The 56,506-nt window shown below is 63.7% G+C and carries 56 protein-coding genes, 1 pseudogene and 1 riboswitch (1 of these 58 cut by a window edge); of the genes and pseudogenes, 31 read left to right on the forward strand and 26 right to left on the reverse strand.

The features are described 5' to 3' along the window. On the reverse strand, window positions 1–213 hold a 213-nt coding region (locus ACXIUA_RS02805), incomplete at its 3' end, for a hypothetical protein (RefSeq protein WP_457976075.1). On the opposite strand from ACXIUA_RS02805, the gene ACXIUA_RS02810 reads away from it, so the two are divergent. Then, window positions 212–352 carry a DUF4282 domain-containing protein gene (locus ACXIUA_RS02810; RefSeq protein WP_457976076.1) on the forward strand — a complete coding sequence of 47 codons (141 nt, stop codon included), beginning with the start codon at window positions 212–214 and terminating at the stop codon, window positions 350–352. The two genes, ACXIUA_RS02805 and ACXIUA_RS02810, sit on opposite strands and share 2 nt — an antisense overlap. Before the next feature lie 6 nt (window positions 353–358). Here the strand turns inward: ACXIUA_RS02810 and ACXIUA_RS02815 are convergent, their stop codons facing one another. The 13 genes and pseudogenes from ACXIUA_RS02815 to ACXIUA_RS02875 form a co-directional block, all read right to left on the reverse strand. Further along, entirely contained in the window at window positions 359–1,447 is a 1,089-nt protein-coding gene (locus ACXIUA_RS02815; protein WP_457976077.1) for a ThiF family adenylyltransferase, read from the reverse strand. Then, entirely contained in the window at window positions 1,444–2,235 is a 792-nt protein-coding gene (locus ACXIUA_RS02820; RefSeq protein WP_070362967.1) for a thiazole synthase, read from the reverse strand. Before ACXIUA_RS02820 ends, ACXIUA_RS02815 begins: the two co-directional genes overlap by 4 nt. A 2-nt stretch (window positions 2,236–2,237) precedes the next feature. Continuing rightward, window positions 2,238–2,435, reverse strand: coding sequence for a sulfur carrier protein ThiS (thiS, locus tag ACXIUA_RS02825; protein ID WP_070362966.1), 198 nt, complete (start codon window positions 2,433–2,435; stop codon window positions 2,238–2,240). Between the two features lie 9 nt (window positions 2,436–2,444). Continuing rightward, on the reverse strand, window positions 2,445–3,542 hold the full coding sequence (gene thiO, locus ACXIUA_RS02830) for a glycine oxidase ThiO (protein ID WP_070362965.1): 1,098 nt from the start codon (window positions 3,540–3,542) through the stop codon (window positions 2,445–2,447). After that, on the reverse strand, window positions 3,539–4,189 hold the full coding sequence (locus ACXIUA_RS02835; protein WP_070362964.1) for a thiamine phosphate synthase: 651 nt from the start codon (window positions 4,187–4,189) through the stop codon (window positions 3,539–3,541). Before ACXIUA_RS02835 ends, thiO begins: the two co-directional genes overlap by 4 nt. Next, a pseudogene (locus tag ACXIUA_RS02840) lies at window positions 4,182–5,678 on the reverse strand (bifunctional hydroxymethylpyrimidine kinase/phosphomethylpyrimidine kinase); the annotation flags it as partial. The gene ACXIUA_RS02835 and the pseudogene ACXIUA_RS02840, both read right to left, overlap by 8 nt. Before the next feature lie 3 nt (window positions 5,679–5,681). Continuing rightward, a riboswitch (TPP riboswitch) is annotated at window positions 5,682–5,778 on the reverse strand. A gap of 276 nt (window positions 5,779–6,054) precedes the next feature. Beyond that, window positions 6,055–6,264: a PEP-CTERM sorting domain-containing protein gene (locus ACXIUA_RS02845; protein WP_070477699.1), complete on the reverse strand. Its 210-nt coding sequence runs from the start codon at window positions 6,262–6,264 to the stop codon at window positions 6,055–6,057. 3 nt (window positions 6,265–6,267) lie between these two features. Further along, window positions 6,268–6,582: a hypothetical protein gene (locus ACXIUA_RS02850; protein WP_070362961.1), complete on the reverse strand. Its 315-nt coding sequence runs from the start codon at window positions 6,580–6,582 to the stop codon at window positions 6,268–6,270. Window positions 6,583–6,652: 70 nt separating this feature from the next. After that, window positions 6,653–7,474, reverse strand: a complete 822-nt coding sequence (locus ACXIUA_RS02855) for a carbohydrate ABC transporter permease (RefSeq protein WP_457976079.1) — start codon at window positions 7,472–7,474, stop codon at window positions 6,653–6,655. Continuing rightward, window positions 7,471–8,475 carry a carbohydrate ABC transporter permease gene (locus ACXIUA_RS02860; RefSeq protein WP_457976080.1) on the reverse strand — a complete coding sequence of 335 codons (1,005 nt, stop codon included), beginning with the start codon at window positions 8,473–8,475 and terminating at the stop codon, window positions 7,471–7,473. Before ACXIUA_RS02860 ends, ACXIUA_RS02855 begins: the two co-directional genes overlap by 4 nt. A 101-nt stretch (window positions 8,476–8,576) precedes the next feature. Further along, entirely contained in the window at window positions 8,577–9,833 is a 1,257-nt protein-coding gene (locus tag ACXIUA_RS02865) for an ABC transporter substrate-binding protein (RefSeq protein WP_070362958.1), read from the reverse strand. 123 nt (window positions 9,834–9,956) lie between these two features. Beyond that, entirely contained in the window at window positions 9,957–10,649 is a 693-nt protein-coding gene (locus ACXIUA_RS02870) for a TIGR03089 family protein (RefSeq protein ID WP_457976081.1), read from the reverse strand. A 24-nt stretch (window positions 10,650–10,673) separates the two neighbouring features. Beyond that, window positions 10,674–12,236 (reverse strand): LCP family protein, encoded by a 1,563-nt coding sequence (locus ACXIUA_RS02875; RefSeq protein WP_457976082.1) that lies wholly within the window; start codon window positions 12,234–12,236, stop codon window positions 10,674–10,676. Window positions 12,237–12,383: 147 nt separating this feature from the next. Between ACXIUA_RS02875 and ACXIUA_RS02880 the strand changes: the two genes are divergently transcribed. The 3 genes from ACXIUA_RS02880 to ACXIUA_RS02890 all read left to right on the forward strand — a co-directional run bounded on the left by ACXIUA_RS02880 (window position 12,384) and on the right by ACXIUA_RS02890 (window position 14,971). Then, window positions 12,384–13,256 carry a glycosyltransferase family 2 protein gene (locus ACXIUA_RS02880; protein ID WP_070477706.1) on the forward strand — a complete coding sequence of 291 codons (873 nt, stop codon included), beginning with the start codon at window positions 12,384–12,386 and terminating at the stop codon, window positions 13,254–13,256. Window positions 13,257–13,281: 25 nt separating this feature from the next. Beyond that, complete coding sequence (gene manB / locus ACXIUA_RS02885; protein ID WP_252930919.1) at window positions 13,282–14,376, forward strand: mannose-1-phosphate guanylyltransferase; 1,095 nt, start codon at window positions 13,282–13,284, stop codon at window positions 14,374–14,376. Window positions 14,377–14,680: 304 nt separating this feature from the next. Then, window positions 14,681–14,971, forward strand: a complete 291-nt coding sequence (locus tag ACXIUA_RS02890) for a WhiB family transcriptional regulator (protein WP_305083192.1) — start codon at window positions 14,681–14,683, stop codon at window positions 14,969–14,971. 9 nt (window positions 14,972–14,980) lie between these two features. Here ACXIUA_RS02890 and ACXIUA_RS02895 read toward each other — a convergent pair whose 3' ends face one another. Continuing rightward, window positions 14,981–15,451, reverse strand: a complete 471-nt coding sequence (locus tag ACXIUA_RS02895) for a metallopeptidase family protein (protein ID WP_070362954.1) — start codon at window positions 15,449–15,451, stop codon at window positions 14,981–14,983. Between the two features lie 94 nt (window positions 15,452–15,545). Here ACXIUA_RS02895 and ACXIUA_RS02900 point away from each other — a divergent pair, with 94 nt between their 5' ends. The 3 genes from ACXIUA_RS02900 (at window position 15,546) to manA (ending at window position 18,749) form a co-directional block, all read left to right on the forward strand. Continuing rightward, window positions 15,546–16,052: a DUF3499 domain-containing protein gene (locus tag ACXIUA_RS02900; protein ID WP_240492737.1), complete on the forward strand. Its 507-nt coding sequence runs from the start codon at window positions 15,546–15,548 to the stop codon at window positions 16,050–16,052. A gap of 10 nt (window positions 16,053–16,062) precedes the next feature. Then, on the forward strand, window positions 16,063–17,448 hold the full coding sequence (locus ACXIUA_RS02905; RefSeq protein WP_457976083.1) for a phosphomannomutase/phosphoglucomutase: 1,386 nt from the start codon (window positions 16,063–16,065) through the stop codon (window positions 17,446–17,448). A gap of 116 nt (window positions 17,449–17,564) precedes the next feature. Next, window positions 17,565–18,749, forward strand: a complete 1,185-nt coding sequence (gene manA, locus ACXIUA_RS02910) for a mannose-6-phosphate isomerase, class I (RefSeq protein ID WP_457976084.1) — start codon at window positions 17,565–17,567, stop codon at window positions 18,747–18,749. Here the strand turns inward: manA and ACXIUA_RS02915 are convergent. Continuing rightward, on the reverse strand, window positions 18,746–19,537 hold the full coding sequence (locus ACXIUA_RS02915) for a hypothetical protein (protein ID WP_457976085.1): 792 nt from the start codon (window positions 19,535–19,537) through the stop codon (window positions 18,746–18,748). The genes manA and ACXIUA_RS02915 overlap by 4 nt on opposite strands. A gap of 199 nt (window positions 19,538–19,736) precedes the next feature. Here ACXIUA_RS02915 and ACXIUA_RS02920 point away from each other — a divergent pair, with 199 nt between their 5' ends. The 8 genes from ACXIUA_RS02920 to secA all read left to right on the forward strand — a co-directional run bounded on the left by ACXIUA_RS02920 (window position 19,737) and on the right by secA (window position 28,985). Then, window positions 19,737–20,096, forward strand: coding sequence for a DUF4259 domain-containing protein (locus tag ACXIUA_RS02920; protein ID WP_070362950.1), 360 nt, complete (start codon window positions 19,737–19,739; stop codon window positions 20,094–20,096). Window positions 20,097–20,125: 29 nt separating this feature from the next. After that, entirely contained in the window at window positions 20,126–20,731 is a 606-nt protein-coding gene (locus ACXIUA_RS02925; protein ID WP_256000587.1) for a dTMP kinase, read from the forward strand. Window positions 20,732–20,749: 18 nt separating this feature from the next. Next, window positions 20,750–21,421 (forward strand): MtrAB system response regulator MtrA, encoded by a 672-nt coding sequence (gene mtrA / locus ACXIUA_RS02930; protein ID WP_070477811.1) that lies wholly within the window; start codon window positions 20,750–20,752, stop codon window positions 21,419–21,421. 9 nt (window positions 21,422–21,430) lie between these two features. Next, on the forward strand, window positions 21,431–23,065 hold the full coding sequence (gene mtrB, locus ACXIUA_RS02935; RefSeq protein WP_421629020.1) for an MtrAB system histidine kinase MtrB: 1,635 nt from the start codon (window positions 21,431–21,433) through the stop codon (window positions 23,063–23,065). Beyond that, window positions 23,055–24,761 carry an MtrAB system accessory lipoprotein LpqB gene (gene lpqB / locus ACXIUA_RS02940; RefSeq protein WP_457976086.1) on the forward strand — a complete coding sequence of 569 codons (1,707 nt, stop codon included), beginning with the start codon at window positions 23,055–23,057 and terminating at the stop codon, window positions 24,759–24,761. The genes mtrB and lpqB overlap by 11 nt, the downstream gene beginning before the upstream one ends. Window positions 24,762–24,766: 5 nt before the next feature. After that, window positions 24,767–25,411: a ComF family protein gene (locus ACXIUA_RS02945; protein WP_070477717.1), complete on the forward strand. Its 645-nt coding sequence runs from the start codon at window positions 24,767–24,769 to the stop codon at window positions 25,409–25,411. Between the two features lie 129 nt (window positions 25,412–25,540). Then, window positions 25,541–26,233, forward strand: a complete 693-nt coding sequence (gene hpf, locus ACXIUA_RS02950) for a ribosome hibernation-promoting factor, HPF/YfiA family (protein WP_070477719.1) — start codon at window positions 25,541–25,543, stop codon at window positions 26,231–26,233. A gap of 211 nt (window positions 26,234–26,444) precedes the next feature. Next, on the forward strand, window positions 26,445–28,985 hold the full coding sequence (gene secA, locus ACXIUA_RS02955) for a preprotein translocase subunit SecA (RefSeq protein ID WP_070975919.1): 2,541 nt from the start codon (window positions 26,445–26,447) through the stop codon (window positions 28,983–28,985). Between the two features lie 34 nt (window positions 28,986–29,019). On the opposite strand, the gene ACXIUA_RS02960 is transcribed toward secA, so the two are convergent. After that, on the reverse strand, window positions 29,020–29,427 hold the full coding sequence (locus ACXIUA_RS02960; protein ID WP_070362944.1) for a hypothetical protein: 408 nt from the start codon (window positions 29,425–29,427) through the stop codon (window positions 29,020–29,022). Between the two features lie 151 nt (window positions 29,428–29,578). Here ACXIUA_RS02960 and ACXIUA_RS02965 point away from each other — a divergent pair, with 151 nt between their 5' ends. Both ACXIUA_RS02965 and ACXIUA_RS02970 read left to right on the forward strand, forming a co-directional pair. After that, window positions 29,579–29,992: an HAD family hydrolase gene (locus tag ACXIUA_RS02965; RefSeq protein ID WP_070975921.1), complete on the forward strand. Its 414-nt coding sequence runs from the start codon at window positions 29,579–29,581 to the stop codon at window positions 29,990–29,992. Then, window positions 29,992–30,486, forward strand: a complete 495-nt coding sequence (locus ACXIUA_RS02970) for a DUF6912 family protein (protein WP_070477723.1) — start codon at window positions 29,992–29,994, stop codon at window positions 30,484–30,486. Before ACXIUA_RS02965 ends, ACXIUA_RS02970 begins: the two co-directional genes overlap by 1 nt. Here the strand turns inward: ACXIUA_RS02970 and rsgA are convergent. Both rsgA and aroA read right to left on the reverse strand, forming a co-directional pair. Beyond that, entirely contained in the window at window positions 30,460–31,482 is a 1,023-nt protein-coding gene (rsgA, locus tag ACXIUA_RS02975) for a ribosome small subunit-dependent GTPase A (RefSeq protein WP_256000590.1), read from the reverse strand. The two genes, ACXIUA_RS02970 and rsgA, sit on opposite strands and share 27 nt — an antisense overlap. Window positions 31,483–31,492: 10 nt before the next feature. Further along, a complete protein-coding gene (gene aroA, locus ACXIUA_RS02980) occupies window positions 31,493–32,761 on the reverse strand; it encodes a 3-phosphoshikimate 1-carboxyvinyltransferase (RefSeq protein ID WP_256000592.1) in 1,269 nt (422 codons plus the stop codon). Between the two features lie 21 nt (window positions 32,762–32,782). Here aroA and ACXIUA_RS02985 point away from each other — a divergent pair, with 21 nt between their 5' ends. Then, complete coding sequence (locus ACXIUA_RS02985; protein WP_070477727.1) at window positions 32,783–33,430, forward strand: SOS response-associated peptidase; 648 nt, start codon at window positions 32,783–32,785, stop codon at window positions 33,428–33,430. On the opposite strand, the gene ybaK is transcribed toward ACXIUA_RS02985, so the two are convergent. Then, window positions 33,427–33,894: a Cys-tRNA(Pro) deacylase gene (gene ybaK / locus ACXIUA_RS02990; RefSeq protein WP_070477729.1), complete on the reverse strand. Its 468-nt coding sequence runs from the start codon at window positions 33,892–33,894 to the stop codon at window positions 33,427–33,429. The genes ACXIUA_RS02985 and ybaK overlap by 4 nt on opposite strands. 45 nt (window positions 33,895–33,939) lie before the next feature. Here ybaK and ACXIUA_RS02995 point away from each other — a divergent pair, with 45 nt between their 5' ends. From ACXIUA_RS02995 to ACXIUA_RS03005, 3 genes are all read left to right on the forward strand, one after another. Then, window positions 33,940–34,551, forward strand: a complete 612-nt coding sequence (locus ACXIUA_RS02995; RefSeq protein ID WP_176754820.1) for a sigma-70 family RNA polymerase sigma factor — start codon at window positions 33,940–33,942, stop codon at window positions 34,549–34,551. Further along, entirely contained in the window at window positions 34,551–34,826 is a 276-nt protein-coding gene (locus ACXIUA_RS03000; protein ID WP_070362937.1) for a hypothetical protein, read from the forward strand. The genes ACXIUA_RS02995 and ACXIUA_RS03000 overlap by 1 nt, the downstream gene beginning before the upstream one ends. 607 nt (window positions 34,827–35,433) lie before the next feature. Next, window positions 35,434–37,701, forward strand: coding sequence for a hypothetical protein (locus tag ACXIUA_RS03005; protein ID WP_457976087.1), 2,268 nt, complete (start codon window positions 35,434–35,436; stop codon window positions 37,699–37,701). Between the two features lie 453 nt (window positions 37,702–38,154). Here the strand turns inward: ACXIUA_RS03005 and ACXIUA_RS03010 are convergent, their stop codons facing one another. After that, complete coding sequence (locus tag ACXIUA_RS03010; protein WP_100227335.1) at window positions 38,155–38,229, reverse strand: 50S ribosomal protein bL37; 75 nt, start codon at window positions 38,227–38,229, stop codon at window positions 38,155–38,157. A 131-nt stretch (window positions 38,230–38,360) separates the two neighbouring features. Beyond that, the gene (locus ACXIUA_RS03015; protein WP_457976088.1) at window positions 38,361–38,624 is read right to left on the reverse strand and encodes a WhiB family transcriptional regulator; all 264 of its coding nucleotides are present in this window, start codon (window positions 38,622–38,624) and stop codon (window positions 38,361–38,363) included. A gap of 463 nt (window positions 38,625–39,087) precedes the next feature. Between ACXIUA_RS03015 and ACXIUA_RS03020 the strand changes: the two genes are divergently transcribed. Further along, a complete protein-coding gene (locus ACXIUA_RS03020) occupies window positions 39,088–39,543 on the forward strand; it encodes a hypothetical protein (RefSeq protein ID WP_457976089.1) in 456 nt (151 codons plus the stop codon). Between the two features lie 48 nt (window positions 39,544–39,591). Here the strand turns inward: ACXIUA_RS03020 and ACXIUA_RS03025 are convergent, their stop codons facing one another. Both ACXIUA_RS03025 and ACXIUA_RS03030 read right to left on the reverse strand, forming a co-directional pair. After that, entirely contained in the window at window positions 39,592–40,803 is a 1,212-nt protein-coding gene (locus tag ACXIUA_RS03025) for an Rv3212 family protein (RefSeq protein WP_457976091.1), read from the reverse strand. Next, entirely contained in the window at window positions 40,800–42,125 is a 1,326-nt protein-coding gene (locus tag ACXIUA_RS03030; RefSeq protein WP_070362934.1) for a DEAD/DEAH box helicase, read from the reverse strand. The genes ACXIUA_RS03025 and ACXIUA_RS03030 overlap by 4 nt, the downstream gene beginning before the upstream one ends. A gap of 48 nt (window positions 42,126–42,173) precedes the next feature. Between ACXIUA_RS03030 and ACXIUA_RS03035 the strand changes: the two genes are divergently transcribed. The 8 genes from ACXIUA_RS03035 to ACXIUA_RS03070 are packed head-to-tail and all read left to right on the forward strand — an operon-like array spanning window position 42,174 to window position 54,496. Then, window positions 42,174–42,428, forward strand: a complete 255-nt coding sequence (locus ACXIUA_RS03035) for a DUF3107 domain-containing protein (protein ID WP_240492734.1) — start codon at window positions 42,174–42,176, stop codon at window positions 42,426–42,428. A 20-nt stretch (window positions 42,429–42,448) separates the two neighbouring features. After that, entirely contained in the window at window positions 42,449–43,399 is a 951-nt protein-coding gene (locus tag ACXIUA_RS03040; RefSeq protein WP_083329465.1) for a DUF3152 domain-containing protein, read from the forward strand. A 54-nt stretch (window positions 43,400–43,453) separates the two neighbouring features. Beyond that, window positions 43,454–44,197: a hypothetical protein gene (locus tag ACXIUA_RS03045; protein ID WP_284818660.1), complete on the forward strand. Its 744-nt coding sequence runs from the start codon at window positions 43,454–43,456 to the stop codon at window positions 44,195–44,197. 18 nt (window positions 44,198–44,215) lie between these two features. Beyond that, window positions 44,216–47,278, forward strand: a complete 3,063-nt coding sequence (locus ACXIUA_RS03050; protein ID WP_256001012.1) for an ATP-dependent DNA helicase — start codon at window positions 44,216–44,218, stop codon at window positions 47,276–47,278. Next, entirely contained in the window at window positions 47,271–50,570 is a 3,300-nt protein-coding gene (locus tag ACXIUA_RS03055) for an ATP-dependent helicase (protein WP_284818664.1), read from the forward strand. The genes ACXIUA_RS03050 and ACXIUA_RS03055 overlap by 8 nt, the downstream gene beginning before the upstream one ends. Window positions 50,571–50,580: 10 nt before the next feature. Further along, entirely contained in the window at window positions 50,581–51,678 is a 1,098-nt protein-coding gene (locus tag ACXIUA_RS03060) for a potassium channel family protein (RefSeq protein ID WP_176754828.1), read from the forward strand. 7 nt (window positions 51,679–51,685) lie between these two features. Continuing rightward, window positions 51,686–52,447, forward strand: a complete 762-nt coding sequence (locus ACXIUA_RS03065) for an NAD(+) diphosphatase (RefSeq protein WP_284818666.1) — start codon at window positions 51,686–51,688, stop codon at window positions 52,445–52,447. Next, a complete protein-coding gene (locus ACXIUA_RS03070) occupies window positions 52,448–54,496 on the forward strand; it encodes an ATP-dependent DNA helicase UvrD2 (RefSeq protein ID WP_284804229.1) in 2,049 nt (682 codons plus the stop codon). Window positions 54,497–54,510: 14 nt separating this feature from the next. Here the strand turns inward: ACXIUA_RS03070 and ACXIUA_RS03075 are convergent, their stop codons facing one another. Next, window positions 54,511–55,350, reverse strand: coding sequence for a hypothetical protein (locus ACXIUA_RS03075; RefSeq protein WP_457976093.1), 840 nt, complete (start codon window positions 55,348–55,350; stop codon window positions 54,511–54,513). A 55-nt stretch (window positions 55,351–55,405) separates the two neighbouring features. Between ACXIUA_RS03075 and ACXIUA_RS03080 the strand changes: the two genes are divergently transcribed. After that, window positions 55,406–55,915, forward strand: coding sequence for a M48 metallopeptidase family protein (locus ACXIUA_RS03080; RefSeq protein WP_256001005.1), 510 nt, complete (start codon window positions 55,406–55,408; stop codon window positions 55,913–55,915). Here ACXIUA_RS03080 and ACXIUA_RS03085 read toward each other — a convergent pair. Next, window positions 55,912–56,506, reverse strand: the 3' portion of a protein-coding gene (locus tag ACXIUA_RS03085; protein WP_256060150.1) for a zinc-dependent metalloprotease. It continues 767 nt past the right edge of the window; only the last 595 of its 1,362 coding nucleotides appear in the window; its start codon lies off the right edge, out of view; the stop codon is at window positions 55,912–55,914. The genes ACXIUA_RS03080 and ACXIUA_RS03085 overlap by 4 nt on opposite strands.

Raw genomic sequence — 56,506 nt, forward strand, 5'->3', positions numbered from 1 at the left:
ATGACCGCCAACTTCAACGCCGCGCAAAGCAAGCAGACCGCCGACGGCTTCTTCTCCGCGCTTTTCGACTTCTCCTTCTCCCAGTACATCACCCTGAAGTTCGCCCGCGTGATCTACCTGATCTCCGCAGTCTTCATCGGACTGTGCTGGGGTCTTCGGCCTTTTGGTGTCGCTGGCTACGTTCAGTGTTGGTTTTGGCACCGGCCTGCTCATGCTGATCGGCTTCCTTCTCTTCGGTACGCTTTTCGCGCTGTTCTCATTGATCAGCGCGCGCGTCACCCTCGAATTCATGGTCTCGGCGATCAAGACGGCGCAGAACACTTCCGAGATCGCAGCGGCGCAGCGTCGTTAGGGGTCGCTAGACCCCGCCCGGCAAACTGTGCAGAGTGAGGCCGCGCGCGGCGGCAGCCTCGCCGAAGCGCGCAACGAAATCGGCCGAGCGCTTGCCGGAGGCGCAGTAGACCACGACCTCGCCAGCGCCACGCAGCTCGTCGAGGAGCGTAAGCGCGGCGTCCGGGTCTTCGCGCCACACCGAGGCCGGCAGGTGGAAGGACGCGTGCGGCAGGTCCTTGATCGCTTTTTCACCGAGTTCGCGCACGTCCAGCGCTGTGGCGTGACCATCCGCGACCTGCACGAGTAGGCGCGTTTTCTCGCCGTCTGGCGGCAGCATACACGGGGCAGCTTCGGCGACGAGTTCGGTGACCAGCTCGCGCTGCGGGTCGGCAGCGACCTCGAAGCGCCGGAGCGTCCCGGCGAGCGCCTCGTAGACATGGAGCACACCGACCTCGGCGTCCATGCCCGCGAGGTATTTCACGGCCTCCGTGGCCATCAGCCCGCCGACGACCGAGGTCGTCACCCCGAGCACGCCGGCGGTGGCGCAGTCCGGAGTGTCCTCGGGTGCCGGGTGGGTGGGGTAGAGGTCGCGTAGCCCGACCCCGCGTGCATCCGGTCCGGAGTACCACAGCGCGAGCTCGCCGTGGAAGCGCAGCACCGAGCCCCACACCAGGGGCGTGCCGGTGAGTTCTGCGGCGTCGCCGGCGAGGAATTTCGTGGTGAAGGTATCGGAGCCGTCGATGACCAGGTCGTGCTCGCGGAACAGCCCAGGTGCGTTGGAGGTGTCGAGGCGCTTGCGCAGCGGCACGATCGTGGCGTCTGCGCGGTGTCGGCGCAGCTGCTCGGCTGCCACCTCCACCTTGGGCCGGCCCACGTCGGAGGCGCTAAACAGAATCTGGCGGTGGATGTTGGTGTCATCCACCACGTCATCATCAATCACCGTGATCGTGCCGACACCTGTGGCCGCCAGCGCCTGCATCACCGGGCAGCCGAGCCCGCCCGCGCCGATGACAAGCACCCGCGCGCGGTTCAGCGCCTCTTGGCCCGCTAGCCCGAAGCCGGGCAGCAGCGTTTGGCGCGCGGTGCGCCGCAGCTCAGCGTGAGGCAGGCTCATAGGACCTCATCCGCCCAGCTCGCTAGGCCATCAAAGCTTGACGACGCCAACGCCCCTTCCGCATGCGTCCGCCGCGGAATCCGACCCGCATCCCGCGCGAGCCGGCCAGCCTCGACCGCGTGTCGCATCGCACGCGCCATCGCGACCGGGTCCTGGCAACGGTTGACCGCGCTGGCGAGCAGCACGCCGTCGCAGCCGAGTTCCATGGCCAAGGTGGCGTCGGAAGCGGTGCCGACGCCGGCGTCGAGAAGCACGGGCACCTGCGCACGCGCGCAGATCAGCTCGATGTTGTGCGGGTTCAAAATGCCAAGGCCGGTGCCGATCGGAGAGCCGAGCGGCATCACCGCATGCACCCCAACCTGCTCCAGGCGGGCGGCGACGACCGGGTCGTCGGAGGTGTAGGCAAGCACGACGAAGCCTTCGGCGACGAGGAGCTCGCAGGCGTCGACAAGCTCGACGACGTCCGGCAGCAGCGTGTGCTCGTCCGCGATGACCTCCACCTTGACCCAGTTCGTGCCGAGCGCCTCGCGCGCCAGTTGCGCGGTGAGCACCGCGTCGCGGGCGGTGCGGCAGCCCGCAGTATTCGGCAGGGGATCGATGCCGAGCCGGGTGAGCATCTCGAAGACGCTCTCGCCGCCATTGGTGCGGGCGGCATGCCGACGCATCGCCACGGTGGTCAGCTGCGTGCCGCTGGCCACCAGCGCGTCCTCGAGCAACTGCTGGCTGGTCGCCCCGCCGGTGCCCATGATCAGGTGGGAGTCGAATTTCTTGTCGGCGATGTTCAGCACGTCTAGCCTCCTTGGACGGCGGTGAGGATGTCGACGGTGTCGGCGTCGGCAAGCGAGCTGTCCCAGCGACTTGCGGGCACAACCTTGCCATTGACAGCGACGGCGACGCCTTCTGCGTGGCCGACGACCTCCTCGACCAGCGACCGCACAGTCGGCGCGGTGTCGAAGGTATGGGGCTTCTCGTTGATGATGATGCGCATGATGCTCCTTTACAGTTCGTGGCGGCCGGGGTCGCAGTCGGAAATATCGACGGTGGTTTCGCGGTCCAGCCCGAGGTCGGCGCCGACGCGCGCGCCGAGCGCTGCCAGCAGGATGCCGTGGCGGAAATAACCGGTGGAGACCACCAGGTTCTCGCCGCGCAGCCCCAGGTAGGGCAGGTCGTCGGGCGTGCCTGGGCGATTGCCGACGAGCGCCTCAACCAGCTCGCAGTCCTCGATGGCGGGGACGACGCGGATGGCGTCGCGAAGCAGCGTATACACGCCATCGACGGCGGGCCGCACGCGCGCGTCTTCGCGGCTGGTTGCGCCCACGGCGATGGTGCCGTCGGTGCGCGGGATGATGTAGACGGGGCGGTCCTCGACGAAGGCGCGCACGACCCGGCCGACCGGCATGCGGCCGGTAAGACGCAGCATGTCGCCGCGCACCGGTCGCAGGTTCAGCGGCAGACCGAGCGCGCTGGCACCGAGACCGTTGCACGCGTAGATGGTGTCGCCGCGCAGGCTGCCGGTGCTGGTTTCGACGCCCACGCAGGTTTCGCCCTCCCAGCGCAGTGCTGTGGCCTGCTCGCGAACCAGCGTCACGCCGCGCGATGCAAGCTCGCGCAGCAGAGCGGCGGCGAACATGCGCGGGTTGACCTGGTGGTCGCCGGGGATCTCCACCACGCTGGCCAGCTGGGGGCTTAGGCCCGGCTCCTGCGCCCGCGCCTGGCGCAGCGTGAGGCGGTCGACGTCCATGCCGTGGGCGTGCTGGTGCTCGGTGAGCTCGCGCAGGTGGGTAGCGTCGGCGCGGTCGGCGGCGACCACGAAGGTCGACTCGGTGCGGTACCCAACCTCGATGCCCGGCAGGTCTGCGATCAGCGAAGGATAGAGCGCCGCCGACTCCAACATCAGCGGATAGAGCGGCTCCTGGCGGTACTGCACTTCCGCGGCCGGGGCGAGCATGCCGCCGGCCACGTTGGTCGCGCCGCTTGCCGGGGCCGGGTCCACCAGCGCGATCCTGCGGGGATCCACCCCGCGGCGTGTGAGCTCGAACGCGGTGGTCAGGCCGATGATGCCGGCGCCGACGATGACGTGCTCGAAACTACTCACGACGCTTCCTCGAAATCCTTGACGATACCCGCCGCCATCGCGCGCGGGTCCTCAGCGTGCATGAAACCGCGGACGATCGCCACGCCGGCCACGCCCGTGGCGGCAAGCGCGGCGGCATCCGTGGCGTGTACGTCGCCGATCGCCACGACCGGTACCTGCGAGGCCTCGACCAGCGCCGGGTAGCCGTCGAGGCCAAGCGGGGCGCGGCCGGAGTCCTTCGTCGGGGTCGGGCGGAAGGGGCCCGCGCCGACGTAATCGATCACGTCGGCGTACGCGTTCGCCGCCTCCACCAGTGCGAGCGTGCCGGTGGTCAGTCCGAGGATCGCGTCCGGCCCGAGCAGTTCGCGCGCGGCGCGCGGGTCCATGTCGTCCTGGCCGATGTGCGCGCCGTGGATGTGGTGGGTGCGCATGAGGCGGGCGGCGAGGGGAACGTTGTCGTCGATAAGCACGCGCGTGCGCGGGTTCGCCGCGGCGACCGCATCGGCAACCTCGCACGCGAGACGCTCGAGGTCGGCTTTGGCGATCGGCTTGCTGCGCACCTGGATCACGCCCGCCCCGCCGGCCGCGGCTTCGGCGGCGACGCGCGCGACATCGGCGGTAGGCTGGCCCGTGACGAAATAGCAGCGTAGGTCGAGCGACTTAGGCATCGCGCACCACCCACGCGCGGTCGGCCTGGTCGAAGAAATCGCGCTCGTAGCGCGAGGCGACCGCACACGCGCGCACCGCCGCGTCCAGGGCGTCGGGGTTCGCCTCAAGGGTGGCCTCGCAGCGGTCGATCGCGCCGCGCACCGCCTCGTAGAAACCGTTGCCCGAGTAGGTGGCCAGCCAGTCGTGGTAGGGATGCGAGGCGTGGTTGTGCTCCGCGAGGCGCGCGCCGACCTCGTAGTAGAGCCAGTAGCAGGGCAGCACCGCCGCCTGCCCGATCGCCGCCGACTCGCCGAGGGCGGAGGCGAGCAGGAAATCGGTGTAGGCGCGTGTGACCGGCGACGGCAGCGTCTCGCGGCCAAGATCGGCGAGCCAGGTGCGTTGCATCTCTTGCTCGTCGGTGATCGCGGCGTCCGCATCCTTTGCCCACGCGCCGCCAAGCGCGTGCAGCGAGCGCGCGTACTTGGTCAGGTAGTAGGCGTCCTGCTCGAGGTAGAACATGAAGTCGGCGTGGTCGAGGGTGCCGTCGGCAAGCGTGCGGATGAACGGCAGCTCCATAATCGCGGTGAGGTACGGCGCCGAGGCGTCACACAGCGCCTGGGTGTACGGGCCAGCAGGCGTGGCGAGTGGCGCGGTTGGTGGGGCGTCGATGCGCAGGAAGCGCTCGGGGTTGCAGTCGGCGGCGCGCTGCATGCGGCGGCCGACGTGCCCGTGGTCGACGGGGCCGCGGCCGTGTCCAACGGCGAGCGCGTCGGCGTGCGCAATCGCCTCGTACAGCCAGCGCGACGCCCACTCGGTCGCCGCCGGCGTATCGAAGCCGGCGCCCAGGCGCGTCGCCAGCGCCGAGGAAAAAGAGCAGCCCGTGCCGTGCGTGTTCTTCGTGTTCACGCGGCTTACCGACACGTGGTGGACGCGCTCGGCGGTCACCACGGCGTTGTCTGCGCGCGGGCCGGTGAGGTGCCCGCCCTTGACAATCACGGTTGTGTCCAGCTTTTTCGCCAGCCCCTGCGCCTGCGCGATCGCGGTGTCGAAGTCGGTGGCCGGGTCTTCGCCGGTGAGGACGGCGAGTTCGGGGAGGTTGGGCGTGATGATGTCGGCAAGCGAGGCGAGCTCGCGCAGCGCGACTTCCGCCTCGGGCGTCAGGAGCCTATCGCTTGACGACGCCACCATCACCGGATCCAACACCACCGCGGCCTCTCGTGCGTGTGTGGTGAGGAATTCGCGCACGACCTCGATGATTTCGGTGGTGCCGAGCATGCCGATCTTGATCGCGTCGATCGCCACATCATCGGTGACGGAGCGCAGCTGTGTGCGCAGAAAGTCGATCGGCGGGGTGAAAATCTCCTGCACACCGGTGGTGTTCTGGGCGACCAGCGAGGTCACTACGCTGTAGGAAAAGCCGCCGGCGGCCTGGATGGATTTGATATCGGCTTGGACGCCTGCGCCTCCGGTCGGGTCGGTGCCAGCAATCGTGAGGATGCGGGGCAGGGCAGGTGCATTCATGTGGGACATCCCTTCGCTAGGTTGAGCTAGAGCAGGTTCGACGGGTCTGATCTCAGCACCACTTCGGGGTGCACCCCGTGTCACATTGGTGACACTAGCACAGCGCGAATCCTGCCCTGCGCACGATCGCAGCGGCAAAAACCAGACCTATATTAGGCGTATGGATTGGGCTGCCGGTTCTCTTTTGAGCTGAAAGTGGAATGCTTCTCACAATCGCTTGTTTGTGCAGCGTGTGGGTGTTTATTGTGGGTGGCATGATACTCGTAGACGCATTAATCGCCGGCGAAGTACCAGTCCGACATGGCGGCTGAAGTTGAGCGTAAGGACGCCGCGCTGCGTGAGCGTCTGCTCGGCGAGGAGTGATTTAGTCTTCGCCTGCGCGCCACTGGCGCCACCGGCGAATCAGCCACCACAGTGCTGCGACGAAGGCGGCAAGAACGAGGCCCGGCCAGATTGATGGCTCGGGCTTTGTGATGTTGATGGCGGCCTGTACGAAGGCGAGCAGGGTGAAGAACCCTACGAACCCAATGATTGTTTGCCAGAGCAGATCCTGGCGCTGTGAGGGCCGTTGCACTCGTTAGAGGCGGGGGCCGAAGTTCAGGCCCATGTGCGGGGCAGCGAAGTATAGCCACCCGGCCATCAGGGCCCCGAGTACTGCCAAGAGCCCAACCACAACTCCGGCGACCTCAAGCGCGTTTGCTTCTTCCTTGGTCACACCACCGTTTGCGGTGGTGTTGGTGGTGACGTTGGTGGTCACTGTCGTGCCGTTGTTATCGGCGTTGGTGTGCACCGTTGCGGTGGTTTCGGCGTGTGCCGTGCCAGTCATGCCGCTCAGTACCAGGGAGGATGCGAGTGCGGTTGCCGTCGCGATTCGGAGTGTGGTGTGGTGCATAGCTGCTCTTTCTAGGGGCGGGAAGTAATAAAGTGAATACAGCTTAATCTAGACATAAGAAAAAGTTAAGTCAGCCCTTCACGCCGCCGGCTGTGAGACCAGACACAATACGGCGCTGGAATACCAGCACCATGATGATCAGCGGAATCGTCACCAGCGAGCCCGCCGCCATAATCGCAGCGTACGGGTACTCGAAGGCGCTCGGCCCCGAGAATCGTGCAATTGCGACGGTGACAGGTTCAGTCGCCGTGGACGACAGCTGGCGCGCCAACATAAATTCATTCCAGGTGGTGATAAACGCCAGGATGGCCGTCGTGAAGATGGCCGGTGCTGCCAACGGCAGCAAGATGAGGCGAAATGCCTGGCCGCGGGAGGCGCCGTCGACACGCGCTGCTTCCTCGAGCTCCCAAGGAAGTTGCTGGAAGAACGACACCAGCGTGTAGATAGTCAGGGGGAGGGCGAATGAGATGTTCGGGATGATCATGGCACGGTATGTGCCGATCCACCCGAGGTCACCGAACAGCTGGAACAGGGGAGTGACAAGCGCAATGCCGGGGAACATCGAGGCCGCCAAAATGATGCCCGTGATGAATCCCTTGCCGCGGAAGTCCAGGCGAGCAAGCGCGTAGGCAGTGAAGACGCCCACGGCGACCGCCAACGCCGTCGTCGCCAGCGAAATAATTAGCGAGTTGAAAATCGCCCCGAGGAAGTCATTGCCGGCGTCCGTGGCCAGCGCGTCCCGGTAGTTCTCGAGGGTGATGTGCGTGGGCCACGGCGTGGTATCGAACGTGAAGCGTTTGTCTCGCAGCGCCGTGATCACCATCCAATAAAACGGGGCGAGCCCCCAGAACATGATGAAGATGATGCCTGCGTAGTGGCCGAGTCGTTTCATCGCGCTGTCGCCTCCTTCTTCTCCTGCTTGCGCTTCGCGCGCCGGGCTTCACGCCGTTCGTTCGCGCCACCAACGTTCGCTCCGAGGAACCGCACCATGACGAACGCAACTGCGAAGATCAGCAGGAAGATGAGCGTCGACAGCGCCGAGGCCGAGTTGAAGTTGCCCTGACGCATGTCCTCAACCACCAGCTGCGAAATTGTCGCGGTAGGGGAGTTTGAGGAGCCCGAAATCATGATCACCGGCAGGTCGTACATGCGCAGCGCGTCGAGCGTACGGAAGAGCACCGCCACCATGAGCGCTGGCCGAACCAACGGCAGGGTGATGCTGGTGAAGGTCTGCCATGCGGAGGCGCCGTCGACACGCGCGGCCTCGTAGACGTCCTTCGGAATCATCTGCAGGCCTGCGAGGATGAGCAGCGCCATAAACGGCGTGGTCTTCCACACGTCGGCGATGATCACCGCGAAGCGTGCCGCCCACGGGTCAGTTGTCCACGCCACGCTCGCGCCCAGCAGCGAGTTCACGATACCGCTCGGTGCGAACATGAACTGCCACAACTTCGCGGTCACCGCGGTTGGGATCGCCCAAGGGATGAGCACGGCCGCGCGGATCAGACCGCGGGCGCGCGACGGCCGGTTCATGATGATGGCCATCCCGATACCGAGCACTGTCTCCAAAGCGACGGTGACCACGGTGAAGAAGAGGGTCACCGACACTGCTGGCCAGAAGTCGGTCGCAAGCACGCCAGGAGGGCAGGCACCCACCACGCCCGACGGCGTCATACAGCGGTTCGACAGCCAGTACAAGTAATTATCGACGCCAGCAAAGCCACCATCGACGAACACTCCGGTAGAGGCGTCGAGGTGCCGGTTGGACTGGAATGAAAGCCATATTGCGCGGACGATCGGGTAGCCGATCACCACCGCCAACACCAGCAAGGCGGGCGCGACGAGCGCTGCCGCCTTCGTGGTATCGCGAGGCTTGGATGGAGATGTGCTCATCGCGGGCCTTTGCAAAGTAGACGGGAAGATGGAGATATACGAACTATAACGCCCGCCCGAACACAGTCCGGGCGGGCGTTCTGCTCATACGACGTATCGTATTAGGAAGCCTGCTTGATAGCAGCTGCCATGTCGGCGGTGGCGTCATCGACGCTCTTACCGGCGGTCAGCGCTGCGTAGGCGTTGTCCTGGATAGCCTTCGAGATCGCAGGGTAGAACGGGGAAACCGGGCGAGGCTGCGCGTTCTCCAGTGAAACCTTCAGTGCTGGCAGGTATGGGTGCTTTGCAACCAGCTCGGCGTCGTCGTAGATCGATGCGAGCACTGGTGGGAAGGATGCTTCAGCGAACGAGAGCTGGTTCTCTTCGTTGATGATGAACTCGATGAAGTCCTTCGCGGTCTGCTTGTGCTTGGAGTTGACGTTGATGCCGTTGTTGTAGCCACCGAGGGTGGAAACCCCCACGCCGTCCTTGCCAACCAGCGGCTGGACCTCAAAGTTCACGCCAGCTTCCTGGGCGTTGGTGTACATGTACGGCCAGTTGATCGCCAGAGCGGTGTTGCCCTCGGTGAACGCGAGGTTGGTTTCCTCCTCGGTTGCTGCCGTGGAGCTCTTGGCGATGACGCCGTCGTTGTATGCGTCAACGAGTGCTTGCAGTCCGGCCTTTGCGGCGTCGGACTCGACGGTTGGCTCGCCGGCGTCGTCAAGGACGCTGCCGCCCCAGCCGTTGATGAAGCCGAGCGTGTTCACGGTCAGGCCCTCGTACTGCTTGAGCTGGGTGGTCAGGCAGTCTCCCTCGACCTCCTTGCAGGCGGCGATGACGTCCTCGAAGGTGTCAGGCGCGCTTGGGACCTTATCGACGTTGCGGAACAGCAGCTGGCCGTTCGTGTTCTGCGGCAGGGCGTAGAGCTTGCCGCCGTAGGTCGCGGAGTCGACGGTGGACTGCAGCAAGCCGGAGGTGTCGATGGCGTAATCGCCCTCGAGCGGCTCGAGCCACTGGTTCGCTGCGAAGTCCGCCGTCCACACAACGTCGAGGGCCATCACGTCGTAGTCGGCGTTACCCGCCTGGAGGGACTGCACGAGCGTATCGCGCTGGTCGTCGGCCTCGCCGGCGAGCTCAGAGAGGGTGACCTGCTCATCTGGGTGAGCCTCGTTCCACTTCTCGATGATCGGCTTGAGCTTGTCCGTGTCATTGCGGCCCATGGCGAACGTGATCGGGCCGCGCTCCGCGCCGCCCTCGGAAGCGGAGGTGCCGGAGTCCTTGTTGGTGTCCGCTGCCTCGTTGTCAGAAGAGCAACCGGTCAGAGCTGCGCCAGCGAGCGCAATTGCACAGAGGGTTGCACCAGTCGTACGGAGTTTCATTCATCCGCCTTTCGTTGGGTCATGTGTGACTCGTGTGAATTCGGTGTCTTCAATCTAGTGAAAAACTGGACCCGGGCGCGCAGAAATCTACCGAATTACCTACGAACGGGGGAGAAAACGGGGCTAAATGCCCGGTTGTATGTGGTTTACGTGTTCCGCCTGGGCGATGGCGGCGATCCTGTCTCTACCAGGTGTTTCCGTTCCGCCTGTCACCACGACGACCGAACCGCCCCCAGCCAGCGGGGCAAGCACGCGCTGTTCGAATTCGTCGGCACTGTCCCAACCGGCAATCAGCACCCGTTCGGGGGAGGCGGGCTGCTCAGCCCCCTGAGAAGTCGCTTGAGTCCACTGCGCGATGTCTGCAGTCTGTCCAAAGTACTGGTCGCCGTAGCTGCGCACCGTCGGACTGAAGTCCACGGTTCCAAGCGGCAACGTGCCACCTGATTCGACGACGCCGCGTCCGAAGGGGTCACTTGAGACAACGACGCACTCGTCCGCATCAGCCCAGGTGTCGACGCGCTCCGCCACGGTAAACACGAGCGGGACATCGTCGCCTGTGCTCGCGAAGATCGGGCGACGCCCAATGTTGTAGGCGCCAAGCGCGATCACCGCAGCCTGCCAGGACACCGGAAGGTCGATCACAATGGGGTCAGAGCCCTCGAGGCAGAACTCCTCGTCCAGCAAGTTGCCCACTTTGCTCAGCCAGTTGTCCAGAGTCAGCGCAGAAAATTCCATGCGGCTGCCCTGTGACTCGTCGTAGACGGTCAGGCGTGGTGTGGCGGGGTCTTCCTGCAATAAGCGTGCCAGCATACTCATGGCAGCCAAGCATAGGTGGCCAAGCTAGTTCACGCAGCGAGGTCCTTGGCCGCCAGCGTCGATCTCCGGGCCCAGACTCATGCCGCTGATATCGTCGCCAGGTGTGCCGACGGGCACATGCTGTTGGGCATCTTCCGGATCGACCTTCGCAGGCCCGTTGTAGTCTTCCGCGACAACCGCGATGATGCTGCCCGGTTCGAGAGCATTGTTCGCCGTGACTGGTACGCCGCCAAGCATCTCGGCGAGCTTGCGTGCGCGTGGGTCTTCGGGGTCGGCGGCGACCACCTGGGATTCCCAGTAGATGCCGTCCATTGCGTTGGATACATCGGAGACCGTAATGCCTGCGTCGGCCAACCACTCGCCGGTGGCGCGGGCTTGGCCTGGAACGGAGCCCGCGTTGAGGACGGAGACCTGCGCACCTGCAAAGTCTTCGGCCTGCTGGGGAGCTTGCTCCGGTTGGCTGTCCTCGGGGACCTGTTCCTTGGCTGCGGACTCCATGAAGCTGTGGACCTCGTTGATGTCCACGGTCACAATAGATTCGCCGAAGTCGCCGACACCGTTGACCGAGGTCACAGGGATGGTGGTGAAGGTGACGTTACCGCCCGCCAGGCCGGACATCTGCTGGGCAAAACGCATCACGTCGAGGCTCTGGTCAAGAGTGACCGAGCGCTCCGCCGCGGTTGCCAAGTCGCGCAGTTTCGCTGGGCTTGTCAGCGTGCCTGCGGAGAGCACCTTCTGTACCAACGACGCCATGTATGCCTGCTGGCGCACGATGCGGTCGAGGTCGCCGCGCGGCAGGTCGTGGCGCTGCCGCACAAAGGACAGCGCCTGGGCGCCGTCGAGCGTTTGCTGCCCGGCAGGGAAGTGCGCGCCGGAGAGTGGCTCGTCGACCGCGGCGTTGAGGCAGACGTCCACCCCGCCAACCGCGTCCGTAAGCAGGACGAAGCCGAGCAGGCCAACCTGCGCGTAGTGGTCTACTTCCACGCCGGTGAGGTCATTGATGGCGTCGATAAGCCCGAGCTGGCCTGCGCGTGCAACCTCTTGCTCGAGTGCCGGGCTCTCCGGCTTGCCCGCGGCGATGAGCTCCTCGCGTTTGGCGGCGGCGTGCGCACCGTAGACACCATTGATCTTCATGTTTCCGTAGTCGTCGGTGTGTACGTACGTATCGCGCGGGATGGAGACTGCCGTGGCCCGCGAACCGTCGTCGGGCACACGGATAATCATGATGGTGTCCGTGTTGATCTCACCGTCGGCGACACCCGCGTTGAGGTGCGCCAACTCGGACTCGCTTAACGGATTTCCTTGGGCGTCGGTGCGGGAGTCCGAACCGACCAGCAGGATGTCCATCGCGCCGTCGAGCTGGTCCTTGTCGCTCTGCCCACGTCCCGCGTTGATCCGCAGCTCAGAGGCGCTGAGCTGATTGCTGACCCGGCCGACAGTGAAGTAGCCGACGGCCGACACCGTCAACGCAACGGCAGACAGCACCGCAAGGGTTGTCTTCACAACCGGGTGCCCCAACTGCGAGATGTCACGCATCTGCGATGGGGCGGGCTGGATGTCGCGCGCAGGCCTCAAGGAGTCAGTCACAGGGCGCAATTATACAGGGTGCGAAAACAACAAAAGACACGTGCGTGGGCGAGTTCAAGATGCTTCTCACACTTTTGGATGGGTAAGCTGATTCGCATTGTGTACATGAAGGCTGGCCGAGAGGACCGATAGGAGGGGCAGGCAGCTATGACAGCTCCACTCGCCGTGGTGGCGGTGACGTACTCGCCAGGCAAGCACTTGGCGCAGCTCATCGCTTCGCTTGACGACGCCACCGAGGGTCAAACACTGCTTATCTGTGCAGATAACGGCTCTACCGACGGTGCCCCGGAGGCTGCCGCACGTGAACACGACAACGTCGAACTGCTGCGCACCCGCGGCAACATCGGGTACGGCGCTGCGATCAACGCCGCGGTCCGGGAGTTGCGGCCACGTCGCGAGCGGGGAGAGATCAACGGTGACTACTTCTTGATCTCCAACCCGGACGTGGTGTTCCAGCCGGGGAGCGTGGACACGCTGCGCGCCTGCATGGACGCGCTACCGGAGGCGGGCGCCGTAGGGCCGCGCATTGAGGACTGCGAGGGCAACCTGTACCCAAGTGCGCGAGAGGTGCCGGGCATCATTACCGGCGTGGGGCACGCCTTGTTATATGAGGTGTGGCCGTCCAACCCATTTTCTGCCTCGTACAAGGCGGAACAACACATGGACCACCAGCGCAGTGCGGGCTGGCTCTCTGGGGCGTGCCTGCTTGTGCGGTGGGACGCCTTCGACGCCATTGGTGGGTTCGACGAGCGCTACTTCATGTACCTCGAGGACGTTGACTTCGGAGACCGCTTGCGCCGCGCCGGATGGGAGAACGTGTACTGCCCTTCCTCGGTCATCGTGCATGACCAGGGCCATGTTGCTAGCAAGTTCCAGCGAGTCACGGTGCCGGCGCACCACACTTCCGCATATCGTTTCCAGTCTGACCGTCACCCGCACTGGTGGCAGGCCCCGCTGCGCGCGCTGCTGTGGGTCGGTTTGAAAGTGCGGGCGGCACTGTTTGTTTCGCGCAGTAAATAAGAAGAACGCTTTGAAAGGATTCCACGTGAATGCATCCCGCACCGTGACCCCGGAGAATACCGACGCGGTCATTTTGGTTGGTGGTCGCGGCACGCGCCTGCGTCCGTTGACGGTGAGTACCCCGAAGCCGATGTTGCCGACCGCAGGGCACCCGTTCCTCTCGCACCTGCTTGCGCGGATCCGCCAGGCGGGGATGCGCCACGTGGTGCTGGGGACGTCGTACCGCGCTGAGGTGTTCGAGGAGTACTTCGGCGACGGGTCCGACTTCGGTCTTGAGATTGAGTACGTTGTCGAAGAGGAGGCGCTGGGTACCGGGGGCGCGATCCGAAACGTTGCCGACAAGCTGCGCTTCGACAACGCGATGGTGTTCAACGGGGACGTGCTGTCCGGTGCTGACCTGAGCAAGATTTTGAACTACCACGCTGAGAAGGACGCCGACGCGACCTTGCACCTGGTCCGCGTACCCGATCCTCGCGCGTTCGGCTCCGTCCCAACCGACGAGGACGGCAATGTGCTTGCGTTCTTGGAGAAGACGGAAGATCCGCCGACAGATCAGATTAACGCTGGGTGCTACGTGTTCCGCCGCGAAGTCATCGAGCAGATCCCGGCTGGTCGCGTGGTCTCTGTCGAGCGCGAGACGTTCCCTGGTTTGCTTGAGTCGGGCGCGAAGATGGTCGGCTACGTGGATACCTCGTACTGGAGGGACATGGGTAGGCCGTCGGATTTCGTGCAGGGCTCCTCGGACGTGGTGCGCGGTATTGCGTACTCGCCGCTGCTGGAGGGCCAGACCGGTGAGGCGCTTATCGACGAATCCGCTGGCGTCGCGGGTGGTGTCATCTTGATGGGCGGCACCGCGGTTGGACGCGGCACGGAGATCGGCGCCGGGTGCCGCGTGGATGACAGCGTCATCTTCGATGGGGTCACTATTGAGCCCGGTGCCGTGATCCGCGATTCCATCATCGCCTCGGGCGCCACGATTGGCGCGAACTCGCGCATCGACGGCTGCGTGATCGGAGAGGGCGCACAGATTGGGGCGCGCTGCGAGCTGCAGGGCGGCATGCGAGTGTGGCCTGGTGTGACGATTCCGGATTCGGGAGTGCGCTTTTCCCCAGATGCGTAAGCGACACGCCGTATGGCTGGAATTTCTGGCTGGTTAGTAAGGGGTAGCCAATTCGCCTACCACATGTAGTACCCCCGTGCTGCACCCCCGTTTCTAGCCCCCTGTGACTGTTGTGACTCGTGTGACTGATGGCGTGCAATTCTTGCGGAAAAGGTCAAGGTTTCACCCCGATAGCTTGCACCTATTTAGTGGTTCGGTGTGTAATCGCATGAGTGCAAGGGTCAGTCGTCGCACCCCTCAAGCGGGTAGACGACGCAGCTGGCCGAAACGAAGAACGACGGAGAAAGGGGACGGCGTGGAAGACATGGCGAATGGTGCTGACATCCGTGGCGTAGCCGCGGTCGGCATGAGCTTCGATGAGCTGTTCGGTGCCGTCGAGCAGGAATGGCAAGATCAAGCGCTGTGTGCTCAAACCGATCCCGAGGCGTTCTTTCCGGAAAAGGGTGGCTCGACTCGCGAGGCAAAGCGAATTTGCAAAGCGTGCGCCGTGCGCGATGAGTGTCTCGAGTTTGCGCTCGAGCATGACGAGCGCTTTGGCATCTGGGGTGGCCTCTCGGACCGTGAGCGCCGCCGCTTGAAGAAGCAGATCGGCTAAACGCCTGCACTACCAGGGAAAGTCTGAATCGATATCCCGCGGGTCCAGGTTGATATACGAAGCAACAAGGGCGGTCAGTACCCAATGAATGAGGGCTGACCGCTCTTCTGCTGTTTCGGTGCGCTGCTCAATCGGGCGGCGAAACAGCACAAAGCGCGCCCGGGTGGGCACCCCGTAACGGTCCACGCCCGCCTGCAAGATTCGGCCGAGTGGGACGGGGCCGTCGGCAACAATCTCATCGCTGAAGCGCGCGACGTCGGGGCTTAGGCGCATCCGGGGGATCGTATCGACGGCTAAGTCCACCGTTGCCAGCTGCTCAAAGTACGCGTTGTGCAGCGGTGCGTACGTGTCCAGTACTAGCTGATCGAACTGCGCGGAGCGGGTTCGATAACGCGGAACGCCAACGGGCAGCAGCGGGCCGCGGGCCCCACGACCGTGGCGGTCCCGCGCGGTCCGAAGGTGGTGAGTTGGCGCGTTCATGCACCCAGATTCTAGAGATGTTGCCGCTGCACCGGGCATGGCGCGCCGGGGCCGTACTACCAAAATCTCAAGTTGGGGTTTAGGCTTAGACGGCGTGAGTACTTTCCGTCGGTGTTGTCGTCCTGGTTGTGGCAGGCCTGCTGTGGCCACGCTGATTTATGCCTACTCGGAATCGACAGCAGTAATCAGCCCGCTCTCGCCGAACCCCGAACCCCATGCGTGGGACCTTTGTGAGCGCCACTCGGCGCACATCACGGCTCCCGTTGGCTGGGAGCTCGTGCGAGTAGAGGCCGTCGATATCTTTGACGACGAAGCCCACGCCCTCGAGGACGAGGAGCTCACGGCGCTGGCGCAGGCCGTCCGGGAGGCGGGCCGTGTGACCACCGGGCTGGTGGACAACGGCGGAGATCCAATCGAGTACGAGGCCACCAAGGACTTTAACGACCCGTCGACTTCGAACCACCCGGTGCACCGCACGAAGCGGATCGAGGAGCACCTCGCCGCGGAGAAAGATGCGCGGCGTTCCCACCTCCACGTGGTCCCTGACCCAGCCGAAGCCACTGAAGACGCCGAAGATACCGGCGAGGAGCACAGCAACTAAGATTGCCTGTATGGCTATTGAGCACACCTATGAGTCCTTGAAGGACCTTATTAAGGCGTATGACATTCGCGGCGTTGTTGGCTCCACCATAGATGCGGACACAGTCCGCACAGTAGGCGCAGCATTCGCCCACATTCTTTACAGCGAGGGCGAGCGAACTATCGCCGTCGGACACGACATGCGGCCATCCTCGCCGGAGCTTTCCGCCGCGTTCGCAGAGGGTGCGACCTCGCAGGGGCTGCACGTTCTTGACCTCGGACTGACCTCGACAGACGAGCTCTACTACGCAGCAGGCACCTTCGAGTGTGCCGGCGCGATGTTTACCGCCTCCCATAACCCTGCCCAGTACAACGGAATCAAGCTGTGCCGCGCGGGCGCTACGCCGGTCAGTACTAATACGGGCCTGTCCGAGATCAGCCGCATGCTCATCGAGGGGGTTCCGGCGTTTGAGGGCGAAGCTGGGAGCGTCGAGAAGCGGGATGTGCTCGACTCCTATGCGCGTTTCCTCCGGCAGCTTGTGCCGCTGCCGCAGGGCAAGGCGTTAAAGGTCGCAGTCGATGCTGCGAACGGCATGGCCGGGCTGACTGTCCCGGCGGTGCTCGGAGACCTGGATATTCGGTCGCTCTACTTCGAGCTCGATGGCACGTTCCCGAACCACGAGGCTAACCCGCTCGACCCGAAGAACCTTGTGGATCTACAGCGATTCGTTGTCGAAGAGAAGGCGGACATTGGCCTGGCATTCGACGGTGACGCGGACCGCTGCTTCGTCGTGGACGAGCGCGGGGAGGCGGTATCTCCATCGGCGATTACGGCGCTGGTGGCTACTCGTACGCTCGCGACGCACCCGGGCGCGACCATTATCCACAACCTGATCACCTCGCGTGCAGTGCCGGAAATTATCTGTGAGCAGGGCGGAAACCCCGTGCGCACCCGAGTGGGGCACTCGTACATCAAGGCTGAGATGGCGCGGACAGGTGCCATGTTCGGTGGGGAGCACTCCGCGCACTACTACTTCACGGAATTCTTCAACGCGGACTCTGGCCTGGTCGCGGCGCTGCATGTGCTCGCGGCATTGGCGGAGCAGGACAAGCCGTTGAGTGAGATGATGGCCCAGTACGAACGCTACGAGGCGTCCGGGGAAATCAACTCCACCGTCGATGACCAAGAGGCTGCCACCGAGCGTGTTCTTGAGGCACTTGGTGACCGCGTCGCGGACATCGACCGTCTTGACGGGGTTACGGTCACACTTCGCGACGAAGACAGTGCCCCCGGGCCGGTCTGGCTGAACCTGCGTGCGTCGAACACGGAGCCACTGCTGCGACTCAACGTCGAGGCCCCAACGAAGCCAAAGGTCGACGAGATTGTGCGGGAAGTTTTGGCTGTGATTCGCCAATAGTGCAGGTGGTCTTCGTCGCTGTTCCGTGAAACGGCGCCTCGCTGGTATCCTGGAACGCTGTTGTTTCAACCGTTTCAATGCCGACGGAACTGACGGAACTTGCGAAGGAGACACTTATGGAGCACCTACAGGGGGCTCTGCGGAACTACCCGTGGGGGTCGCACACGTTGCTTGCGCAGCTGCGTGGCACCCAGGTGCCCAGCGAGGCGCCGGAGGCTGAGCTCTGGTTCGGCGCCCATAGTGCCGCACCTTCCCAAGTCGCAGGCCGGGGCCTCGACGCCGTGATTGCCGCGGACCCCGAAGGCACGCTGGGCAAGCGCGTCGCGGACCGTTATGGCTCGCATTTGCCGTTCCTGCTGAAGCTGCTCGCAGCCGATGAGCCGCTGAGTATCCAGGCGCACCCGTCGCGCTCGCAGGCGAAGGCGGGATTCGCGCGCGAGGAAGAAGAAGGCATCCGCCTGGACGATCCGACGCGCAACTACAAGGACCCGAACCCGAAGCCCGAGCTCATCGTGGCGCTCACCCCGTTCGAGGCCCTCGCCGGTTTCCGCCCGCTTGCGCAGACTCGCGAGTTCTTCGCCGCGCTCAACTGCGAGGAGCTTGACCACTACGCCTCGCTTCTCGACGCCACTTCGGAGGAAGCCGGACTCCGTGCGGTATTCACGACGTTCATCTCCCTGCCCGAGGACGTGCGTAAGACTCTGATTGACGCTATCGTTCCGGCCGCCGAGCGCGTCGCGGATAACGCCGGGGCTGGCGTGGCGGGTCCGCTGGCTGCGATGTTCCTGCGGGTCCACGACAAGTACCCGAACGACGTCGGTGTCCTCGCAGCACTCCTGCTGAACTATGTACAGATGCGTCCGGGGGAGGCGCTCTTCCTGCAAGCCGGGCAGTTGCACGCGTACCTGTCCGGGCTCGGCGTGGAGATCATGGCGAACTCGGACAACGTGCTTCGAGGTGGACTGACGTCGAAGCACGTGGACGTGCCTGAGCTGGTCAAAGTGCTGGACTTCTCCACGTTGGAGGACCCGTTCGCGAACACCACCGAGCGCGACAACGAAGTGAGTTTCCATCTGCCGGTGGATGACTTCATCATGAGCGCCCACCGTATCGACGCCGAGCATCCGCTGCTCGTGGACACCGACGGCCCCGCCATCGTCCTGTGTACCGAGGGAACGGTGCGCGCTGGTGACTTTGTAATGAAGCCTGGTCAGGCGGCGTGGATCCCAGCCGCCGACCCGGCTGTGACCTTCGAGGTTGCGGAGGGTACCTCCGCGCAGTGCTTCTACGCGCGGGTCTAGGCAGGCCCCTGCCCGTCAGTTGCGGCTGGGGGTACTGCGTCTTCTTGGGAGGCTGGCTCTTCGGAAGTAGTTGATGCGTCTTCCTGTGAGGCTTGAGCCGACTCTTCGCTCGTTGGTGTTGGTGTGTTAACTGGCAGCGATGTCGTCGCTGCGGCGCCGGGGTGTAGCGCTGACGTCGTGGGGGTGGGAAGCTTCTGCGTCGGCTCAGATGGCAGCACCGTCGGGGATGACGGCTGCGTCGAGCCAATGGTGGTTGGCGTCGAAATTGTGGTTGGCGCCTGCTGCGTCGCCCGTGGCCGCGAGGTGCTCGACGTGGTACTTGGAACGTTCGGTGCGTCCGGCGTGTCGGGGCGAGGGGAGCGCTGCTTCGGGCGCTGCGGCTCTGCTGTTGGGGCGGGACCAGCTGGGCGCGACGCAGGCGCGGCCGGGGCCACGTTCGACGGGCGGTACTGCTTCGTCGGCTCCGTTACGGCTGGCGCACCGGAAAACGCGTGCGCAGGGGCCAGCGGGTCCGCGGATAGGTTGTAGGCAGACGGCGCAGTCGTGGCAATGTACGCATCGGCGGTGTGAAGCGCTGCGGAGTCGCCCCGGGAAGAGCGTGCAGAGCTCGGAGGGGTCGTCGATAAGGAAGAAGTTGTTGTGGTGGAGGTTGTCTCAATGAAGCCTGCTTGTGTGGTGGCGTTCGAGCGCCCCGGCGAGGACGCGTTCCAGACCACGACTCCCACTGCGATGGCAACGCAGATGCCGAGCGCCATGAACGTGGCGACTCTCCTTTGCGTCTGATTCATACGTTGCCCTTCGCCGCAGAATTTCCAGAATTACAAAACGATAACAATTTCGTTGCTTGAAATGTTTATAGCACGGAAGTCGGACATTGAAAAGAGTGTGTCCACGCGGTTATCAGGTGGGAAGCAGGGGAGTTCGCAATGCGTGCCGTGCCGTGTAGATTGCAGGGTATATACAGCCCCCACCTGAAAGGTAACACTGATGAGCAGCTGGGACCAGAAGATTTTCTCCAACGACGACAACATTGATTTTCTCGACGAAATCGCGGATTTGGACGAAGAAGACATTCTGGAAGCTGTCCGTGACGCCGTCTTGCTAGCCGCTGACCAGGACAGCGCCTCAGATGAAGAACGCACCAACGGGCTCGCTGCGGCGACCATCACCGCGATCTGGGCCGGCGCGCCGTTTTCCGCCGGTGAGATCGCGGAGCGTTTCCCCTTCATCCGCGGCAACAGCGGTGAGCTCGACGAGCAGCTCATCGAGAGCGCAGCCGAGCTTCTTGAGGCTGTTGGCGATGAAGAGGACGAGGACGTCGAACAGTTCTTGGAAGCGCTCGCGTAGGGGCCAGTAGCCGTGAGGAGGTCTGTGGCATGATCATCGCCATCGAAGGCATTGATGGGGCGGGGAAGAACACCATCGTGAAGCGCATTGTGGAGGAATACGGCGCGGACACGCTGTCCTTCCCACGCTACGAGGACTCGCTGCACGCGCAGCTGGCACAGGACGCCCTGTACGGCAAGATGGGTGACCTGGTGGATTCCGCTTACGGGATGGCGACGATGTTCGCGCTCGACCGTTTTGGTGCCAAGGCGCAGCTTGAGCAGTACCAGGACACACAAGATCGGATCTTGTTGCTTGACCGCTACGTCGCCTCCAACGCCGCCTACACTGCGGCGCGCACCGGGGACGATGCCGCGGCGGAGTGGGTTGCTGAGCTCGAGTTCGGAAAGCTTGGGCTGCCGAAGCCCGACCTGCAGGTGCTGGTCGCTACCGCCCCGAGCGTTGCGCGGGAGCGCGCGCAGCGCAGAGAAGCTCAGGACGCGACGCGCACCCGCGACCACTACGAGCGCGACGGCGGGCTGCAGGACGCGACGTTTGCCCAGTACAATCGGCTCGCGGAGACTGACTGGGTGAGTCGGTGGATTTCCACGTCGGATGCCACGGCTATTATCCAAGCAATACAAAGCGCGCGTTAAGAGGAGCTGCCAATGTCCATGTCGAAAATCCTGGTCGTTGACGACGACCCAGCTATCAACGAGATGCTCACCATCGTGCTGGAGGCCGAAGGCTTTGACTCCCGCCCCGTCACCGATGGCGCCGAAGCCGTCCAGGCCTTCCATGAGTACGAGCCCGACCTGATCCTGCTGGATCTCATGCTTCCGGGAATGAACGGCATCGACATTTGCAAGGCGATTCGCCGTGAATCCTCTGTGCCGATCGTCATGCTCACCGCGAAGACGGACACCGTCGACGTGGTGCTCGGCCTCGAGTCCGGCGCGGACGACTACATCACGAAGCCCTTCAAACCGAAGGAGCTCGTCGCCCGCATTCGGGCGCGTCTGCGCCGGACGGATGAGGAGCCGGGTGACGTCATCGAGATCGCCGATTTAGTAATCGACGTCCCCCAGCACATGGTGACCCGCAACGGGGAAGAGATCGCGCTGACCCCGCTCGAGTTTGATCTCCTGTTGGAGATGGCGAAGAAACCAAACCAAGTGCACTCCCGCGACGAGCTACTGGAATCGGTGTGGGGCTACCGTAACAACTCCGATACCCGCCTGGTCAACGTGCATGTGCAGCGTCTGCGCTCCAAGATTGAGCATGACCCTGAGCACCCTGAGATTATCCAGACTGTGCGTGGTGTGGGCTACAAGTCCGTGAAGTAAGAATGGGAGGTGGCGCTCCTGTTCGCCGTACTGAAACGTAGCAGGGACCGGATCGTAGAAGCGTGGCGCACTTCGCTGCAGGTGCGCTTCGTCGGCACGGTGTTGATTGTTTCCGCCGTGGTGATGATGGTGCTGGGGTTTGCGCTGGCGTCGGTAGTGAGCCAGCGTATCGCTGCATCCAAGATTGAGGCAGCGAGCGCGGAGATTGACCGTGCGCGCGTGACCGTCGAGGAGCAGATTAATAACTCGGGGTCCGCTACCTCATTGCAGAGCCGCTTGAATTCGGCGCGCGCCGGGCTGACGCAGCGTGCGCAGCAAAACTCGGAGGCGTCTGCTGTGTATGAGCCTGTGCTGGTGGTGAAGAACCCGAACGGGGTTGTTACGTCCTCGCCGGAGTCGTACCAGATCCCTGACAAGCTGGAGGAATACGTCGCTGAGGGCAATATCGCCTACCAGTTTTCCTCGGTGCAGCGCGGCGACCACTCGTCGTACAATGCCCTGATTATCGGCACCCCGACGACCTCGGATGTGCCGCACCTGCAGCTCTACCTTGTGATGAACATGGACAATGAGGCTTCGACGCTTGCGCTGATGCGGGGCATCTTAGCGACGGCCACGGTGATCGTCAGCGTCCTGCTGGTGGGCATTGCGTGGCTGGCGTCGCAGCAGATTGTTGCACCGGTGCGCTCGGCGTCGCGTACCGCGCGCCGGTTTGCTGAGGGCCACCTGCGCGAGCGCATGCCTGTCGACGGCGAGGACGAGATGGCGGTGCTGGCGCTGTCCTTCAACAACATGGCGGACAAGCTGTCGCAGCAGATTGATCACCTTGAGCGCTACGGCGACCTGCAGCGTCAGTTCACGTCCGACGTATCCCACGAGCTGCGTACGCCGCTGACCACGGTGCGGATGGCTGCGGATATGATCGCCGCTGACGAGGACTCCCTGGAGCCTGGCACCCGCCGCGCTTCCCAGCTGATGACTCGCGAGCTGGACCGCTTCGAGGCCCTGCTCAATGACCTGTTGGAGATTTCCCGCCACGACGCCGGCGTCGCCGACTTGTCCGTCACGCAGATGGATATGAAGTCGCCGATCATGTCGGCGTGGCAGCAGACGCAGCACCTTGCGGACGAGCTCGGCGTGGAAGTTTCCTTCGACATGCCGGAGGAACCAGTGATGATGCTGGGCGAGTCCCGCCGGATCGAGCGCATCGTGCGTAACCTCATTGCGAACGCGATTGACCACTCGGAGGGCAGGCCGGTTACCGTGACACTGCGCGCCAACGAGAGTGCCGTCGCGGTGACGGTCAGGGACCACGGCATCGGGCTCAAGCCTGGGCAGGAGGAACTGGTGTTCAACCGTTTCTGGCGCGCGGACAAGTCCCGCAAGCGCCACTCTGGTGGCACCGGTCTTGGCCTGGCCATTGCCCGCGAGGACGCGCAGCTGCATCACGGCACGCTGGAAGCCGTCGGGGAAGAGGGCGTCGGTGCGCTGTTCCGCCTGGTCCTGCCGCTGGATCCGGAGGCAGGCTTTTCGACGTCCCCTCTGCCCCTCGAGCTGGAGCCCGGGGCGGACGCGGGCGACGTCGAAGTGGGCGTCGAAACGCAGGACGAGGAAAGGCAGCCAGATGAAGTGCATGAAGCATAGGTACCTTGCTATAGCGATGAGCACGACGCTGCTCTTGGGCGGGTGCGCGACGCTGCCGTCGAATACTGACCCGCATGTGCTCCGGCCCTACCAGGAGGAAGCGCCGGAGTCGGAGATTATCGGCCCGATCAAGGACCGCGAGCCGGACCTTTTGCTGCGTGACTTCTACGCGGCCTCCGCGATCCCAACCGGCGACTACGAAGCGGCGCGCGCCTTCCTCACTGAGGCCGCGAAGCCCACGTGGAGCGCCAACGAGCAGACACTCATCGTCGACCGGATCGGGTTGAATACGGTGTCCGGCAGCTCGGGGAACAAGCGCAGTTTTGCGGTGCACGGCAACGTGGTCGGCGCGCTCGGAAGTGGTGGCGTGTTCACTCCGGAGCGCGGTACCTACGAGGCCACGCTGGAGCTCGAGCAGGTCGACGGCCAGTGGCGCATTTCCTCGTTGCCACCCGGCGTGGTCATGGAGCGCACCGAACTGCGCAACCAATACCAGCCTTACAACCTGTACTTCTTTGATCCGACCGGCAAGGAGCTGGTCACCGACCGGCGCTGGGTCTACGCGCCGCGCGATTTCCTACCCAGCACGCTGATCTCGCTGCTGCTTGAAGGGCCGGCTAGCCGCCTGCGCCCCGCGATCATGGGGACGCTGCCATCGACGGTGCGCTACACCGGTTTCGAGGGCGGTGCCTACCACTTCGCGGGCCTCGGCAATATGGACGAGGCCGCGCGCAGCCGCTTCGCCGCACAGGTGGTGTGGACGCTCGCCTCCGCAGGCGTGACCGGCCCGTTTTCGCTCCTCGCCGACGGCGAGCCGCTCATCACTGGCGCCCGCGAACTGACCACCGACGACTTCATCGACGTCAGCCCCGTCGTCGAGCAAGTCGGAGAGAGCACCCTGTACTCGCTCGCCGACGGCCACGTTTCCCAAATCACTGGCGGCGGCCCGCAGCCCGTTGCCGGCGTGCTGGGCAACACGCACAGCGTGGTCACCGCCGACATTTCCGGTGAGGGGCAGTGGGCCGCGGTGTTCAACGTCGGCGACGGCCCCGAAGGCGCCGAGCTGCGCCTCGGGCAGCTCACCGGCGGCAGCGTGGACGTGGTGAAGGCAGAGACCTTCTCGCGCCCATCGTTCGAGCCAAACAGCAAGGCGGTGTGGACCGTTTCGGACGGCAAGCACATCCTGCGCTCCACGCAATCCTCGGCGACAGGGGAGGTCACCACCGAGGAAGTGCACGTTGATCTTCCCGAAGATGTCGACGGCAACATTTCCGTGCTGCGTCTTTCCAGATCGGGCTCGCGCGTCGTCATGGTGATTGACGGCCGCCTGTACACCGGCATCATCGAGCAGCGCGCCGCAGGCGCCGGCGCAATTGTCAACGTTCTCGAGTACAGCTACGAGCTCGGTGGCAGCGTGGTCTCCGCGGACTGGCATCCCGACGGCTCGCTCATCGTTGGCACCTCGAACCCGGCGTCGCCCGTGATGCGTGTGGAGCAGGACGGATCCTCGACCACCGCGCTGTCGCTCGGGAACATCTCCGCGCCGGTGGTGGCCGTGGCGGCGTCGCCAAACATGCTGTACGCGACCGACGCAAACGCCATTTTGCAAATGCCCGTCAGTGGTGCTGACACCCCGATCTGGCGCGAGGTGCCTGGCCTGCAGGGTGTGCGCTCACTGCCGATCATCGCGAGGTAGGCGGCGTGACGCTCGCAGAGGTTGGTGAACTCTTCCTACCGCGCCACTGCGCTGGGTGCGGCACCCCAGGCTCCGTGTTGTGCCCAGCCTGCCGCACTGAACTGTCGGCACTGCCGCGCCGGGTGTCGCCGCAGCACTTGCCGCACGTGCCGGTGTTCGCGCTCGGGCCGTACGGCGGCGCGCACCGTGGGGTAGTGCTCGCGATGAAGGAGCGCAGGAATTTGGCTGTGCGCAAGCATGTCGGGGCGGTGCTGGACGCGGCGCTGACCTTTCTTGAGGTTCGCGGTGAGATTCACCCGGACGCGCTGCTGGTCCCTGCGCCGACGCGCGCGGCCTCGGCAAGGGAGCGCGGCGGGGACCCGGTGAGCGTGATCTGTAAGCGTTCGGGGCGCAAGGTGGTGGACGTGTTGGAGCTCGCGGAATCAACGACTGACCAGTCGGAGTTGGACGCGGCGCACCGCCGGTCCAACTTGGCCGGCGCGGTGCGGATGCGCCGCGGGTGGGAGGCGCTGCACACGGGCACCGGCGCTGGCCCCGTCATTGTTGTCGACGATGTCGTGACCACCGGCGCCACGCTTCAGACCAGCGTAGAAGTGCTGCTCGCGCACGGGTTTGACGTGGTCAGCTGCGTTGCCGTGTGCGCCGCCTAGCCGCGCAGCACGCATGGTGTTCGCTGGTAGCAAACTGGCAGGGAGTTTTACACAGATACGTAGCCATTGGTTATTACCAGTTGTATAGTGGTGATAGACCCAGTTCCAACAACGCTAGGGAGGAAGCAGATGACTTCTGCAGAGCACACCGACGGATTCGCACCAGCAGCCCAGGTTACGATTACTGGCCGTAACGTCGAGGTCCCAGAGCATTTCCAAGAGCGCGTCAACACCAAGCTCGCCAAGATTGAGAAGCTTGATCCAACGTTGACGTTCTTCCATGTTGAGCTGCAGCACGAGCCGAACCCTCGTCGTGAGGCACAGGCACAGCGCGTGCAGATTACTGCGACCGGCAAGGGCCACCTGGCACGTGCGGAAGCCAAGGAAGACAGCTTCTACGCAGCGCTTGAATCCGCGCTGGGTAAGCTGGAGCGCTCCTTGCGTAAGGTGAAGGTCCGCCGCGAGATTGCTCGTTCCGGCCACCGCGCACCGAAGTCCACCGGCGAAATCGCAGCTGAGCTTGCGCACGAGGCAGAGGATGCTCGCGCAAAGCAAGCGGAGGGCCAGTACGACACTGACCCGTACGCTGGCACCTTTGAGGATGCCCCGCTCGGCCAGGTTGTGCGTCGCAAGCTGCACCCGGATACCCCGATCAGCGTCGATGAGGCGCTCTCCGAGATGGAGCTGGTTGGCCACGACTTCTACCTCTTCATCGATGAAGAGTCGAAGCGTCCAGCAGTGGTCTACCGCCGCCACGCATACGACTACGGTCTGATCACCCTGGCTCCAGAAGATGAGGTCAAGGCAAACGACGAGAAGTAGCGTCGTCACTGTATGATTCGTCGCCTGCTTGTGTAAGCAAAAAGCTTGTACGGGCGGGCGGCGTTTTCACATTCTTTTCTTATTGATTCCACCAGTTGTGATTGCCTGTTTTCGTTGACGCGTGCGTACAATGGCCGATTGGTACATAAAAGCAGCGCGTAGAGCTGGCGTGATCGCTTTGTTTTTCTAACTTTTGAAGGATTCTAGAAACGTGTTTGGACTGTCGAAACTGCTGCGTGCGGGTGAAGGGCGTATGGTAAAACGCCTCTCGAAGATCGCTGATCAAGTCATGGATCTCGATGAGGAGTACGCGGCACTCACAGATGACGAGTTGAAGGCCAAAACGGAAGAGTTTAAGCAAAAGATTGCCGACGGCGCTTCGCTCGACGACATTTTGCTCGATGCGTTCGCGACAGCCCGCGAGGCATCCTGGCGCGTGCTGGGGCAGAAGCACTACAAGGTGCAGATCATGGGCGGTGCCGCGCTGCACTTCGGTTCCGTCGCCGAGATGAAAACTGGTGAAGGTAAGACCCTGACCTCGGTGCTGCCTGCCTACCTCAATGGTTTGAGCGGCAAGGGCGTGCACATTGTTACCGTCAACGACTACTTGGCAAAGCGTGACGCCGAGATGATGGGTCGTGTCCACCACTTCCTGGGGCTCGACGTTGGTGTGATCCTGTCCGACATGCGCCCGCAGGAGCGCAAGAAGGCGTACGACGCGGCGATTACGTACGGCACCAATAACGAACTCGGCTTCGACTACTTGCGTGACAACATGACCCGTTCGGTCAACGACATGGTGCAGCGCGGCCACAACTTCGCCATCGTGGACGAGGTTGACTCGATTCTTATCGACGAAGCCCGTACCCCGCTGATTATTTCCGGCCCGGTTGATGGCTCCAGCCAGTTCTACACCGTGTTCGCGCAGCTCGCACCGCGTATGCGCGAGGGCATCCACTACGAGGTGGACCACCGTAAGCGCACCATTGGTATCTCCGAGGAAGGCGTGGAGTTCGTCGAGGACCAGCTGGGCATTGACAACCTGTACGCGCCTGAGCACTCGCAGCTGGTGAGCTACCTGAATAACGCTATTAAGGCGAAGGAGCTCTTCGAGCGCGATAAGGACTACATCATCCGCCAGGGTGAGGTCATGATCGTCGATAGCTTCACGGGCCGCGTGCTGGCGGGCCGTCGCTACAACGAGGGTATGCACCAGGCGATCGAGGCGAAGGAAAACGTCGAGATCAAGAACGAGAACCAGACGCTGGCGACGGTGACGCTGCAGAACTACTTCCGTCTCTACGACAAGCTGGCTGGCATGACCGGTACCGCTGAGACTGAGGCGGCGGAGCTGCACCAGATCTACAAGATGGACGTTGTACAGATTCCACCGAACCGCCCGAACCAGCGCGTGGACCGCGACGACCTGATCTACAAGACGCAGGAAGCGAAGTTCGCCGCTGTTGCGGAGGATATTGCGGAGCACGTCGAGAAGGGCCAGCCGGTGCTGGTCGGTACCACCTCGGTGGAGCGCTCGGAGTACCTCTCGCAGCTGCTGACGCGCAAGGGCATTAAGCACAATGTGCTCAACGCGAAGCACCACGAGGAAGAAGGCCGCATTATCGCGGAGGCTGGTCTGCCGGCGAAGGTGACGGTCTCTACGAACATGGCTGGTCGCGGTACGGATATCGTGCTGGGTGGCAACCCGGAAATTCTGTTGGATGCGAAGCTGCAGGAGCAGGGCCTCGACCCGTTCGAGGATGAGGAGCGCTACCAGGAGGCGTGGAACGAGCAGCTGCCGAAGGCGAAGGAGCGCTCGAAGCAGCTCGGCGACGAAGTGCGTGAGGCCGGTGGCCTGTACGTGATCGGTACGGAGCGCCACGAGTCTCGTCGCATTGATAACCAGCTGCGTGGCCGTTCTGGCCGTCAGGGTGACCCGGGTGAGACCCGTTTCTACCTGTCGATGCGCGACGAGCTCATGGTTCGCTTCGTTGGCCAGTCGATGGAAAACATGATGAACCGCCTCAACGTTCCGGACGATGTTCCGATTGAGGCGAAGATGGTGTCGAATGCGATTAAGGGCGCGCAGTCGCAGGTTGAGAACCAGAACTTCGAGATGCGTAAGAACGTCCTGAAGTACGACGAGGTGCTCAACGAGCAGCGCAAGGTGGTCTACGGTGAGCGCCAGGAGATCTTGGCGTCGAAGGACATCAAGGATCAGGTCCGCCGCATGATCAGCTCGACTGTCGGCGCGTACGTGGATGGCGCGACGATGGAGGGCTACGTCGAGGACTGGGACCTGCAGGAACTCTGGCACGCACTCGAGTCCCTGTACGGCCCGTCGAAGACGGCCCAGGAGCTTATCGACGGCGACGAGTACGGCAAGCCGGGCGAGCTCACCGCTGAGCAGCTGCGCGAGGCACTCATCGACGACGCCCAGGCGCAGTACGATCAGCTCGAGGCGAACGTTGCCGAGATCGGCGGCGAGGAGCAGATGCGCAACGTGGAGCGTATGGTGATCCTGCCGATCATCGATACGAAGTGGCGTGAGCACCTCTACGAGATGGATTACCTCAAGGAGGGCATCGGCCTGCGTGCGATGGCGCAGCGCGACCCGCTGGTCGAGTACCAGAAGGAGGGCGGCGACATGTTCAACGCTATGAACGAGGCGATCCAGGAAGAGACGGTGCGCCAGCTCTTCATGATGCGTAAGCAGTTCGAGTCCGCGCAGGAGGAGACTGCGCAGGCCTAAGTTCGACAGGTAGGCCCTGGCCGGGTGGTGTCACTTACAAAACTTTGAAGGACACCAGCCGGCCGTTGTCCATTTTTGCCACGAACCCGAACCGTTTTTGGCCTGTGGCGACGGTGCCGAAGAACTCGCCGCCGTCGCGGGCGTGGCAGGTCACGATGCGCGGCGGGCCCGCGTGTTGCTGCTGGAAGCGCCGGTAGGCGCGGACATTGGTGCGGGCGGCCGTCGAGAAGCGGTCGGCGCGCAGTGCACGGAGGTTTGTGGCTCCGAAGCTTGCTGCGAGCGCTGTGCGCACGAGCGGGGCGACGTTGGATCCGGTGCGGCGAGGGTCGCTGGGTGAGTACCGTGCTTGGCGGCGGCGCGTTTCCGCTGCGCGTCCGGAGCGCTTCGGGGAGGGAACGAGCAGTTGAACGTGCTGGTGGCCAGGGGCGGGGTAGTAGGTCACGGCGGGGTCCTTTCGTATCGTTGTGCACGGTGCGGGGTGCTGGTAGGTAGTATTGTGCACGTTCGCGCCGTGTGGGCGCTAGGAGAATTTGCGCACTTTGGTGTGCACTGCAGAAGAACCGAAAACGAAGTACAGGAATTGAGGCGTCCAAATGCAGGGACTCATTATTGACTACGCAGGTGTGTTGGACCAGGACCCGGAGGACCAGCGCCGCTGGCAGCAGCTGATTGAGGCTGTGAAGGAGAAAGACAAGGCCGTAGGCATTTTGTCCAACGAGGAATCCGAGGGCCAAATGGCGGACGCGGTGCGGGACTGGGAGTTCCGCGGTGTCGTGGACGCGGTGGTGCTCTCCGGCGACATTGGTGCGGAGAAGCCGTCCCCGGCAGCATTCCAGGCCGCGGCGGATGCGCTGGATATTCCGCTCAATGACTGCGTCATGATCGATGACGACATCATGAACGTCCGCTCGGCCGTCGAGTGCGGCATGATCGCGATTTTGCACACGGCGTTTGACCGCACCGCGGTGGAGATCCAGACGCTGTTCAATATCGAGGGGGAGTTTTAATGCGCGTCTACATCCCCGCGACGTTCTCCATGGTGGAGGGACTCGCCGCAGACAAGGTGCTGCACCCGCGCAACGGGTGGGGCTTCGCCGCGACGACGGCGCTGCGCGAGTTCTTCACCTCCGGCGATGAGGAGGAGATTGAGGCAGTAGCGTTTGACGACGCCGCGCTGGCCTCCATCCGTCTGCTGGCGATTGGTGACCAGGATCGGTTCCCGCACCGCCGTGTGGTGATCTCCGCGGACGTGGACGCCGAGGAGGCCGACGACATGGGGGACTCCGTCGTGCGGGTGTCTGGGCCGGTGGGGTTGGAGGACGTTGCGGCGATCCATATCGACCTGGCAGAGGCAGAAGCGGCGACGGCGAAGGCCATCGAACACATCGACGCCGCAGACCTCGGGGACGAGGACGCGGAGCTGGCTGTCGGGGACGCGCAGGACAATTACCTGGCGTTTTACGATGTCAGCGAGCTACCGTTCCTCGTCGAGCTGCTTTAGATCCCACTCGTTGTTGGAGCGCAGCGCGCTGAGTAGGCGTCGCACGGCGGCGACGCGGCGCGACAGCGCCCCTCCCTCGAAGGCGTCCCAGGCGCACTCCGGGTCCGTGGGCGGGCCGGCATGCGTGCAGCCGCGCGGGCATTCCTGGGCTGCCTCGGCGAGCTCGGGGAAGACGTCGATTACTTGGTCGGGGGAGACGTGCGCCAGGCCGAACGAGCGGATGCCCGGTGTGTCGATGATCCAGCCGCCGCCCGGAAGCTCGAGCGCCACGGACTGCGTTGAGGTGTGGCGGCCCTTGCCCACGCCGGAGACGTCGCCGGTTTCGCGTTGCGCGTCCGGGACGAGGCGGTTGACCAGCGTCGACTTGCCCACGCCGGAGTGGCCGACGCAGGCCGATACGTGGTCGTTGAGGCGTTGTGTGAGTTGGTCGAGGGGGTCGTCGATACCTACGGTGAGGACTTCGACGTTGAGGTCCTCGATTTCTGCGATGAACTCGTCGGGGCGCGCGAGGTCCGTTTTTGTCATGCAGACAATGGGGCGCACCCCGCCGACGAATGCGGCGATGAGCGCGCGCTCTACAAGCCCGGTGCGTGGCGGCGGGTCGGCGGCGGCGACCACGATGAGCAACAGCTCCGCGTTGGCGACGACGACACGCTCGAAGGGGTCGGTGTCGTCCGCGGTGCGGCGCAGGACCGAGGTACGGTCGGCGCGCAGCACGATGCGGGCGAGCGTGTCCTTGCGCCCGCTGGTATCACCCACGACGCTGACTCGATCGCCGACCTCGATGCTGGTGCGCTTCAGATGGCGTGCCCGCATGCAGGCAACCAGCGTGCCGTTATCCAGCATGACACCCCAGCGCCCCCTATCCTTCGTGACCACCATCCCGGTGAGCGCGTCCTCGTAGGAGGGGCGGTCCTTGGTGCGGGGGCGCGAGCCGCGGCCGGGCCGGACGCGGACGTCGGATTCGTCGTAATCGCTGAACTTGCGGCGTGCCATGGGGTTCTTTCTATGCTTCTTCGTGCTGGAGTGCGGTGTGCCACATCGTGGGGAAGTCGGGCAGGGTCTTTGCCGTCGTTGCGATGTTTTCCACCTGCACACCCGGGGTGGTCAGGCCGATGATGGCACCGGCGGTGGCCATGCGGTGGTCGTCGTAGGAGTGCCACGTGCCGCCGTGGAGGGGCTGTGGGTGGATACGGAGGCCGTCGCCAAGCTCTTCGCAAGCGCCGCCAAGCCTGTTGATTTCGGTGGTGAGCGCCGCCAGCCGGTCCGTTTCATGCCCGCGCAGGTGCGCGATGCCGGTCAGCTCCGATGGGGTCGCCGCCTGCGTGGCCAGCGCCGCGACGGTCGGGGTGAGCTCGCCGATGTCTCCCATGTCTAGTCTGATGCCTTGCAGGGCGCCCGGGGTCGGGCCCTGCACGCGCAGTGAGTTGCCGGAAAGTTCGACCTCGCAGCCCATTTGCGCCAGGATGTCGCGGATTACGTCGCCAGCCTGCGTCGTCTGCGTTGGCCAGTGCTCGATGCGCACCTCGCCGCCGGTGATGGCAGCGGCGGCCAAAAACGGCGTCGCGTTCGACAGGTCCGGCTCAATCTCCCAGCGCCGCCCGCGGATCTCCTGCGGGGCGACGTGCCAGGTCGCGTCCTCGCACTGCGTCTCGACGCCGGCTTCGCGCAGCATTGCCACCGTCATATCAATATGCGGCATGGACGGCAGCGAGTCGCCCGTGTGGGTGATGGTGACGCCTTGCTCGAAGCGCGCCGCGGCAAGCAGCAGTCCGGAGACGAACTGGGAAGACCCGGAGGCGTCAATGCTGACGTCCCCGCCTGCGACAGTGCCGGTGCCGTGGACAGTGAAGGGGAGGCGCTCCCCGTCGATATCGGCGCCGAGCTGGCGCAGCGCATCCAGGATGGTGCCCATCGGCCGGGTGCGAGCGTGCGGGTCGCCGTCGAAGCGGGTGGTGCCGTGCGCGAACGCTGCCACGGGTGGCACGAAGCGCATCACGGTGCCTGCCAGGCCGCAATCGATGTTGCCGCCGCGCAGCGGTGCTGGCTGGACGTGCACGGTGTCGCCGTCGTGGGTGAACTGCACGCCGAGGGCAGCCAGGGCTGCCTCCATGAGGTCGGTGTCGCGGGAGCGCAGCGCCCCGACCAGCGTCGACGGGCCAGAGGCTAGCGCCGCGAGAACATAGGCGCGGTTCGTCATCGATTTCGACCCCGGCAGCGCGAGTGTGGCGCGGACGGGGTCGGCAATGGAGGGGGCTGGCCACAAGTCAGTCATGTCGTACATCATAATGGAGGAATGTGTGGCCGTTTCGTTTTGTTTAGCACCGGCGAGCAACTCCTCGGATTCGTCGGCTCTCTCCCAGGCGTGCGCGAAGTTGTAGCGCCCGACGGCACGCCACCCGCCCGCTACAACGTCGCGCCGACGCACCAAGTACCCATCGTGCGCTTCCACGAACACGAGGCGCTCGTCCAAGCCGCGCGCTGGGGCCTTCTCCCGAGCTGGAAGCGCGACGACTCCGGCCCGCCACTGTTCAACGCGCGCGGGGAGACCGTCGCGGAGAAGCCGTCGTTCCGTAGCGCAATGCGCTCGCAGCGCGGCATCATGCTTCTCGACGGCTACTACGAATGGCACGAAAAACAGCCCTACTACGTCACCCCGGAGTCCGGGATGCTCGTCGCCGCCGCACTGTGGGACACCGGCGCTAACCGGCTTTCGACGACCATGGTCACCACCGACGCCGCCGAACGTATCGCGTGGTTACACCACCGGCTCCCGCTGTTCCTCTTGCCTGAGGAAATCGAGCAGTGGACACAAGGCACAGCAGAAGAGGCTCAAGAGCTCATCTCTCCCTCGCGCGCGGCACCGCAGCTGCAGTGGCATGCGGTTGGGCGCGAGGTGGGCAACGTCCGAAACGATTCGCCCGAGCTCATCCAACCGATCTAGGCGCCGATCGGCGCGAACTTCCCGGACGTCAGTTTCGCCAGGTCACCCGGGGCCAGTTGCACGGATAGCCCCCGCTGACCGGCGGAGACGGTGATGGCGTCGAGGGATTCGATGGTGGCGTCGAGAAGCACTGGGAGCCTCTTGAGCGTGCCCAGCGGCGAGATGCCACCCACGACATAGCCCGTGGCGTGCTCAGCCTGTGCGAGCTCCGCCATCGCAGCCTTCTTCCACCCCAGCGCCTTCGCTGCTGCCTTCAAACTCAGGTGCCCAGAGACCGGCACGCAGCACAGGGCGAGCTTTTTCGGGTCCTGCACATTCGACACCACCAGCGTCTTGAGCACCGTCGTAGGATCAAGTCCCAGCTCATGGGCCGAATGCTCACCGAAATTATCCTGGCTCGCGGCGTACTCCAACACCTTATGAGGAGTCTTCGCCACAACTTTCAAAGCACGAGTTCGTTGCATACAGACGATGCTACGTCGCACGCCCGGCTGGCTACAATGGCCCCTATGGCCGAAACAGACCTCAAAACACGCTTTACTGAGGAAGCGATGCCGCTGCTAGACCAGCTCTACGGCGGCGCGCTGCGGATGACCCGCAACCCCCAAGACGCCGAAGACCTCGTGCAAGAGACCTTCTTGAAGGCGTACAACGCATTCGACAGCTTCAAACCAGGCACCAACCTGAAGGCGTGGATGTACCGAATCATGACGAACACGTACATCAACTCCTACAGAAAGAAGAAGCGCCGACCACTGGAAACCTCGGCCGAGGACGTGACCGACCACCAGCTGTACACCACAAGCTCGCACGATTCGACCGGCCTCGAATCAGCGGAGGTTGAGGCGCTCAAGGCGATGCCGAACTCGCGGATCAGCGAAGCGCTCAACGCGCTGAATGAGGACTACCGCATGGTGGTCTACTACGCGGACGTCGAAGGCATGGCGTACAAGGAAATCGCCGAAGTGATGGACATTCCACTGGGGACCGTCATGAGCCGACTGCACCGTGGAAGAAAACAACTGCGCGAGATGTTGAAAGACGTGGCACATGAACAGGGCATCGGGCTCGACCATGCGGATATGGCGGAGTTGAAGCAGCAGAAGGTGGAGGAGAAGTAATGGCAACAGAACATAACCACGCAAGCGAAGCTGACTGCCGCGGCATGCACCAGCTGCTGTGCGAGCTGTTCCAGCCGGACACGCCACCCGAGCGCGTGGCCGCCATCCGAAAAGAATTGGCGAGCTGCCCTGACTGCCTCCGCCAGCTTGAATCGGAGGAAGCGATCCGTGGCCTTGTGCGCGACTGCTGCGGGCAGGCCCACGCGCCACGGGTATTGAGGGAGCGGATTATCACCTCAATTTCCTACACAGAGGTGCGTATTCAACGGCGTTAACTGCCGCGTGTTGGCGTTGTTTGCCGGGCCCGAACCAGTACAAGCATCATGCTGGTTCGGGCCTTTCATACTTTCGACCCAACCCAACGGGGGTAAAACACGGGGGTACCAACTGTTCAACGATCACGAAAAGGTCTGCCTAACGCATCCATAGGGCCTAAGTTTGACTACACCAGACCACGAAAGGTTTTTAGTATAAAAAGGTTGTGCATTAATAGTGTCGGTGACACGTGTCGAATGACACATGTCGTGCCTGGTAATCCCGATTTGTTAAGTATTCTCTTACCCACTGTTGCACTAGAGCGCATAATATACGGGTGGGTTGATTGTTGAACACCCATCGACAGGTGTCGGTGGGTTTGTTGAACATGTTGGGTTTGCTGCGATGGTTTCTGAGTGTTTTTTAAGCTATGTGTGCAGGTTGTAGGGCTAGATGTGTTGAACAATCCGGGTTTTGTAGGCGTGTTTTTGCCTGTTTGGTTGGGGCGTTGTGGGCGGATTGGCCATGTATAGTTCGGGTGCATAAACTTGGGGTCAGAACAACGAAGGGTTTCATGTTCCACCGGTTGGGTGGTGCGTGATGGAAGGTATAAGGATTGTGACAACGATGATGAACAGCATTGCGCGGAAGGTATGCGTAGCAGCGTGTGTGTTGGCCGTTGCGGCTAATGGTGCACAGGTTGCTCACGCGGAGATGGCTGTTGCTGACTCGTCGGTCACAGTGACCGCTGACGGGCCGGGTGCGGTCTTTCACAACTCGGTAACACAGCCGGGTCGTATTTCGACGTTGAAGTTTACGGATGCCCGCTCCATTGCTGGCAGCCAGGAGTCCTCACTGTATGTGGACCTGCGTGCCGATGGCGCATTAGTGGATTTAGAATCTGGCCTTAACGTGGATACGCACCGTGATGGTAACACCCAGGTGGTCATCTACCGCGGTGAAGACCAGGACGCTGGTGTGTCAGTGGAGCGTGAATACCGCTTTGATGGCAACCGCGTCGATGTCATTGTGCGGGTGACCAACAACAAGGATGCTTCAGCGTTTGTGCAGGCGGATCTGACGAACCAGATTAACTCCCAGGTCGGGCTTTCCGGCTCCTATGATGATGGGAAGTTTGTTGTTGCCCCGGCCCAGCTTGGCTATGAGACTGCGGTGTCGTTCGATAATGCAACCTCGTCTGGTGTAGCCGATGCGTTCCAGCGCACCACGGCTGCCGGTGAGGTTGGGTTTGTGGATCCGGCAGGGGCCAGCTTCCAGCGTGGGCGTTGGTTTGAGCGCATTGATGCTGGCGCTACGTTGACTGCTGCCATGCACATGGAGGTTGCAACCCAGGACAGTGCTGTTGATTCTGATGGTGATGGTCTGCCGGATGTCTGGGAGCGCGAAGGGGTGACCTTAAGTGACGGTACGGTCATGCCACTGAACGAGTGGGGTGCTGATCCTGAGCGACCGGATTTGTTCCTGCAGCTTAATTGGATGAACTCGCAGTGGCAGCAGGCTGGCTGCGACACACCTGGTGCGGATGCTGCCATGTGTGCGCAGATGTCGGTGGCAAGCTACCGCCCACACCGCGATATTTTGCAGCAGCTGGTGGATCGCTTCGACCAGTACGGGGTCAACCTGCACATTGATGCGGGTGATACGTACACCAACATTGTCAACTATCCGACGCGTCATGGTGGGCAGACTGAGCCGTATGCCCCGTACTACTTTGAGGGCACCATCCCGGGTATGAAGCTGGTCGAGAATATTGACACGATGCTGGGTGCTCGTGCGGCAGTCTTCCGCGTTGGTGTTATTGGTGATCAGATGCAGCGTGGCCACTGGGGTACCGGCTTGGCTTTGGTTGCGGATAACTCGTTTTATGTTGCCAAGCATGAACGCATGCGCAGCGATGATCAGCTGCGTAACACGATCATGCACGAGCTGGGGCATACGTTGGGGTTGAATCATAATGGTTCGATGAAGTTCGCCAACGAGGTCCCGCAGTCGGATTACCTGCCGAACTACTACTCGGTGATGAACTACCTCTACCAGTTCACCCACTTTAACTACTCGGATGAAGAATCCGTCTCTGGTGGGCCACTGCCGGAGGTGTGCAACCAGCCAGGCATGGACTGCTACAAAGGTGACTACCGTGTGCCAGCTGACTGGGACAACTTGATGATTAACACTGGCAAGATTGGTAAGGATTACAACTCCACGATCGGTGCTGACAAGGTCGCAGTTGATGCAAACGCACTTGCCGCGCAGCAAGAAGCGATGCAGGCTGCGGAAGAAGCCCAGGGCAGCGCGAAGGTTGCTGTTGTAGGTTCCCCTCAGCTTCGTCGTGGTGAGAATACGGTGAGTGTGAAGGTTCAAAATCCTGGGTTGGATGCAGCCCGGATGCGTGTTGAGGTTGTCTACCCGTCGGGGAAGGCCGAGCAGGTTGTTACGGTTGCAGGCCAAGGCGAGGTAACGGTTGCGCTGCCAATCAGTGTTGGTGTGGTTAAGACGTCGTCGTTGCCGTTGGATGTGCGTGTGGTCAATGAGGACGGCTCGCAGGCCTTTGCTGGCCGGTTTGATGTTGCCGCCGAGTTGGATGCGGATGTTGATGGTGATGCGATGGCTGGTGCGCCTCGTAAACCGCAGCAGAATACGCAGACTGCCCCGACGACGGCGAAGGCTGGTAAGCATGAGTCTTCGCAGCAGTTGACGACGGCGCAGCGTCCAGCGGCGAGTGTGCAGGATGATCGTCAGGATGCGGCAAGCAAGGATCGTATCCAGGCGGAGGGTGAGACGAATATCGCGGCGATTGTTGCTCCGATTGTGGTGCTGTTGCTGTTAATTGGTGGTGGTGTTGCTGCGGCGATGTCTGGTGGTCTGCACTTCTAGCCGGATGTGATGTGGGGCCTGTGGTGCCGGGAGTGCTCCTGGTGGCATGGGCCCCTTTTTTTCTTGTTGTGTGGGGTGGGGGATTTGTGCGGGGGTTCAGGAGAGTTCCCCGGCTCAAAAGGATCGCTGGAACGTTCTTTGTTGACTTGTGTTGCGGCCTGGGAAGACGTGAGCGTAGGTCGACGGGAATGGGCTTGAATCGCAAAGTAGTTCCCGGGGGGTGGGGAATGAACAATTTTTCGGTGGCGCGAGGGGTTGTGGGGTGGCGCACCGGAATCCGGGTTTTGCTTTAGGTGGCAATTGGTATCCCCTGGTCGTGCTTCCCCGCGATGAGAATGTGGTGCCCAGCCACCACACAAGCAACCAAAACAACCTGCAGCGCCAGCTCAGGGCACGAAAAACTCCCCACCGGCGTGGACTCAAGGTCCTTGTCAGTGGGGAGTATTCGCGTTCTTATGCGTTTGGACGCTTACCGCGGTTCGCGCTCTTCTTGCGACGGTCCTTACGCTTACGGCCACGCTTGCTCATGGTGCCTCCTTTAAAATGCGATGAATTAGGTGCAAACCTAGTTACAAAGTATTCAGTTTATCGTTGTTGTCGCAGTGTGGTGAAATCCCCCGAGGAAATTCTGCGAGAGGCACCGGCAAAGGCCTAAAAGCCTATGCCGACAGGCGTGCGCGGTTGCGTGTGCGGGCCTTGTTGCGGCGCTTCAGTGCGCGACGCTCTTCCTCGGAGAGGCCGCCCCAAACGCCGGCGTCCTGGCCGGTCTCCAGGGCCCACTTCATGCAGTGGGAGGTCACTGGGCAGCGGTTGCAAACAAGCTTCGCCTCGGCGATCTGTGCGAGTGCAGGTCCGGAGTTGCCGACGGGGAAGAAGAGTTCTGGGTCTTCGTCGCGGCAAACGGCTTCGTGGCGCCAATCCATAATAAGTACTCCTTCAAGTTCAGAATGTGTCGTGACTATGTATTTTTGCGCACCACATTTGTCGCCCTTGAGGGGCGTGTTGCAAACTAAGTTTGATTCCATTGCCTGGGCGAGCGCGCCGCGTTGTGCGGGACTCCACTTCCAGACCTGGCGTTAACCCTGTGGTGACTTGGGGTTAAGGGCTGTGAAACCAGCCCGTAATTTTTGCTACTCGAGAATGATGGCACGTATTTGAGCTTTCCGCTAGGGTTCTGGGCAAAAGTGTGATTGGAATCATATGGTTTGTATTCATTGTTGTCGCTCATATGTGGTGTGAGTTTCCTGTGATAGAGCGAGCTTAGAGCTCTGAGCTGCATGTATAAGAAAAGAATTAGCTGACATATGTGTTCGCTAAGGTCAAATCGTCAATTGCCCAAACCGCAACTGGTGTCGGAATCTGGCCCTGATCATTAGACTCCGTTGTGTGAACAGCAAAGAAAACTCATTGGACCACACTGGCGTTCCAGGCATGCTGCGATTTGGGGCGGTCGTCGTGTTGCTGCAGTGCTTGGCGATGCTCGGCTACATCATCATGCTGATCTACGCCCAAATTGAAGGCATTAGCGATAGCAGCATCGAATCAAGCGCGGAAGCAAGCCACTATGTGGCGTTGGGCACGGCGGTGTTCCTTGCCATCGTCTTCGGCTTCGTTGCGTTTGTGGCTATCTCGACGCTGCGGGGGCGGCCAAGGGGCTCGGGCGCGATCGTGCTCATTGAAGCGATCCTGCTCGGCGTGGCGTTTTATATGTTCCTCGGGGGCGCGCACTTGCTCAGTGCGGCGACGGCGCTTTCGGCGGTGGTTGTGCTGGTCTCTGTGTTCCATCCGTCGTCAGCGGCGTACCAAGAGGCGATGTATGAGTTGAAAAAGGCCCGCCGCTAACAGAGCTAACAGCTAACTAGCGACGGGCACGGGGTCGGGTGCGCGGTGTCAGGAGAGGTTCGTGTTGAGAACGACGATCTCCTCGCCGCGCTTTTCTACGATCGTGGTGCCGGCGGAGTCGATGTAAACGGGGCCGGTGTATCCGCCACGATCGACGGGGATGATCTTCTCCACCTTGTTGTCGTCCCAGTTGGCGACGGCGATGCCGGTGTCGGAGGCGTAGAGCAGGCGCTCGCCGACGGGGAAGCCGGTGCCAAGCGCGCCCTGGAACACGCCGGTAACGCTCAGGCGGGAGGGTTCCATGAGCAGCAGGGTGTCGCCTTCGTGGTACGTCATGTGGTGGGGCAGGTCGGCGACGGGGAGGACGTCGACAATTTGGTCGATCTTCTGCGGGCCGTCCAGTGGCGGGATTTCGGAGGCGGCAAGGTCGTTGCCGTCCTTGTCGTAGGTGCGGACTTTGTGGCTGTCCGGGTCGTAGATCGCGGCCGCGTCCTGGGACACCGCGACGAGGTAGGCGTTCTCGGAGATGTCGACGCTTTCGTACATCTCGGGCTCACGGGAGTCCTCGGGAGTGGTGTTCTGGAACTTGAGCTTGGGGCCGTCGTCGCAGTACTCCGTGGTCGCCATAATGTCGGTGCGGGTCAGCGCGGAGTTGATGGTGCAGGACTCGGGCTGCATGTCCGGCTCCTGCGGGGCCTCGTTGTAGCCGTACTCGACGGTCTTGACCATGTCGGAGCGCCACAGCTCGACGCGGTGGGAGCTGACGTAGCCGACGCGGTCGTTCGACTGCACTCGCGTAATTACCTCGGGTGCGATGGCGGAGCGTGTGCCCGCGTACTCGCCGGTGAGCGCGTTAATCGTGACGACGTCCCCACAGCCAGCATTGTCGCGGTATGCGGCGACGACCTTGTCCCACGCATGACCGAGCAGGCATAGATCGTTCGGGCGTGTGTAGGTCCAGGCGGTGTCGCCGGCCGGCGTGGTGGCGGTGATGGTGCCGTCGTTGTAGGTGATGATCATGCCTGCAGCGATCACGGGTTGGACGCCGGGGGAGGTGTCCGGAAGGCGGAAGGCTTCCTCGACCTTCGAGGGGACGACGGCGAGGCGTCCCGCGTTCTCATATTCCTCCGCCGCCGGTTCCAGGTGAGAGCTGCGGATCGGTGCGGTGAAAAACGCGATGGCAAGGAGGATGATTGCGATCGCGGTGATGACTGCGGTCGCGATCAAGTCGTTGCGGGTGCGACGTAGGGGCTGACTCAACGCCGTTTCCTTCCTGAGCGGTTCGTTCCACGTCTCGTGGAGGGTGTTCTCTCGCCCGAGCGTTGCGGGCGTGCTCCGAGCACTTTACGCGGTTTGCCCACCGTGGATAAAGCCGAGTCTGGAATGTCCAGGGCCTCGAAGAGCTCTTCGGAGGTGGAAAACCACGTTGGGGGCTGGGGCTTGTCGAGGGAAAGTTCCTCGTTGATTGCTTCCCATTTCGCTGTTTCGTCGAGGTCGGCCATGGTCACGGCGGTGCCGGAGTGGCCTGCGCGTCCGGTGCGGCCGATGCGGTGGACGTAGGTCATCGGGTCGTCGGGGACTTGGTAGTTGATGACGTGGGTGACGTCGTCGACGTCGATGCCGCGTGCTGCCACGTCGGTGGCGACGAGGATTTCGACGTCCCCTTCGCGGAAGGCGTTCAGGGATGCCTCACGCGCACCCTGCCCAAGGTCGCCGTGGACGGCACCGACGGAGAAGCCACGCTGGCCGAGGTCGTCTGCGACGCGCGCGGCGGAGCGCTTCGTGCGGGTGAAGATGATGGTTTTGCCGCGGCCGTTGGCCTGCAGGACGCGCGCGAGCACCTCGGGTTTGTCCATGTGGTGGGCGTAGAACACGACCTGTTTGGTGCTTTCGTGGGTGGAGGCGGCTTCCTCGCCTTGCTCGGCGCGGATGTGGATCGGCGTGTTCATCTTGGAGCGCGCCAGCTGCAGGATCTGGCCGGGCATGGTCGCGGAGAACAACATCGTTTGCAGCTGGTCAGGTAGAGCGGACCACAGCGTTTCGATGTCGGGCAAAAAGCCCATGTCGAGCATCTCGTCGGCTTCGTCGAGGACGAGGATCGCCACGTGGCCGAGCTGCAGCTCGCCCTGGTGGTAGAGGTCGATGAGGCGGCCGGGCGTACCCACGACGACGTCGACGCCCTTGTGCAGCGCGTCGATCTGCTCCTGGTAGGGCCGCCCGCCGTAGATGGTGGCGACGCGCACCGGGGTGTACTTCGCTGCCCGCTCCAGGTCGTCGCCGACCTGCACGGCGAGCTCGCGGGTGGGGACGACCACGAGGGCGCGGGGTGTGCCGTCGAGTTCGGCGATGGTGGCGTCGTCAAATACTCGGTCGAGCAACGGGATGCCGAAGCCGTAGGTTTTGCCCATTCCCGTGCGGGCTTGGCCGATGATGTCGCGGCCGTCGAGCGCGAGGGGGATCGCAAGTTCCTGGATGGAAAATGTGCGATGGATATCGAGCTCCTCGAGGGCATCGATGAGTTCGGCGGCGACCCCTAGCTCATGAAAATCGGGTGACTGTTCTCTAGCAGCTGATTTGGACACGCCCTCATCTTAGCTGTAGGCCGTTACAATGGATTGACATCCGTGAAGATGAACAACGATAAGGACGGAAACGAACATATGGATATCAAGATCGGTCTTGCAGACACCGCACGTGAGCTCTCCATCGCGATTGCTGAGGGGCATGAGAATGTGCTCAATACGGTGAAGCAGGCGATTGAGGACCAAACTCCGACGGTGACGCTGGAGGATGACAAGGGAAAGAAGTACTTGGTGCGCACCGAGAAGATTGCGTACGTTGAGCTTGGCTCTGCGCAGGCTCGTTCCGTTGGGTTCATGCGTTAAAACCCGCTACATTTACGACCATGAAGAACAATCACGACACCGACGTTTTCGAGGATTGGGACTTTGAGGACGACGGTGAGTTCACCGCGGTAGACCCGGAAGCGGAGGGTCGGCTTGTGCGCTTCGCCCGCGAGTACGGGTGGCGCGCCTACGCGATTCCGGTGTTGGCTGTGCTGACGGTGTTCGTGATTGTGAACATGCTGCAAAACCCCGACGGGGAGGTGTTTGCGGGAAGCGCTGGTGACAGCGCGGTCGAGCAGCCTGACGGTGACGAAGCCTCGCGCACGGTGAGTGTGCTGCCGGAAGGCCAGCAGGACGTGCTGCAGTTGCCGCCGGGTGGCCCGTTTACGGAGACTGGGGAGGGCACCTTTTACGAGGTTGGTCACCCTGGGATGCAGGCTGGCAAGGGGGATGAGCTCACGGTTCGCTTCGTTGTTGAGGTGGAGCATGGGCTCGACACAGCACTGTACGGGGGCAATGAGGCTGTCGCCGCGCTTGTCGACGCCACCTTGAGCGACCCCCGCGGCTGGACCAACGACCCGCGCTTCCGGTTTGAACACGTCACGGCGGCCGATGAGCCATCGCTGAAGATTCGGCTCGCGTCCGCGGCGACAACACGAGAGCTGTGCGGCGTGCACCTTGAAATGGAGACCAGCTGCCGCACCCGCGTGACTGGCGAGGACACGGTCATTTTGAACGAGGCCCGCTGGGTCCGGGGCGCTGCGCCGTATGAGGGGGATCTGGGTCGCTACCGCCAGTACCTGATCAATCACGAGGTTGGCCATGCGCTCGGCTTCGCGCACCACGAGCCGTGCCCGGAAAATGGCGTGCTGGCGCCGGTGATGATGCAGCAGACGCTGAGCTTGAACAACGCGCAGCTGTACTCCTTTGATAAGGAAGAGGTGTACCCGGATAACCAGGACACCTGCAGGTCGAACCCGTGGCCGTACCCGCGCCCGGCAGTGTTGTAAGTGCTGTAGTTGTTGTAGTTATAAACAGGCGACGAGAGGAAGGCGAGCTGCGCTGTGACTATTCCCGAGCATGTGTTGTCGGCGTTTCAGGTTGATGGGGAGGTGGCGTCGACACCTGATGCTGCCTGGGGTGAGGCGAAGAAATTTGGGCGCATTGTGATTTCGCAGGCTGCGCCGACGGCGGCGTGGTCGGGCAAGGTGCGTGAGCGCATCGCTGACCACCTTGAGGGGGTGCACGTTGCGCGTCCGGTGCGTGCGACGGACGGGCGCTTCGTGGTGGCTGGCTTCGTGGCCAACGAGTTCTCGCCGGGTGCGCCGGCGGCCCGCGTGGATGAGGCCGTGGCGGCGGCGCTTGCGCTGGAGCGCGCGCTGCAGCAGGCCGAGGTGGCGCAGGAGCTGCCCGAACGCGATAGCTCTGACGTGATCGCAGAGGCGGATCGCGGCGCGTGGAAGGGGCACGAGGATGCCAGTGCTGAGGGGCTGTGTGTGGCGCACGTGGATGTGCTCTCCCACACGCTGTTTTCGGGCTACGCCGCGCCCGTGTTGACGGATCTTGTACCTTCGGCGCGGCTTCGCCCGAGGGGGTACTCGGCTGCCGTCGTAATTGTCGACGCCTTGCTCGCCGGGGCTGTCGATCCGCGAATCGTGGAGCGCTGGTCCCACATTCCGGACCTTGTGTTCCTGGCAGGGCGTGCGTTGGATTTCCGAATGCGGATGGCGCAGCACGACGGAACGTTCCAGAATGGGAACGCGCGTTCGAAATTTTCGGAGGTTTCCGAGCTCCTTATGTCCCGCTAACATGCCACAATGGTGGGCATGAATGACCAGCAGTCCACCACACCCCGCGCGTTTTTAGTCCCGCGCGAACACCAAGCGCACGATAGAACGTGGTCGCAGCCACTTCCCACCGAGGGGTTATGGAAGGTAACCGGCCAGGCGGGTTCGGGGGTGACCAGCTTTCTCATCGATACGTTTGTGGCGTCGGCGAAGCGGCAGTCGGACGCGGAGGGCGTCTTGTTCTTGACGGATTCGAAGGAGTCCGCCGCGCGGATCAGGGCGGAGATTTCGGAGCGGCTCGCTGATACTGACTTTGTTGCCGACGGCCCGATGGTTCGCTCCGTGCACTCCCTGGCGTTTGCCGTGCTGCGGGAGCAGCAGGAACAGCTGCGCCTGATTTCTGGCGCGGAGCAGGATGCGGTCATCCGCCAATTGCTGCAGGGGCACGCCGAGGATGGCCAGGGGAGCTGGCCTGCGGAGCTGCGCCCGGCATTGCCGATGGTGGGCTTTGCTCGCCAGCTGCGTGACTTTTTGCTGCGCGCGATCGAACGCGGGCTGGACGCAGAGCAGCTCAAGGTGCTCGGAGCCCGCTACGGGCAGGGGATTTGGGGCGCGGCCGGCGACTTTTTGGAGGAATACCAGCAGGTCATGGCGCTGACCGGGACGGTGCGTTACTCGGCATCCGAGCTGATTGCCAGGGCGCTCGATGTGCCGCTGGGCCGGACGTGGCACACCGTGATTGTGGACGACGCCCAGCATCTCTCGCCCGCGGCGGCAAAGTTCGTGCAGCGCCTGCTGCAGGGGGCCACACTCGGGGTTGTGGGTGGTGACTTGGAGCAGTCCGTCTACCAGTTCCGCGGGGCAAGCCCGGAGTTCTTTGCCACGCTGGGGGGGCTTGAGCACACGGTGATTGACTTGGGGCAGACCAGGCGCGAGCCGGAGGTCTCGGTGGCGCTAGCGCAGACGCCGACGGCGCAGCTCGCGGCGGTGGCGGACGCACTTCGTCGCGCGCACCTCGAGGAGGAGGTCGCGTTTCGGGATATGGCGGTCATTGTGCGTTCGTCAGGGATGATTGAGCCCTTCCGCCGTGCGCTGTTGCACGCGGGCGTGCCGGTCGCCCTGAATCCGACGGACGTGGTGCTCAGCGAGCAACGCATTGTTGCCTCGCTGCTGCTTGGGTTGCAGTCGCTGTACACACCGCTGACGGTTGAGCAGTGGCGCGACCTGCTGCTTGGGCCCATTGGTGGTACGGACCCGGTGACGCTGCGCCGCCTGTTGCGCGGCCTGCGGCGCTGGAAGCCGGACTCACGCGCGGAAGAAACGCTGCGTGACCTTGTTGTTTCCAAGGCAGAGCTGCCGGATTTCGGCGAGGTACTCACTGACCGCGAGCTGCAGATGCTGCACCGCATCCGCCAGGTGTTGGATGCCGCCAGGGAGGTCTACGACGCTGACGGCAGCGTCGAGGAGGTGTTGTGGGCGCTGTGGAACGCCACGGGTTTGGCAGATCACCTCACTGCGGTTGCGCTTCGGGGCGGCACGACGGGCTCGCAGGCTGACCGGGATCTGGATGCGGTCATGGCGTTATTCGACGCCGCCGGTGACTTCACCGAGCGTAAAACCCAGGGTGGGCTCGAGCTGTTCGTGAACAGCATGTTGGAGCAGGAACTGCCCACCGGTGTGCGCGATCGCCGAGCGGCCACGCCGGACGCAGTGGCGCTGTTGACTGCGCATGGTGCGGTGGGCAGGCAGTTTAGCCGTGTTGTCGTTGCCGGTGTGCAGGATCTCGAGTGGCCGAGCCTGGGCGAGACCGGCTCGATTTTCGGCCAGCAGGATCTGGTGGACCTGGTTGACCACGACGTGGATCCCGCCACCCCGGTGTCGCACTTGCGCGAGCGCCTCGAGGAGGAGCGTCGCCTGTTCCACGTGGCGTTGACCCGCGCGACGGAGCGCGTCCTGGTCACGGCCGTCGACCAGACTGACGGCGAGGAGGTCATCGAGCCGTCCCGGTTCATTGAGGAGCTCTGCGAGGAAACCGGCATTTCCCCGCAGCTGGTGACGCTGTCCGCGGAGGACGCCGCGGCTGGGGATGACGGTGCGGAGGCCACGGTTGTGCGCGTACTATCCCGCGATGATTTCCTGGGGGAGCTACGCCGCACACTCGCGGACGAGGAACACAGTACGGAGGCAGACCGGCGCCAGGCCGCGCGCCAGATTGCGCGGCTGGTGGAGGCCGGGGTGCCGCTCGCGGACCCGGAGCAGTGGTGGACCACCACGGAGCCTTCGACGGATGAGCCCGTTGAAGGGCAACGTTCACTGTCGCCGTCGAGGATTGAGGCGCTGTTGAAGTGCCCGATGAGCTCGGTGCTCGAGCGCACTCTCGGTTTTGATAGCTCGATGCCGATGGTGATCGGATCGATCGTGCACGCCTACTTCGAGGCGCTCGGCCGAGGCGTGCCGGAAGAGCAGGCGCGGATGCACACGCTGGCCACGTACCGCGCGATTGTTGACGCCCCCGCGTGGCAGGCCGAGGCCCAAGTCCGCGACTTCGAGGCGATGCTGGAGCGAACCAACAAGTGGTGGGAAAATCGCGCGAAGAAGTTCGAGGTTGTGGGCATGGAGGTGCCGATCTCCGTCCAGGTCGCAGAAGACGTCCATATCCGCGGGCGAGCCGACCGGCTGGATAAGGAAGAAAGCGGCAGCGTGCACATCGTTGACCTGAAGACTGGCTCGACGATGCTCTCCGTAGATAGCGCGAAGGAGTGCGAGCAGCTTATGGCGTACCAGCTTGCGCTGAGCCACGGGCAACTCATCGGTGAGGGCGACGATCTTCGCGTTGTGACGTCCACCGATGGGCAAGAGGGCCTGGACGTTGGTGGGGCGGCGCTCGTGTACTCGAAGCACGGAACGAACGCCGCAACCACGCGCGAGCAACCGCGCAAAGAAGAGGAAGAACTCGAGTACTTCACCGAACTCATTGCACCGCTGCCCGGCAAGACAACAGGGCCGCAACTCGAAGCGCAGGCGGGCAAGCACTGCGATTACTGCGCTGTGCGCGCGCTGTGCCCGGTCCAGATCGAAGGGACGATGATTTACAATGGCTGATTTCACACCCCAGGAACTCTTCCAGGCGCTCGGGGACGCATTTCCCCCTAGTAGCCAGCAGGCCGACGTGATTGGTGCCGAGCCGGGGCCGATGCTGGTCGTGGCCGGTGCTGGCGCGGGCAAGACGAAGACGATGGCGGACCGCGTGGTGTGGCTCGTCGCCAACGGGTATGTGCGGCCGGAGGAAGTCCTCGGCTTGACGTTTACCCGCAAGGCGGCCCGCGAGCTGGGGCAGCGGATCCGGAACCGGCTGCAGGCGTTGGCTCGTCGCCGGGAGCTCGTACGGGAGCTTGATCCTTCGGGTGCGCTGGCGGAAAGCCTGGAGGTTATCGCGCCGACTGTTGCTACGTACGACTCGTACGCGGGCGAGCTCGTTCGCGACTACGGACTGCTCGTCCCGGTGGAGCCGGACGCGCGCCTGATCACGCAGGCTGAGCTGCACGCGATCGCCGTCGAAGTCGTGAGCAATTACAGCAAGCCACTCATCGCGGAAGGTGCCCCTGCCCCCGCGATGAGCACAGTGGTGGAGGACCTACTGAAGCTCTCCACGGCGATGGGCAACGCACTGGCAGACCCAAACGATATTTACGAGGCCGCGGAGATCTTCCTGAAAGAGACGGAATCGCTGCCGAAGTCGCCGCGGAGTAAAACCGAGTTCTGCAAGACCATGACGGGGTGGCGCAACAAGCAGCGCCAGCGCCAGTTGATGTTGCCGCTGGTTGAGGAGCTTAACGCGGCGCTGCGTGAGCGTGGTGTGGTCACGTTCAACGAGCAAATGAACATTGCGGCCACGCTCGCGGAGCAGCACGCGTCCGTCGGTGCTGCGCAGCGGCAGAGGTACCGCGTAGTCATGCTCGACGAGTACCAGGACACCTCGCATTCGCAACGAGTGTTGCTGCGCAGCCTGTTCGGCGAGGGGCAGGACCCCACGTTGACGGTGACTGCGGTGGGCGACCCGATGCAGGCAATCTACGGCTGGCGCGGGGCGACGTCGGAAAACCTCGCGGCATTCGTGGAAGATTTCCCTGCCGCGGGCGGTGTGCCGGCGCAGAAGAAACAGCTGACCATCTCTTGGCGTAACCCGAGCAAGGTGCTTGAGATGGCGAATCAGGTCTCCACCGCGATCCTTGGCAGCGGGGAAGATCGAGCCGTCGCGCCTCTGGAGCCACGCAAGGACGCTGCGGCAGGCGACGTGGAGATGCAGTTCTTCCAGCGGGAGGAGGAAGAAATTGAGTTCGTTGCCGACGCGCTGCAGCAGCAGTTTGAGCAAGGCGGTAAGCTCTCGGCCGCGGTGCTGACCAGGAAGAACAGGCATGCGCAGCCGATCGCCCAGGCGCTTGAGGCCCGCGGCGTGCCGTATGAGATCGTGGGGCTCGGCGGCCTGCTGGATACCCCGGAGGTACAGGACACGTTGGCTGTGGCCACGATGTTGGTCCGCCCCGAGGATTCTGAGGCGGCACTGCGCGTGCTGGGTGGGCCGTCGGTCGGGCTCGGGCTAGCGGATATGGAGGCGCTCGCCGCACGTGCCAAGAACCTGCAAGCCCGCGCGGACGGCCCGGTCGCGGAGGAGGAAGCAGCCAGGCCAGTGCCCGCGGACCCGGAGGAGCGCCTCATCGAGGAGCTGACGCAGCTTGCACTCGAGGCGGAGGCGCTGAAGATGCAGTCGGCGAAGCCCGCGGGCCTGGCGGACGCGGTGGCGGACCTGGGCGAGCCAGAGCGCTACAGCGAGGAAGGCTACAAGCGCCTGCAGCTGCTGGCGTCGCGGCTGCGACAGCTGCGGCGCAATTCGCTGGGCAAGCGGCTCAGTGACTTGTTCGCGGACATCATCGAGGTCTTCGGTATTCGCGTTGAGGTGCTGGCGCGGCGCTCGTCGGCAGGCACGGTGCACTTGGACCAGCTGCTGCACTACGTCGAGGAGTACCCGGGCACGAGCGTGGAAGCGCTGCTGGACTACTTCGAGTTGGCGAAGCAGCAGGAGGACGGGCTTGCGCCGGGTAACGTCACCGTGCGCGGGGACCGCGTGCAGATCCTGACGGTGCACAAGGCGAAGGGCCTGGAGTGGGATACCGTCGCTGTGTTGCACGCGGATAAGGACACCTACAGCTCAAAGATTGAGACCTTCCTTGCCCAGATCCCGTTCCTGCAGCCTGAGACGTTCGGTGACCCGGACATCTACGAGGAGTTCGCAGAGGTAGAGCACCGCACGCAGTTTAAGAACGCTGCCAATGCGTGGCGCAAGCACATCGGCGAGGATCTCGCTGAGGAGCAGGCGCGCCTGTTCTACGTGGCTATCACACGTACGGAAAACAGGCTGTTGCTTACCGGGTCGAACATCTCTCTGGGCGGCAAAAAGAATACGAACGGGCCGTACGAGCACTTCGCGGCGTTCGAGGGCCTCGAGCTGCCGGAGCAGGTCGAGGACGAGGATGCGGAGAAAACGGTACAGCAGCCGGAGATGGCCGTCGGCACGTGGCCTGTGCAGTCCTACGAAGCCGCGCACGCCGCCAGTAGTCAGGCCACTCACCCGAGTGAGCTGGTCAGGGACGCGCTCGAGACCGAAATCGCGCCCGCGGCCGGCGAGCTCTACGAGCTGTGGGAGCGCGACGCCACCGCGCTCATCGAGGAACACAAGGCGGCGCAGTCGCCGGACGTGCCCGTCATGCTGCCTGGTGAGCTGACCGCCTCGGATGTGGTGGCCATGCAGGCGGACGTGGAACAGTTCGCGCGCCGGGCACGTCGCCCGGTGCCGTTCAAGCCGAACCAGTACGCGAAGCGCGGCACCGCATTCCACGAGTGGATCGAGGATTTCTACGGTGCGCACCCGCTGCTCACTGAGGACGAGCTGCCGGGCATGGGCGAGTTTGAGGTGGATCCGTCGATGCTGCAGAAGCTGAAAGCCAACTTCGAGAACAGCCACTGGGCGTCAAAGACGCCGACGCACGTGGAGTGCCCGTTTGAACTGGCGCTCGGCAAGGCGGTGGTGCGTGGCCGCATGGACGCGGTCTTTGCGGACGGCGACGGCTGGGTCGTGGTGGACTGGAAGACCGGCAACCGCCCGGTGGGTGCGGCGATGGAGGCAGCGAAGCTGCAGCTTGCCGTGTACACGGAGGCGTGGAAGCGAATCGCCAACGACGGCCGCCCAGTGAAGGCCGTGTTCTTCTACGTCCGCGATGGAAAGGACTTCACCGCGACGGAGCTTCCGGATGCGCAGCAGCTGACGAAGTTGTTGGAAGATACAGCAAACGGCGCAACTTCCGGTACAGTTTCACGCCGTAGTAGCGAGGAAGGATAGCGGAGTGAAACTGCCGTTTGCGTTGTCATGGAGTGACCGGTTCCGTGCGGATGCGGATCCGTCGGAAATACCGGTGCACACCCTGCTGGATGTCGTTCGGATTCCGTCGGCGGAACGCACCACTCCATGGGCGTTGATGGCAAGGCGCTTCGGCTACGCGGCCATGTTGGTGTTGGCCGTGGCGACGGTGGTCTACTTCGACAAAGAGGGGTACACCGAGCCACTGACCTTTATCGACGCCCTGTACTATTCGGCGGTTTCGCTCTCAACGACCGGCTACGGCGATATCACGCCGGTGACGCAAAGCGCGCGCCTGATGAATATCTTGGTCATCACGCCGTGTCGTGTGGCATTCCTGATGCTTTTGGTCGGTACGACGTTGTCGGTGTTGACGGAGGATTCCCGCAAGACGCTACAGATTCAGCAATGGAGGAGAACAGTGCGTAATCACACCATCGTTATCGGCTACGGCACGAAGGGCAGGTCCGCGGTGGATGCGCTGCTCGCGGGCGGTACCGCGCCGGGCAACATCGTTGTTGTTGATGATGACGCCGTGGTGCTGTCGAACGCCGAGAAGCGCGGCCTTGTCACCGTCCACGGCAACGGCACTCGCTCGAGCGTGCTGAAGGTCGCGGGTGTGGCGCGTGCGCGCTCAGTTGTGGTGGCGCCGTCCTCGGACGATACCGCGGTGTTGGTCACGCTGTCTGTCCGTGAGTTGGCGCCGAGCGCCATGATCGTTGCCAGCGTCCGTGAGAGTGAGAATCAGCACTTGCTGATGCAGTCGGGCGCGGACTCGGTGGTGGTCTCCTCTGAAACGGCGGGCCGCCTGCTGGGCATTGCGACGGTCACGCCACCTGTGGTGGAGATGATGGAGGACCTGCTCAGCCCGGACGAGGGCTTCGCGGTTGCGGAGCGCCCGATCGCGGACGACGAGGTCGGAGCGAACCCGCGTCACCTCGCCGACATTGTGCTGGGTGTGGTGCGCTCCGGCGAGCTCTACCGCATCGACGCCCCGGAGGCCGAGACGGTTGAGCCCGGCGACCGCCTGCTGTTCGTGCAGATGACGCAGCCGACCCCGCTGACTGAGCGCACGCGTCCGACGGAGTAGGCGGCCTATGAAGCGGTTCATTGCCTTCGATGCCGCCGGCAGGTTTGTGCTTGGAGCTGATGACACGCCCACACTTTTCGACGCCCACTCCGCCCAACCCCACGCCGAGAACACGGTGCACGTCGGCGACGATGTGTGGGCGGTGCTGGTGAGCGAGGCGCAGCTTGAGGCGATGGGCGAGCGCTTCGGCACCTGCCGCAGTCACGCAAGCGAGTACCTGGTTGCGCGCGGGTTCGGCCTGCTGCGCAACCAGCGTCAGCTGAGCTTCGACCCGCGCGACGGCAGCGAAGTCGCCTGGGGCGAGGGCGGCGTTGTCGCGCGTGGCGCCAGCGGGAAGCCGTTGTTTCCGCGCATTGACCCGTCGGTGATCGGGGTGGTGCAGTCGACGGACGGGGAGCGGATTTTGCTTGGGGAGAATGCGCGCCGCCCGGGCTACTTCACGCTGATCGCGGGATACATCGATGTCGGCGAGACCATCGAGGACGCCTTCGCGCGTGAGGTGTGGGAGGAAACGGGGCGTCGTGTCGGGGGCGTGCGCTATGTTGGGTCGCAGCCGTGGGCGCTGTCGGGTGCGCTGATGTTGGGGATGGTGGCGTCGACAAGTGATGTTGATGCTGTGGGCCCCTTGGATGGGGAGCTGACGCAGCTGCGCTGGCTGCGCCGCGACGAGCTGGGCACTGTCACGCTGGCGGTGCCGGGGACGATTGCGCGGCGGATGATTGACCAATGGGCTCGTGGAGAGTTCAACGAGAAACGGAGAGGAACGTAAGTGGCTGTAGATCTGAGCTTGCTGGATGAGGATCAGCGGATTGCAGCGACCGCTCCTCGTGGCCCGGTGTGCATCCTGGCTGGTGCCGGGACGGGTAAGACTCGCACGATTACGTACCGCATCGCGCACATGATTGATCAGGGCACGGTGAGCCCGAACCGGGTGCTGGCGGTGACGTTTACGCAGCGTGCGGCAGGGGAGATGCGCGACCGTCTGCGCACGATGGGCATTGGCGGCGTGCAGGCGCGCACGTTCCACTCGGCGGCGATGCGGCAGCTGCGCTACTTCTGGCCGCAGATTGCGGGGGATCTGCCGTGGCGGCTGCTGGACAACAAGTTCCCGCTGGTGGGGAGGGCGGCTCGCGCAGCCGGGCTGGAGTCAGATAAGGAGATGGTCCGCGACCTACTGAGCGAGATTGAGTGGGCGAAGGCGAGCGTGATCGGCGCGCAGGACTACGTGGACCGCATCGCGGATACCAACCGAACTCCGCCGACGGATCCGAAGAAGGTCGCGGAGGTCTACCGGCTGTACGAGGAAGCGAAGACGAGCCCGGAAGGCATGCTCATCGACTTCGACGACTTGCTCCTGCACGTCGCGGGTGCCCTGGAGAACGCGCCCGCGGTGGCGGAGGAGTTCCGCTCCCAGTATCAGTCCTTCGTGGTTGACGAGTACCAGGACGTGACTCCGCTGCAGCAGCGCGTGCTGGAGGGCTGGCTTGGGCAGCGCGATGACCTGACGGTGGTGGGGGATGCGAACCAGACGATTTACTCCTTTACCGGCGCGACCCCGGACTACCTGCTGAACTTCTCGCGAACCTACGAGCACGGCACTGTGGTGAAGTTGCAGCGCGACTACCGCTCGACACCCGAAATCACAGAGCTGGCCAACGCGGTGATTTCACGCGCGACGGGCAGGGCCTCGGGGACCAGGCTTGAGCTGATCGGTATGCGAGAGTCCGGACCGCAGCCGACGTTCCACGCCTACGACGACGAGCCGACGGAGGCCCGCGAGGTCGCCGCGGCGGTACAGCGCCTGATTGATTCCGGGGTACCTGCCAAGGAGATCGCGGTGCTGTACCGGATTAATGCGCAGTCGGCGGCGTTTGAAGCCGCGCTCGCGGACGCGGGTATCGTCTACCAGGTGCGCGGTGGGGAGGGCTTCTTCCAGCGCGGCGAGATCCGCGAGGCGCTGCAGGCGCTCGTCGCGGCAACCAGGCGCCACGACTTGCCGGATGACCCGGTGGTGGTGGCGAAGGCGGCGTTCGCGCCGCTCGGGTTGACGCCGACGGAGCCGGAGGGTGCCCAGGCACGGGAGCGTTGGCAGGGGCTGCGCGCACTCGTGGACCTCATCGAGGAGATCGTGCACACCAAGGAGGCCTCGAGCCTGGAGGACGTACTGCGTTCGCTGCGTCAGCGCGCGGAGGCGAAGCAGCCGCCGGCGATTGACGGGGTCACGCTCGCCAGCTTGCACGCGGCGAAGGGCCTGGAGTGGGACGCCGTCTTCCTCGTTGGCCTGGTGGAAAATACGCTGCCGATCTCGCACGCGATCAAGGCGGGCGACGAGAACATCGAGGAGGAGCGCAGGCTCTTCTACGTTGGTGTGACGCGCGCCCGGGAGCACCTGCAGCTGTCGTGGGCGCTGGCCAGGCAGGAGGGCGGCAGGAAGTCGCGCTCGCGCTCGCGCTTCCTGGACGGTTTGGTGCCCGAGCTTGAGGCGGAGGAAACCCCGCAGCGGCTGAAGCAGACCCGCCGTTGCCGGGTGTGCGGCAACGTGCTCTTCGCCCCGGCGGACAAGGCGCTTGGTCGGCACCAGGATTGCGACGCCGACATCGACGAGGACGTCTACCAGGCGCTCAAGCGCTGGCGGCTCAAAACGTCGCGCGCGGCGAAGCAGCCCGCCTACATGGTGTTTTCCGACGCCACCCTGCTCGCCATCGCGGAGACTATGCCGGAGGACGAGCAGGGCCTGCTCGCCGTGTCGGGGGTGGGTCCGGTGAAGGTGGAGCGCTACGGCGCCGAGGTTCTGGAAACGTTGGCGGAGTTCCGCTAGCCGCGACAAACCACCTAGAAGCACAGCGGGCAGTCGGGGTGTGGCTGCAGGCGAAGCGTCTTGAGTGGGGTGCGGTTGAAGGGGTCCACAAGCAGGGTGTCGCCGGTGCGGGGGTCCGGGGCGGCGACGCCCGGCGGGTCCGGCAGCTGGCAGATCCGCCTGGTCATGGTTGCTGCGGCGGCCACGCCTGCCTGGATTACGACCGGGTCCGGGTTGCGCACGCCGGCGGGTGCCGCGGCGGCGATCGCTGCCCACTGTGGGTCGCGCTCAAGCAGGTAGTGTTCGCGGCAGATCAGGCATGGGCCTTCCACACCGACGGCGTAGGGGCCGATGAGGACGCGGGTGTCGATCTGCAGGACCGGAAGCACGGGGCCGGTGCGGTGCCGGGTGTACGCGGCAAGCGCCCGGGTGCGGTGCGCCTGGTCGACGATGATGAGCGGGAGGGGCGAGGGGGCGTCGAAAAGAAAGCGGGACAGTGGCTGGGTGGGCTCGGGGGAGCGCACGTGGATGCCGCTGGCACGCAGTGTTTCTACCAGCGTGTTCGCAAGCGTTGAGGTGCCGATCAGCAGTACCTCCGGGCGGGAGACTTCGACGAGGACGCGGTAGGCGATGAGGTCCTGGATGAGGCTGCGCGCCGCATCCGCGTCCATGGAGACCGCCAGCCGCCGAACCACCTCGGGCAGTGGCCGCGGTGTGGACAGCGAGTCGAGCACCGCGGCGACTGCGCGGGCGTCGCCGACTTCGATGATGCCGCTGCGTGTGGCGTCGAGGCCGAATTGCAGCGCGTGCGGGCCCCTGCTGAGTATCTGTACCCCCATGGCCAGCGCAATGACAGTATCCGACTGGTTACACATGCTTCCCCCTCGTGCCCCTTAAGCTGTGTCGGTTGTACAGCATACAATCTTCGGCATGCAGGAGTCGGAGTTTGAGTATCGGGTGATTCGCTCGCCGCGGCGCACACGCACAGTGCAGGCCCGGCTTATCGACGGCGTCGTGGAAGTACGCATCCCAGCCCGGTTCAGCGAGCGCGAGGAGCGCGAGGCGGTGGCCGAGATGCTGCGAAAGATCCGGAAGAAGACTCGCCACCAGCACGTCAGCGACGCCGACCTTCAGGCGCGCGCGGAGGTGCTCAACGAGCAGGTGCTTGAGGGGCGGGCGAAAGTGGGCTCGATACGGTGGGTGTCGAACCAGACGAAGCGGTGGGGAAGCTGCACCCCGTCAACGGGCACGATTCGGATCAGTGACAGGCTGCAGCACGTGCCGGGCTACGTCCTCGACGCGGTGATCGTGCACGAGCTGACGCACACCTTCATCCCGGGGCACGGCCCGAAGTTCTGGGAGTGGGCAGACAAAGCGCCCCTCGCGGAACGCGCGAAGGGCTACCTTGAGGCCTACCAGCGGTTCGGCGGGGAAGGCTAGTCCTCGTCGTTCTTGCGCAGCTCCTCTTCCAGGCGCGCGAGCTCTTCGTCGAAGTTGTCGTCGGAGGAATCGTCCAGCAGGGTGTCGATGAACGCCGCCGGGTTGGCCAGGTGCTCAGGGGCCGGCAGGAAGTCCGGGTGGTCCCAAATCTGGTCGCGGCGGACCTGACCCACGGCGGTTTCGACGCGGCGCCACAGCTCAGCGGCCTCGCGGACCTTCGGGGCGCCCAGCTCGATGCCGACGACGTTCGCGAACGCGCGCTCGGCGGAGCCACCCGTTGCGCGGCGACGGTTCCACGCCTCGGCGAGCTGCGGCGTCGACGGGATACGGTCTGCCAGGGAAGCGTCGGTGACGACGTCGACCCAGCCCTCGACGAGCGCGAGCAGCGTCTCCAGGCGGGCGGTTGCGGACGCGTTGCGGGAGGTCACACGCGGGGAGAGGTCCGCGCCCTCAAGCTGCTGCAGCGCCTCCTGGATGGCCTGCGGGTCGCCGCTTTCCAGGTTCAGGCCGCGGGCCATCTCCTCGAGCTGAGAGGTATCGATCTCCAGGCCTGCCGCGTACTCCTCAACGGAGGAGACGAGGCGCTCGACG

This window comes from Corynebacterium sp. UMB8791, assembly GCF_054166365.1.

Excerpts from the sequence above, each read along its gene's own strand:
- ACXIUA_RS03015 (WP_457976088.1), bottom strand. The coding sequence starts at position 38,624 with ATGGATTGGCGCCACGAAGCCGTTTGCCGCGACGAAGACCCAGAACTC.
- ACXIUA_RS02880 (WP_070477706.1), top strand. The coding sequence starts at position 12,384 with ATGACAGCTCCACTCGCCGTGGTGGCGGTGACGTACTCGCCAGGCAAG.
- thiS (WP_070362966.1), bottom strand. The coding sequence starts at position 2,435 with ATGCGCATCATCATCAACGAGAAGCCCCATACCTTCGACACCGCGCCG.
- ACXIUA_RS02925 (WP_256000587.1), top strand. The coding sequence starts at position 20,126 with ATGATCATCGCCATCGAAGGCATTGATGGGGCGGGGAAGAACACCATC.
- lpqB (WP_457976086.1), top strand. The coding sequence starts at position 23,055 with ATGAAGCATAGGTACCTTGCTATAGCGATGAGCACGACGCTGCTCTTG.
- ybaK (WP_070477729.1), bottom strand. The coding sequence starts at position 33,894 with ATGCAACGAACTCGTGCTTTGAAAGTTGTGGCGAAGACTCCTCATAAG.
- ACXIUA_RS03005 (WP_457976087.1), top strand. The coding sequence starts at position 35,434 with ATGATGAACAGCATTGCGCGGAAGGTATGCGTAGCAGCGTGTGTGTTG.
- mtrA (WP_070477811.1), top strand. The coding sequence starts at position 20,750 with ATGTCGAAAATCCTGGTCGTTGACGACGACCCAGCTATCAACGAGATG.
- ACXIUA_RS02815 (WP_457976077.1), bottom strand. The coding sequence starts at position 1,447 with ATGAGCCTGCCTCACGCTGAGCTGCGGCGCACCGCGCGCCAAACGCTG.
- aroA (WP_256000592.1), bottom strand. The coding sequence starts at position 32,761 with ATGACTGACTTGTGGCCAGCCCCCTCCATTGCCGACCCCGTCCGCGCC.
- rsgA (WP_256000590.1), bottom strand. The coding sequence starts at position 31,482 with ATGGCACGCCGCAAGTTCAGCGATTACGACGAATCCGACGTCCGCGTC.
- ACXIUA_RS03065 (WP_284818666.1), top strand. The coding sequence starts at position 51,686 with ATGAAGCGGTTCATTGCCTTCGATGCCGCCGGCAGGTTTGTGCTTGGA.
- ACXIUA_RS02870 (WP_457976081.1), bottom strand. The coding sequence starts at position 10,649 with ATGAGTATGCTGGCACGCTTATTGCAGGAAGACCCCGCCACACCACGC.
- ACXIUA_RS03075 (WP_457976093.1), bottom strand. The coding sequence starts at position 55,350 with ATGTGTAACCAGTCGGATACTGTCATTGCGCTGGCCATGGGGGTACAG.
- ACXIUA_RS02915 (WP_457976085.1), bottom strand. The coding sequence starts at position 19,537 with ATGAATCAGACGCAAAGGAGAGTCGCCACGTTCATGGCGCTCGGCATC.
- ACXIUA_RS02985 (WP_070477727.1), top strand. The coding sequence starts at position 32,783 with ATGTGTGGCCGTTTCGTTTTGTTTAGCACCGGCGAGCAACTCCTCGGA.
- ACXIUA_RS02850 (WP_070362961.1), bottom strand. The coding sequence starts at position 6,582 with ATGCACCACACCACACTCCGAATCGCGACGGCAACCGCACTCGCATCC.
- ACXIUA_RS03080 (WP_256001005.1), top strand. The coding sequence starts at position 55,406 with ATGCAGGAGTCGGAGTTTGAGTATCGGGTGATTCGCTCGCCGCGGCGC.
- ACXIUA_RS02970 (WP_070477723.1), top strand. The coding sequence starts at position 29,992 with ATGCGCGTCTACATCCCCGCGACGTTCTCCATGGTGGAGGGACTCGCC.
- ACXIUA_RS02890 (WP_305083192.1), top strand. The coding sequence starts at position 14,681 with ATGGCGAATGGTGCTGACATCCGTGGCGTAGCCGCGGTCGGCATGAGC.
- ACXIUA_RS02965 (WP_070975921.1), top strand. The coding sequence starts at position 29,579 with ATGCAGGGACTCATTATTGACTACGCAGGTGTGTTGGACCAGGACCCG.
- ACXIUA_RS03055 (WP_284818664.1), top strand. The coding sequence starts at position 47,271 with ATGGCTGATTTCACACCCCAGGAACTCTTCCAGGCGCTCGGGGACGCA.
- ACXIUA_RS02920 (WP_070362950.1), top strand. The coding sequence starts at position 19,737 with ATGAGCAGCTGGGACCAGAAGATTTTCTCCAACGACGACAACATTGAT.
- ACXIUA_RS02835 (WP_070362964.1), bottom strand. The coding sequence starts at position 4,189 with ATGCCTAAGTCGCTCGACCTACGCTGCTATTTCGTCACGGGCCAGCCT.
- ACXIUA_RS02860 (WP_457976080.1), bottom strand. The coding sequence starts at position 8,475 with ATGAGCACATCTCCATCCAAGCCTCGCGATACCACGAAGGCGGCAGCG.
- ACXIUA_RS02895 (WP_070362954.1), bottom strand. The coding sequence starts at position 15,451 with ATGAACGCGCCAACTCACCACCTTCGGACCGCGCGGGACCGCCACGGT.
- ACXIUA_RS02865 (WP_070362958.1), bottom strand. The coding sequence starts at position 9,833 with ATGAAACTCCGTACGACTGGTGCAACCCTCTGTGCAATTGCGCTCGCT.
- hpf (WP_070477719.1), top strand. The coding sequence starts at position 25,541 with ATGACTTCTGCAGAGCACACCGACGGATTCGCACCAGCAGCCCAGGTT.
- ACXIUA_RS02995 (WP_176754820.1), top strand. The coding sequence starts at position 33,940 with ATGGCCGAAACAGACCTCAAAACACGCTTTACTGAGGAAGCGATGCCG.
- ACXIUA_RS03040 (WP_083329465.1), top strand. The coding sequence starts at position 42,449 with ATGAAGAACAATCACGACACCGACGTTTTCGAGGATTGGGACTTTGAG.
- ACXIUA_RS03035 (WP_240492734.1), top strand. The coding sequence starts at position 42,174 with ATGAACAACGATAAGGACGGAAACGAACATATGGATATCAAGATCGGT.
- ACXIUA_RS02855 (WP_457976079.1), bottom strand. The coding sequence starts at position 7,474 with ATGAAACGACTCGGCCACTACGCAGGCATCATCTTCATCATGTTCTGG.
- ACXIUA_RS03050 (WP_256001012.1), top strand. The coding sequence starts at position 44,216 with ATGAATGACCAGCAGTCCACCACACCCCGCGCGTTTTTAGTCCCGCGC.
- ACXIUA_RS02905 (WP_457976083.1), top strand. The coding sequence starts at position 16,063 with ATGGCTATTGAGCACACCTATGAGTCCTTGAAGGACCTTATTAAGGCG.
- ACXIUA_RS03000 (WP_070362937.1), top strand. The coding sequence starts at position 34,551 with ATGGCAACAGAACATAACCACGCAAGCGAAGCTGACTGCCGCGGCATG.
- ACXIUA_RS02810 (WP_457976076.1), top strand. The coding sequence starts at position 212 with ATGCTGATCGGCTTCCTTCTCTTCGGTACGCTTTTCGCGCTGTTCTCA.
- manA (WP_457976084.1), top strand. The coding sequence starts at position 17,565 with ATGGAGCACCTACAGGGGGCTCTGCGGAACTACCCGTGGGGGTCGCAC.